The organism is Campylobacter aviculae, from assembly GCF_005406215.1.
Lineage (GTDB): Bacteria > Campylobacterota > Campylobacteria > Campylobacterales > Campylobacteraceae > Campylobacter_D > Campylobacter_D aviculae.
The window spans coordinates 1-57671 of the sequence record NZ_NXMA01000010.1 but is presented as its reverse complement, the minus strand read 5'-3'; the positions used below and the strand labels follow the sequence as shown (position 1 = coordinate 57671).

At 30.3% G+C, this 57671-nt stretch carries 58 protein-coding genes and 1 pseudogene (1 of these 59 running past the window's edge); 9 read left to right on the top strand and 50 right to left on the bottom strand.

The features are described from left to right. From gmk to cetC, 14 genes are all read right to left on the bottom strand, one after another. A protein-coding gene (gmk, locus tag CQA76_RS06385) for a guanylate kinase (RefSeq protein WP_137622593.1) crosses the window boundary here: on the bottom strand, nt 1–279 show its start. 339 nt of this gene lie to the left of the window's left edge; only the first 279 of its 618 coding nucleotides appear in the window; its start codon is at nt 277–279; its stop codon lies beyond the left edge, outside the window. A 3-nt stretch (nt 280–282) separates the two neighbouring features. Then, nucleotides 283–1773, bottom strand: a complete 1491-nt coding sequence (locus tag CQA76_RS06380) for a hypothetical protein (RefSeq protein WP_137622592.1) — start codon at nt 1771–1773, stop codon at nt 283–285. A 55-nt stretch (nt 1774–1828) separates the two neighbouring features. Continuing rightward, the gene (fliR, locus tag CQA76_RS06375; RefSeq protein WP_137622591.1) at nt 1829–2596 is read right to left on the bottom strand and encodes a flagellar biosynthetic protein FliR; all 768 of its coding nucleotides are present in this window, start codon (nt 2594–2596) and stop codon (nt 1829–1831) included. Further along, nucleotides 2583–3218, bottom strand: a complete 636-nt coding sequence (locus tag CQA76_RS06370; protein ID WP_137622590.1) for an ABC transporter ATP-binding protein — start codon at nt 3216–3218, stop codon at nt 2583–2585. The genes fliR and CQA76_RS06370 overlap by 14 nt, the downstream gene beginning before the upstream one ends. A 10-nt stretch (nt 3219–3228) precedes the next feature. Further along, nucleotides 3229–4302, bottom strand: a complete 1074-nt coding sequence (gene tsf, locus CQA76_RS06365; RefSeq protein ID WP_137622589.1) for a translation elongation factor Ts — start codon at nt 4300–4302, stop codon at nt 3229–3231. Next, nucleotides 4302–5090 (bottom strand): 30S ribosomal protein S2, encoded by a 789-nt coding sequence (gene rpsB / locus CQA76_RS06360; RefSeq protein ID WP_137622588.1) that lies wholly within the window; start codon nt 5088–5090, stop codon nt 4302–4304. The genes tsf and rpsB overlap by 1 nt, the downstream gene beginning before the upstream one ends. 201 nt (nt 5091–5291) lie before the next feature. Beyond that, entirely contained in the window at nt 5292–6404 is a 1113-nt protein-coding gene (locus CQA76_RS06355) for a c-type cytochrome (RefSeq protein ID WP_137622587.1), read from the bottom strand. Continuing rightward, the gene (locus tag CQA76_RS06350) at nt 6404–7651 is read right to left on the bottom strand and encodes a cytochrome b (protein WP_137622586.1); all 1248 of its coding nucleotides are present in this window, start codon (nt 7649–7651) and stop codon (nt 6404–6406) included. The genes CQA76_RS06355 and CQA76_RS06350 overlap by 1 nt, the downstream gene beginning before the upstream one ends. Before the next feature lies 1 nt (nt 7652). Further along, nucleotides 7653–8153 (bottom strand): ubiquinol-cytochrome c reductase iron-sulfur subunit, encoded by a 501-nt coding sequence (locus tag CQA76_RS06345; protein ID WP_137622585.1) that lies wholly within the window; start codon nt 8151–8153, stop codon nt 7653–7655. 88 nt (nt 8154–8241) lie between these two features. After that, complete coding sequence (locus tag CQA76_RS06340) at nt 8242–9510, bottom strand: arsenic transporter (RefSeq protein WP_137622584.1); 1269 nt, start codon at nt 9508–9510, stop codon at nt 8242–8244. Next, nucleotides 9511–11370 (bottom strand): tRNA uridine-5-carboxymethylaminomethyl(34) synthesis enzyme MnmG, encoded by a 1860-nt coding sequence (gene mnmG / locus CQA76_RS06335; protein ID WP_137622583.1) that lies wholly within the window; start codon nt 11368–11370, stop codon nt 9511–9513. Nucleotides 11371–11454: 84 nt separating this feature from the next. Further along, nucleotides 11455–11952, bottom strand: a complete 498-nt coding sequence (gene cetB, locus CQA76_RS06330; RefSeq protein WP_137622582.1) for a bipartate energy taxis response protein CetB — start codon at nt 11950–11952, stop codon at nt 11455–11457. Between the two features lie 10 nt (nt 11953–11962). Beyond that, a complete protein-coding gene (locus CQA76_RS09430; RefSeq protein ID WP_408608978.1) occupies nt 11963–12709 on the bottom strand; it encodes a methyl-accepting chemotaxis protein in 747 nt (248 codons plus the stop codon). 764 nt (nt 12710–13473) lie between these two features. Next, complete coding sequence (gene cetC, locus CQA76_RS06320; protein ID WP_137622580.1) at nt 13474–13974, bottom strand: energy taxis response protein CetC; 501 nt, start codon at nt 13972–13974, stop codon at nt 13474–13476. Nucleotides 13975–14209: 235 nt separating this feature from the next. Between cetC and CQA76_RS06315 the strand changes: the two genes are divergently transcribed. Next, nucleotides 14210–15586 (top strand): cation:dicarboxylate symporter family transporter, encoded by a 1377-nt coding sequence (locus tag CQA76_RS06315; RefSeq protein ID WP_137622579.1) that lies wholly within the window; start codon nt 14210–14212, stop codon nt 15584–15586. Here the strand turns inward: CQA76_RS06315 and CQA76_RS06310 are convergent. Continuing rightward, complete coding sequence (locus CQA76_RS06310; protein ID WP_137622578.1) at nt 15583–16392, bottom strand: inverse autotransporter beta domain-containing protein; 810 nt, start codon at nt 16390–16392, stop codon at nt 15583–15585. The genes CQA76_RS06315 and CQA76_RS06310 overlap by 4 nt on opposite strands. 127 nt (nt 16393–16519) lie before the next feature. On the opposite strand from CQA76_RS06310, the gene CQA76_RS06305 reads away from it, so the two are divergent. Further along, nucleotides 16520–18046 (top strand): inorganic phosphate transporter, encoded by a 1527-nt coding sequence (locus tag CQA76_RS06305; protein ID WP_137622577.1) that lies wholly within the window; start codon nt 16520–16522, stop codon nt 18044–18046. Nucleotides 18047–18148: 102 nt separating this feature from the next. On the opposite strand, the gene CQA76_RS06300 is transcribed toward CQA76_RS06305, so the two are convergent. The 24 genes from CQA76_RS06300 to CQA76_RS06185 form a co-directional block, all read right to left on the bottom strand. After that, nucleotides 18149–19321, bottom strand: a complete 1173-nt coding sequence (locus tag CQA76_RS06300) for a metal-dependent hydrolase (protein ID WP_137622576.1) — start codon at nt 19319–19321, stop codon at nt 18149–18151. A gap of 8 nt (nt 19322–19329) precedes the next feature. Further along, nucleotides 19330–20226: an NAD(P)H-dependent glycerol-3-phosphate dehydrogenase gene (locus CQA76_RS06295; RefSeq protein ID WP_137622575.1), complete on the bottom strand. Its 897-nt coding sequence runs from the start codon at nt 20224–20226 to the stop codon at nt 19330–19332. After that, entirely contained in the window at nt 20226–21644 is a 1419-nt protein-coding gene (gene gatB / locus CQA76_RS06290; RefSeq protein ID WP_137622574.1) for an Asp-tRNA(Asn)/Glu-tRNA(Gln) amidotransferase subunit GatB, read from the bottom strand. Before gatB ends, CQA76_RS06295 begins: the two co-directional genes overlap by 1 nt. 106 nt (nt 21645–21750) lie before the next feature. Beyond that, nucleotides 21751–21948: a hypothetical protein gene (locus tag CQA76_RS06285; protein WP_137622573.1), complete on the bottom strand. Its 198-nt coding sequence runs from the start codon at nt 21946–21948 to the stop codon at nt 21751–21753. Next, a complete protein-coding gene (locus CQA76_RS06280; protein WP_137622572.1) occupies nt 21945–22625 on the bottom strand; it encodes a F0F1 ATP synthase subunit A in 681 nt (226 codons plus the stop codon). Before CQA76_RS06280 ends, CQA76_RS06285 begins: the two co-directional genes overlap by 4 nt. Nucleotides 22626–22784: 159 nt before the next feature. After that, nucleotides 22785–23060, bottom strand: a complete 276-nt coding sequence (locus CQA76_RS06275; RefSeq protein ID WP_137622571.1) for a hypothetical protein — start codon at nt 23058–23060, stop codon at nt 22785–22787. Continuing rightward, entirely contained in the window at nt 23044–23427 is a 384-nt protein-coding gene (fliS, locus tag CQA76_RS06270; protein ID WP_137622570.1) for a flagellar export chaperone FliS, read from the bottom strand. Before fliS ends, CQA76_RS06275 begins: the two co-directional genes overlap by 17 nt. A gap of 11 nt (nt 23428–23438) precedes the next feature. Next, a complete protein-coding gene (gene fliD, locus CQA76_RS06265; protein WP_137622569.1) occupies nt 23439–25376 on the bottom strand; it encodes a flagellar filament capping protein FliD in 1938 nt (645 codons plus the stop codon). A gap of 2 nt (nt 25377–25378) precedes the next feature. Beyond that, complete coding sequence (locus CQA76_RS06260; RefSeq protein WP_137622568.1) at nt 25379–25741, bottom strand: FlaG family protein; 363 nt, start codon at nt 25739–25741, stop codon at nt 25379–25381. A gap of 139 nt (nt 25742–25880) precedes the next feature. Then, nucleotides 25881–27686, bottom strand: a complete 1806-nt coding sequence (locus CQA76_RS06255) for a menaquinone biosynthesis decarboxylase (protein ID WP_137622567.1) — start codon at nt 27684–27686, stop codon at nt 25881–25883. Beyond that, nucleotides 27683–28609: a hydroxymethylbilane synthase gene (gene hemC, locus CQA76_RS06250; protein WP_137622566.1), complete on the bottom strand. Its 927-nt coding sequence runs from the start codon at nt 28607–28609 to the stop codon at nt 27683–27685. The genes CQA76_RS06255 and hemC overlap by 4 nt, the downstream gene beginning before the upstream one ends. Beyond that, a complete protein-coding gene (locus tag CQA76_RS06245) occupies nt 28606–28986 on the bottom strand; it encodes an integral memnbrane protein (protein WP_137622565.1) in 381 nt (126 codons plus the stop codon). Before CQA76_RS06245 ends, hemC begins: the two co-directional genes overlap by 4 nt. Continuing rightward, a complete protein-coding gene (locus tag CQA76_RS06240) occupies nt 28983–30689 on the bottom strand; it encodes a proline--tRNA ligase (RefSeq protein WP_137622564.1) in 1707 nt (568 codons plus the stop codon). The genes CQA76_RS06245 and CQA76_RS06240 overlap by 4 nt, the downstream gene beginning before the upstream one ends. Continuing rightward, the gene (hemA, locus tag CQA76_RS06235; RefSeq protein WP_137622563.1) at nt 30679–31974 is read right to left on the bottom strand and encodes a glutamyl-tRNA reductase; all 1296 of its coding nucleotides are present in this window, start codon (nt 31972–31974) and stop codon (nt 30679–30681) included. Before hemA ends, CQA76_RS06240 begins: the two co-directional genes overlap by 11 nt. Beyond that, nucleotides 31974–32867, bottom strand: a complete 894-nt coding sequence (locus CQA76_RS06230) for a polyprenyl synthetase family protein (RefSeq protein WP_137622562.1) — start codon at nt 32865–32867, stop codon at nt 31974–31976. Before CQA76_RS06230 ends, hemA begins: the two co-directional genes overlap by 1 nt. A gap of 16 nt (nt 32868–32883) precedes the next feature. Continuing rightward, nucleotides 32884–33414, bottom strand: a complete 531-nt coding sequence (locus tag CQA76_RS06225; RefSeq protein ID WP_137622561.1) for an exporting protein — start codon at nt 33412–33414, stop codon at nt 32884–32886. Continuing rightward, nucleotides 33404–33667, bottom strand: a complete 264-nt coding sequence (locus CQA76_RS06220) for a DUF2018 family protein (RefSeq protein ID WP_137622560.1) — start codon at nt 33665–33667, stop codon at nt 33404–33406. The genes CQA76_RS06225 and CQA76_RS06220 overlap by 11 nt, the downstream gene beginning before the upstream one ends. A 94-nt stretch (nt 33668–33761) precedes the next feature. Next, nucleotides 33762–34322: a 2-oxoacid:acceptor oxidoreductase family protein gene (locus CQA76_RS06215; RefSeq protein WP_137622559.1), complete on the bottom strand. Its 561-nt coding sequence runs from the start codon at nt 34320–34322 to the stop codon at nt 33762–33764. After that, a complete protein-coding gene (locus CQA76_RS06210; RefSeq protein ID WP_137622558.1) occupies nt 34319–35164 on the bottom strand; it encodes a 2-oxoglutarate ferredoxin oxidoreductase subunit beta in 846 nt (281 codons plus the stop codon). The genes CQA76_RS06215 and CQA76_RS06210 overlap by 4 nt, the downstream gene beginning before the upstream one ends. Before the next feature lies 1 nt (nt 35165). Beyond that, complete coding sequence (locus CQA76_RS06205) at nt 35166–36290, bottom strand: 2-oxoglutarate synthase subunit alpha (RefSeq protein WP_137622557.1); 1125 nt, start codon at nt 36288–36290, stop codon at nt 35166–35168. Nucleotides 36291–36299: 9 nt separating this feature from the next. After that, on the bottom strand, nt 36300–36611 hold the full coding sequence (locus CQA76_RS06200; protein ID WP_137622556.1) for a 4Fe-4S dicluster domain-containing protein: 312 nt from the start codon (nt 36609–36611) through the stop codon (nt 36300–36302). Nucleotides 36612–36677: 66 nt separating this feature from the next. Continuing rightward, a complete protein-coding gene (locus tag CQA76_RS06195) occupies nt 36678–37586 on the bottom strand; it encodes a malate dehydrogenase (RefSeq protein ID WP_137622555.1) in 909 nt (302 codons plus the stop codon). 2 nt (nt 37587–37588) lie between these two features. Next, on the bottom strand, nt 37589–39787 hold the full coding sequence (locus CQA76_RS06190) for an NADP-dependent isocitrate dehydrogenase (RefSeq protein ID WP_137622554.1): 2199 nt from the start codon (nt 39785–39787) through the stop codon (nt 37589–37591). Between the two features lie 118 nt (nt 39788–39905). Next, on the bottom strand, nt 39906–42458 hold the full coding sequence (locus tag CQA76_RS06185) for a YhdP family protein (RefSeq protein ID WP_137622553.1): 2553 nt from the start codon (nt 42456–42458) through the stop codon (nt 39906–39908). Here CQA76_RS06185 and mltG point away from each other — a divergent pair. The 5 genes from mltG (at nt 42373) to CQA76_RS06160 (ending at nt 46512) form a co-directional block, all read left to right on the top strand. After that, a complete protein-coding gene (gene mltG / locus CQA76_RS06180) occupies nt 42373–43371 on the top strand; it encodes an endolytic transglycosylase MltG (RefSeq protein ID WP_137622552.1) in 999 nt (332 codons plus the stop codon). The two genes, CQA76_RS06185 and mltG, sit on opposite strands and share 86 nt — an antisense overlap. 70 nt (nt 43372–43441) lie before the next feature. Further along, nucleotides 43442–43873 carry a flagellar basal body rod protein FlgB gene (gene flgB / locus CQA76_RS06175; protein ID WP_137622551.1) on the top strand — a complete coding sequence of 144 codons (432 nt, stop codon included), beginning with the start codon at nt 43442–43444 and terminating at the stop codon, nt 43871–43873. 9 nt (nt 43874–43882) lie between these two features. Continuing rightward, complete coding sequence (flgC, locus tag CQA76_RS06170; RefSeq protein ID WP_137622550.1) at nt 43883–44377, top strand: flagellar basal body rod protein FlgC; 495 nt, start codon at nt 43883–43885, stop codon at nt 44375–44377. Nucleotides 44378–44383: 6 nt separating this feature from the next. Further along, nucleotides 44384–44683 carry a flagellar hook-basal body complex protein FliE gene (gene fliE, locus CQA76_RS06165; protein ID WP_137622549.1) on the top strand — a complete coding sequence of 100 codons (300 nt, stop codon included), beginning with the start codon at nt 44384–44386 and terminating at the stop codon, nt 44681–44683. Between the two features lie 5 nt (nt 44684–44688). Then, nucleotides 44689–46512, top strand: a complete 1824-nt coding sequence (locus CQA76_RS06160; RefSeq protein WP_137622548.1) for a peptidoglycan D,D-transpeptidase FtsI family protein — start codon at nt 44689–44691, stop codon at nt 46510–46512. On the opposite strand, the gene CQA76_RS06155 is transcribed toward CQA76_RS06160, so the two are convergent. The 10 genes from CQA76_RS06155 to CQA76_RS06110 all read right to left on the bottom strand — a co-directional run bounded on the left by CQA76_RS06155 (nt 46513) and on the right by CQA76_RS06110 (nt 54334). Continuing rightward, nucleotides 46513–46944: a hypothetical protein gene (locus CQA76_RS06155; RefSeq protein ID WP_137622547.1), complete on the bottom strand. Its 432-nt coding sequence runs from the start codon at nt 46942–46944 to the stop codon at nt 46513–46515. After that, nucleotides 46941–47261 carry a rhodanese-like domain-containing protein gene (locus tag CQA76_RS06150; protein WP_137622546.1) on the bottom strand — a complete coding sequence of 107 codons (321 nt, stop codon included), beginning with the start codon at nt 47259–47261 and terminating at the stop codon, nt 46941–46943. The genes CQA76_RS06155 and CQA76_RS06150 overlap by 4 nt, the downstream gene beginning before the upstream one ends. Then, complete coding sequence (htpG, locus tag CQA76_RS06145) at nt 47258–49087, bottom strand: molecular chaperone HtpG (RefSeq protein WP_137622545.1); 1830 nt, start codon at nt 49085–49087, stop codon at nt 47258–47260. The genes CQA76_RS06150 and htpG overlap by 4 nt, the downstream gene beginning before the upstream one ends. Nucleotides 49088–49149: 62 nt before the next feature. Further along, nucleotides 49150–49518: a fluoride efflux transporter CrcB gene (gene crcB / locus CQA76_RS06140; RefSeq protein ID WP_137622544.1), complete on the bottom strand. Its 369-nt coding sequence runs from the start codon at nt 49516–49518 to the stop codon at nt 49150–49152. Further along, nucleotides 49515–50210 (bottom strand): lysophospholipid acyltransferase family protein, encoded by a 696-nt coding sequence (locus CQA76_RS06135; RefSeq protein ID WP_137622543.1) that lies wholly within the window; start codon nt 50208–50210, stop codon nt 49515–49517. The genes crcB and CQA76_RS06135 overlap by 4 nt, the downstream gene beginning before the upstream one ends. After that, nucleotides 50188–51390, bottom strand: coding sequence for an SH3 domain-containing protein (locus CQA76_RS06130; protein WP_137622542.1), 1203 nt, complete (start codon nt 51388–51390; stop codon nt 50188–50190). The genes CQA76_RS06135 and CQA76_RS06130 overlap by 23 nt, the downstream gene beginning before the upstream one ends. Then, nucleotides 51387–52031, bottom strand: a complete 645-nt coding sequence (purQ, locus tag CQA76_RS06125; RefSeq protein ID WP_137622541.1) for a phosphoribosylformylglycinamidine synthase subunit PurQ — start codon at nt 52029–52031, stop codon at nt 51387–51389. The genes CQA76_RS06130 and purQ overlap by 4 nt, the downstream gene beginning before the upstream one ends. Then, nucleotides 52031–52276, bottom strand: a complete 246-nt coding sequence (purS, locus tag CQA76_RS06120) for a phosphoribosylformylglycinamidine synthase subunit PurS (RefSeq protein ID WP_137622540.1) — start codon at nt 52274–52276, stop codon at nt 52031–52033. The genes purQ and purS overlap by 1 nt, the downstream gene beginning before the upstream one ends. Nucleotides 52277–52285: 9 nt before the next feature. Further along, nucleotides 52286–52996, bottom strand: coding sequence for a phosphoribosylaminoimidazolesuccinocarboxamide synthase (purC, locus tag CQA76_RS06115; RefSeq protein WP_137622539.1), 711 nt, complete (start codon nt 52994–52996; stop codon nt 52286–52288). A gap of 15 nt (nt 52997–53011) precedes the next feature. Continuing rightward, nucleotides 53012–54334 (bottom strand): S41 family peptidase, encoded by a 1323-nt coding sequence (locus CQA76_RS06110; protein ID WP_137622538.1) that lies wholly within the window; start codon nt 54332–54334, stop codon nt 53012–53014. A 167-nt stretch (nt 54335–54501) separates the two neighbouring features. On the opposite strand from CQA76_RS06110, the gene CQA76_RS06105 reads away from it, so the two are divergent. Both CQA76_RS06105 and CQA76_RS06100 read left to right on the top strand, forming a co-directional pair. Next, nucleotides 54502–54792: a metal-sensing transcriptional repressor gene (locus CQA76_RS06105; protein WP_232364910.1), complete on the top strand. Its 291-nt coding sequence runs from the start codon at nt 54502–54504 to the stop codon at nt 54790–54792. 124 nt (nt 54793–54916) lie between these two features. Further along, nucleotides 54917–57496, top strand: coding sequence for an ATP-dependent Clp protease ATP-binding subunit (locus tag CQA76_RS06100; protein ID WP_137622536.1), 2580 nt, complete (start codon nt 54917–54919; stop codon nt 57494–57496). A gap of 12 nt (nt 57497–57508) precedes the next feature. On the opposite strand, the pseudogene CQA76_RS09235 reads toward CQA76_RS06100, so the two are convergent. After that, nucleotides 57509–57671, bottom strand: a pseudogene (locus tag CQA76_RS09235) (alpha-2,3-sialyltransferase); the annotation flags it as partial.

The following is a 57671-nucleotide window of genomic DNA, read 5'->3' as shown; positions in this document are numbered from 1 at the left end:
ATTATTAAGTGCTTCTTCTGTATATTTAAGAGAAGTTCCATAAAAATTTTCATGCACTTTAGCCCATTCCAAAAAATAATCATTTTTTATATCTTCTTGAAATTCATCATGACTAACAAAATAATAATGCACTCCATTTTTTTCATCTTCTCTTGGTAATCTTGTAGTAGATGAAATAGAAAAATAAAGCTCTGTTTCAAATTCTTCAAAAAGTTTTTTTAAAAGTGTAGATTTACCTGCCCCACTAGGGCCTGACACTAGTAAAATAAAACCACTCAAACATTATTCCTCATTGAAACTTACGTTAATATTAATATTCATATTCATACCCTTAAGAGCCGCTTTTAAAGTATCATCTTTAATGCTTGAAGTGATTGCTCCAGCAATACTTTGACTTAATTCATTTACAATCTCTTCTTCGGCTGTATCCTTACTCGTAGATACAGATGATTCTTCTGAAATTTCTGCCTCTTCTTCAAATTCTTCATCGATTTGGGCTGTTACTTCTTCCCCTAAAGCTTGTTGTATTTCACTTTCTTTAAGCTCATCAAATTCACTAGCTGATAAATTAGGGACGATCACTTCATCATCATCAACTTGTAAATCCTTTGTATCAAAAACTGGCTCATCTTTAAAATCTTCTAAAATTTGAGGGCTATCATTGTCATCTATTTCGTGTTCAAGTTCATCAAGCTCCGCTAATTCTTCTTTTATTTGATCTTGAGTGCTTAAATTTCCAAAATCATTACTTTCATCTAAAGGTGATTCTTCTTCTCCTTCAACAACTGGTAAAAAATCTTGTTCTAATTCTTGGGTTTCTTCTTTTGCTTCACCTAAAAATTCAGCGTCTTCTGGAATGTCATTAAAATCAACTTCTTTTTCTTGCTCCTCAACTATAGGCAATTCATCATCTAAAGTCTCTTTTTCAACATCAGCTACATTTTCATTCTCTTCATTCAAGACTTCTTTTTCCTGTAAAATTTCTTCATTTTGTTCTTCTAAAACTTCGTTAGATTTTTCTTCTATAATTTCATCTTCTATAGCTTTTTCTTCATTTGCTTCACCTATATTGTCAGCTTGAATCTCCTCTATAAGAGCTTCTTCATTGATTTCTAGATCTTGATTTTCTTGTTGCAATTGTTCACTAGCATCTTGCTCTTGGATATTTTCTTCTATCTCAGCAGAATCATTTAAAGCTATTTGATTTTCATCTTCTAAAATGTCAATATCATTAGTTTTTGACTCTTCATCTTCTAAATTTATATCTTCTGCATTTTCTTCATTTTTGATTTCTTCTGTATCATCTAAAGATAATTTTTCCAAATCCTCATCTAATGAAAGTTCATTTTCATCACATTCAAGATTATCAACTTCACTATTTGCAGTATCTTCTAAATTCAAATCTTCTGTATCAGAATTATCGGTTAAATCATCAGTAGAATCTTCAATTGGTAAAGTAGTGATAGTATCATCTATTTTTAAATTTTCTCCATTAAGTAAATTTAAAAAATCTGTAGGTAAAAATGGTTTATATAAAACTTGTGCATCAATATCTATGGTTTGATTACGTGGAGCTAAAAATATTAATTTATCACATTTTTCTTGTAAAATTTTTAGAGGCGCAGGAGTATCGCTATCTACAACAATAACATCATAATGTCCTAAATTTTCATCATAAGCATCAAGCTCTTCAAATTCATAAGACATTTTCTTAGCACTAAGGCTTATCAGTTTTGATACAACCGAATTTTCATTTAAAAGTAAAATTTTCATCGCTTTAATCCTTAAAAATAATTACTATTCTACAAAATTTTCATTTATCCTTTGCTTAGACAAAAAAGAGAGTTTGCATATGAGTAATTGTTTCCAAAATCAAATCTTTAAAATACTGCATCATTACAAGTAAAATAGCTATTAAAACCACGAAACCTAAGGCTATTTTAATAGGATAACCAATCACCATAAGGTTAAATTGTGGCATTGTTTTCATCAAAAGTCCAAAAATAATATCAGATAGAAGGGAAATTCCAAGTATAGGAAAACTCATAGTAAAACCTATAACAAATATATTTAAAATACCAGAATTTAAATATTGCATTAAATTTTCATGTGGATAAAAACCGCCTAAGCTAATGTATTCTAAAGAATGACTTAAAAATAAAAGTATAAGATAATGTCCATTAAATGCCAAAAAGAAAAGCAAAGCAATTAAATGTAAAATTTGAGAGGTGATAGGCATGTTTGTGCCTGAACTTGGATCTAAAACACTTGCCATGGTAAATCCCATAATAAAAGCTATTTGCTCTCCTGCCATCATTATAATGGCAAAAATAATTTGAAGCATTAAACCGGCTATCATTCCAAATATAACTTCGCTTAAAAGTTGGATAATAAAAAAACTATCCAAATGCAAATTCTCAAGTCTTGCCAAAGGATATAAATACATAGTTAAAAACAGTGCTATAGTTGTTTTGATAATTATAGGGATAGAATTATGAGAAAAGAAAGGAAAAAAAACTATAAGACCACTCATTCTAGCAAACAATAACATAAAAGTTGCTACATTTTTATCGCCTAAATAATTAACAAATTCCATTAGAGTTTAAAATATAAGTTTTATCACAAAATTTCGCAAGTTTATCATCATGAGTTACAAAAAATAAAGCTGCATGATTTTCTTTTGCATAATTTATCAAAAGCTCTATGACATTTTTTGCATTTTCAAAATCTAAATTTCCAGTAGCTTCATCTGCAAATATAATTTTTGGCTTTTTGCAAAGCACTCTAGCTATACTGACACGCTGTTGTTGTCCGCCACTTAATTTTCCTATCTTTTGATTTAAAAGCTTATCAATGCCTAATCTTTCTAAAATTGTTTTATCCAATTCTTGGTGAGATAAAACACTAGCAAGCTCTATATTTTCCAAAGCTGAAAAGCCTTTAAAAAGATAATGGGTTTGAAATATAACACCAAAATCATAACGACGAATTTGAAGTCTTTCGTTTTCATTTAATTGATAGAGGTTTTTATCCTTATAAAAAACATTGCCTTGATTAGGATAAAGTAAAGAAGAAAGTATATGCAGCAAGGTTGATTTTCCACAACCGCTGCTGCCCTGAATGGCAATACAATCTTGCGTATTTAATTTTAAATTTAAATCCTTAAAAAGCGGATAATCAAAACTATGAGTTAAATTTTCCGCTCTTAAGAGTTCCATTGAAAACCATTTAAAGTTGTGCAGCTACTTCAGCGGCAAAATCTTCAGTTTTTTTCTCCAAGCCTTCGCCAACCTCAAAACGAACAAATTCGACAATTTTTATTTTTCCGCCCAATTCTTTTTCTTTTTCAGCAATAACCTGTTCTATAGTTTTTTTATCATCCATTACATAAAACTGACCCATTAAAGTCAATTTACTATCAAGTTGAGAATTATCCGCTATAAAGCTATTCATTTTTCCTAGAATAATATTATCCCAAATTTTTTCAGGTTTACCTTGTGCTTTAAGCTCTGCTTTAATATCTTCTTCAGCTTGTTTTAAAATTTGTTCATTTAATTGCTTACGGCTTGCAAATTTAGGAATTTTAAGCTCTGGTTTGTTTGGATCTTTTAGTCTTCTTCTTTCTTCATTTTCTTTTTCAAGTTCAGCAACCAAAGCTTTATATTCATTTTCTACAAAAGAAAGATCTAGATCTTCATAACTTAAATAACTAGGCTTCATAGCGGCTATATGCATACAAAGCTGTTTTAAAAAGTCTCTTGATTTTGATGCTATATCAGCATTATCACAAGCAGCCGCAATGATAACTCCTACACGGCCATTTGTGTGGATATAGCCATTTACAACACCATTTGCACTCGCTTTTAAAGTGGCAAATCTTCTCACAACCAAATTTTCTCCTATAGTTGCAATTTGGCTTTTTAGATATTCTTCAAATTTAACTCCATTGATTACACTTGAGTGAAGTTCTTCAACGCTTTGCAAATTATTACACTGAATGTGAGCTGTTGTATCTTTTGTTAAAGCAATAAACTGATCGTTTTTAGCCACAAAATCCGTTTCAGAATTGATCTCACTAACAGTTGCACATGTAAAGTCATCACTTACTTTTACACTGACTAAACCTTCAGCTGCAAGTCTATCTGCTTTTTTTGCGGCTTTACCTAACCCTTTTTCTCTTAAAAGCTGAACTGCTTTATCAAAATCTCCATCAGTTTCACTTAAAGCATTTTTACAATCCATCATCCCCGCACCAGTACTTTCGCGGAGTTCTTTTACCATTGCAGCAGTAATTTCAGCCATTATTCTTGCTCCTCTTTAAAATCTTCTTCACTCATAACTTCATCTAAAACTTCTTTTTTCTCTTCTTCTGTAATTTCTCGATCTGTAGCTGGAATTTCACCATCTTGCTCTCTTAAAGCTTTACCTTCATTGATTGCTTCAGCCATTTCTTGACAAAAAAGTTGCACAGAACGAATTGCATCATCATTGCCTGGTATAGGATAAGTTACCAAATCAGGATCGCAATTTGTATCTAGCGGAGCTACAACAGGAATTCTTAATCTATTTGCCTCTTGCACTGCAATTTTTTCTTTAACTGTATCAATAACAAAAATCATATCCGGCTGAGTTTTTAAATGGCGAATTCCTCCAAGATAAGCAAGTAATTTTTCTTTTTTTCTTGTAAGCATCAAAGCTTCCTTTTTAGTTAAAAGCTTGATACTTCCATCTTCTTCCATTTTTTCTATAACTTCTAATTTTCTGATTGATTGACGAATGGTACCAAAATTAGTCATCATACCACCTAACCATCTGTGATTTACATAAGGCATACCACATTTTTCAGCGTATTCTTTTATCGCTCCACCAGCTTGTTTTTTTGTTCCCACAAAAAGTATAGTTTTTCCTTCAGCTGCAGCATCACGAACGATATTGTAAGTGTATCTAAAATATCTCAAAGTTTTTTGTAGATCTATAACATAGATACCTTTTCTTTCACCAAAAATAAATTTCTTCATTTTTGGATTCCATCTTCTTGTTTGATGTCCAAAATGAACACCGCATTCTAATAAATCTCTCATGCTAACCATGATTTCTCCTTATAAATTTAGCTTTATTCCTCCGCACCCCTTAACTCAACAAGCTAAAAAGGAAGTTGGTGCGTGTGAAATTAGGCTAGTATTATAACAAAATAAAATTTAGTTTTCACTTATAAATTATAATTTTGAGTGTTTAAAAATGGATTTAAAGATTAAAATATAAGAAAATTTTGCCACTTTAGTGGCAAAATTTTAATGAAGTTTAGACCAAACTGAACGTTTCCAACCTATAGCAAAAATACTTAAAATGACAAAGAAAATCATAATATAAATTCCTGTGCCTTCTCTTTCTTCTTTTTTACTATCGCCAACTTTTTCGATATAAGAAACAACTTTAGCTTGAGCAGATTCTGTTAAACCAACTCTTGGCATAGCAGTTCCTGGAAGGAGTTTTTGAGTGTTATTAATAAAATCGTGAAGATATTGTTCTCCACGAGATCTAATCATCATTGAAAGATCAGGTGGTATAGATCCTAAATAACCTTTCAAATCATTATGATTTGAAGCTGTGAAAAATTTATCATATTTAACATCATGGCAACGACCACAAGCTTCTATAAAAGTAGCTTTGTCTTTAGCAAATGCAATATCTTTTTCGATTAAAGCTGTTTTTTCAGGGCTATTTTCTAATTTTTTATATTTAGCCTCTACTTCTTTTTTAATCATAGCATCTTCATTAGCCTCAAATTTAGAACTTACATCTTTAAGATAAGCGATTACATTAGCTATGTTTGCATTCATAACTTCTGGAGTATCTTGGTAAGGAGGCATTATAAAAGCATCTCCGAATTTATGATAAACCTTTAACGCTACCGAAGGATTCATAATCAAAGCGGCTAAAAATTTTTCATCAAAAATAGCTCCAGCTGAACTTAAATCAGGAGGAATAACCCCGAAAGTGGAAGAATCGGCAACCGGTGCTGGTATATTATCTTGTTTAATACCATGGCAAGAAACACAATTGGTATTAAAAAATTCTTTACCTTTAGCAACATCACCTTTGGCTAAGTCTATTTTTGCAACACTATCCCAAAGAGTTGCAACTTGATTTAAATCTTCTTTTGCCTTATCAAGATCTTTTTGAGCGCTTTCTATTCTTTTTGAATCATTAGCTTTTTTAGCTTCAGCTAAAGCAAGTTCTTTTTGTTCTACTATACTTTTAGCATAAGCTGTGTCTTCGGCAGAAAAATCAAAATTCGCAGGAGCAACATGCGGTTTCATTATAGAATGCGCATAGGGTTCAACTCCCCAATATACAAGGGCAGTAAATACTACTACAACTAAAAATATTTTTAGCTCTCTCATTATTTAGCTCCTTTTCTTTCCATAATAGTAATAATAGGTAAAACAACTAAAAGTAGTAATAAAAATACTATAGAAGCATAAAAACCTACCCAAGCATTTACACCCGTTGGAGGTAATTTTCCATAAATGGTTAAGACAATCATATCAACTAACAATATCCAAAACCAAATGAAAAATAAAGGTCTCTCATGAGCTGGTTTTACCACTTCACTTCTATCAAGCCAAGGAAGTAAAAAGAAAATCACTTGAGCAATACCAAAAGCCGCTAAACCGATATCGAAAGCTTTAATACCTGCAATATCAAAGAAAAATCCTCTTAAAACTTCATAGCTCCATAAAAAATACCACTCAGGGTAAATATGTGCCGGAGTTTTAAGTGCATTTGCCGGATCGAAATTAATAGGATCCATTGCGAAATCAAATTTAAAACAAACCAAATAGAAAAAGAAAATCATAAATAAGCAAATATACATGAAATCCTTAGACAAAAAGCCTGGCCAAAAAGGAATTACTTTTGAATTTTTAGTATCTCCTGCCATATATTTTTCTGCTTCTAAATCAAAATCTAATTCTTCGGCAATTTCATTATTTACATGTGGAATTCTTAAAGAATAAAAATGGAATGCAATGATTGAAATGATCACTATAGGAAGCAAACAAACATGGAGCATAAAAAATCTCGTCAAGGTTGGATCTGATACAGCATAATCCCCACGAATCCAAATCACAAGTTCAGGACCTATAAAAGGAATCCCTCCAAAAAGATTAGTAATAACTTGTGCAGCCCAGTAACTCATTTGCCCCCAAGGAAGCATATATCCACTAAAAGCTTCAGCTGAAAATACCACGAAAAGAAGCATACCACTTACCCAAATCATCTCCCTACCGCGTTTATAAGAACCGTAATAAATTCCAGTAAGCATATGAATATAGATAATCAAGAAAATCACAGAAGCAGCCACACCGTGCATATGACGCCAAAGCCAACCATAATCCACCTCTTGCATGATTGTCTTATTTACACTATCAAAAGCAAGTGCAGTATCAGGTTTATAATACATTACAAGCAAAAGACCTGTAATAAAAAGTACCGCAAAAAGAGTGGTTAAAATAACCCCCATAGCCCAAAGAAAATTAATCTGCTTTGGAATCCAATATTTTACCATTAAAACATCAAGCAATTTATGAATGGCTAATCTTTGATCAAGCCAATCCACAAGCCCATTTGCTTTTCTAATATGTGCCATACTAAGCCTCCATCATTTTTTTGTATTCTGGTCCCTCTTCGCCTAAAACAAGCTTAGTCCCTTCTATTTTAAAAGGAGGGATATCAAGAGGTCTTGGAGGAGGTCCAAAAATATTTTTTCCGCTTGTATCAAACTCACCGCCATGACAAGCACATTTAAAAATCTGCTCGCTTGGGTGATACGCTGGAATACAGCCTAAATGAGTACAGAGTCCTATAACAACAGTATATGCGGCATTATCAACCACAATATCACGCTTGGTATCTTTTGCCATATTTGCATCTTTTTTTAAGATAAAAATAGGCTTTTTTCTCCATTCTATTGTTCTAAGCTCTCCAGCTTGCATTCCTGATAAATCTACTGTAGTAAATCCTGCAGCTTTAACGCTTGGAAGAGGATCCCAAGTCTTTTTCATTGCAACAAGTGAAAAAGCACCGCCTACAGCAGCTACTGTCCCAAATGCAAAACCCATAAAGCTTCGTCTGCTTTCAGATGTAGCCATAACTAATCCTTTCGTTTTTATTTAAACAAGTCATTAGTTTATCCAAAATAAAATAAATTTTTTCTTTGCTTATTAATCTTTTATTTACTTATTGAAAGATTATCCCTAAAAAAGAACACATAAGAATGGGTATTGTTACAAAAAAACTAAATTTGCAATATTGCCAAAAAGAAATTTGAATACCTTTTTTTGCCAGAAGTCCCAACCAAAATAAAGTAGCTAATGAACCTATAGGGGTGAGTTTTGATCCTATATTAACACCTAAAAGATGTGCATATATCATTTCTGTTGGAAAATCTTTCAAGGCTAGATTTCCAATTAAAGTCATGGGTAAATTATTAAAAATCGAAGATAAAAAAGCTGAAATAAAACCTGTTCCAAAAATAGCACTTAATTTATTTTGAGATAAAATATCATATAGAATATATAACACATTGCTTACCCCTGACTTGTGTAAAGCAAATACTATCATATAAAGCCCAAAACTAAAAATAAAAATACTCCACGGCGCTTGTCTTATTACATTTAAGGCTTTTCTTTTTTTAATACAATAAACCAAAAACCAAAAAAATAAAGATCCGCATAAAGCAAATAAACTAGTATTTAAATTAAAAAATTCAGCCATAAAAAAACTCGCAACAAAAAGCGTCAAATAAAAAATACAAAAAATAAAAAGCTTTTTAGAAATAACCTTTCCCAAATGAGTACGAATTTCAATTTCTCTAGGCAAAGCCTTTAAAAAACCAAAATAAACCATAAAAAGAGTTGAAAATAAGACAAGTAAATTAGGCAAAAACATTATTTTTGCAAATTCTAAAAAACCTAGATTGAAATATTTAGCTGTGATGATATTGGTTAAATTGGAAATAATAAATGTATTTGAACTTGCATCGCATAAAAAAGAAACACTCAATAAAAATAAATTTAAAATCATACTTTTCTTAATATCTTTAAGCGTAGAAAAAAGAGCAATGACGATCGGAGTAATCACCAAAATGGCACCATCATTGCCTAAAAAAGCGGTAAGTAAAAATACAAAAATAAGCAATAAAAACATCAATTTGTTGGTATTGATTTTGTAATTACTCTTATTTTTTGAAAGGCTTACAATTTCTCTAGCAATAAAATTAAAAAAACCCAAAGCTTCTAAACTAAAAGAAAGTATGATCAATCCGATCAAGGTTAAAGAACTATCCCAAACAAGTTCGGAAATAAAAATAATATCTTTTAAATTTACAAGTTTAAAAATAAAAACAAAAAAGGCTCCAAAACTAGAAATAATCCATAAAGGTAAATTCCAAGGACGCCAAAAAATAAAAATTAAAGTAACTAAAAAAATTACGCTAGCAAAAAGCATTTAAACTTTTTTCTTCTGTATCTTAATGCAAATTTGTAAAATATCCAAAGCAGCCGGAGTAATACCACTGATTTGACTCGCAGCAAAAAGGGTTAAAGGCTTATGTAAATTAAGTTTTTCAATCACTTCATTGCTTAAACCACTCACGCTTTTAAAATCAAAATCTTCTGGAATTTTCATATCGATTAAACTTTTCATTTTTTCAACCTGTGCCTTTTGCATAACAATATAATGATAATACTTAGCTTCATTTAAAATTTCTCTTAAGGAATAATCGTCCATTTTTTCAAAAATCACATCTAATTTTTGTAATTTTTCTATGTTAAAGCTGGAACGTGCCACTATTTTTTGCAAACTTACTATAGAAGTGATTTTTTCTTCACCCAAATGAGCCAAAAATTCATTATTTTGATTATTAGGGGTTAATTCTTTTTTTAAAAGAAAATTTAAACCCTTATCTAAATTTTCTTTTATATTTTTTATAAAATCATAATCTTCATCATTTAAAAGTCCGAAATTTTTTCCATATTGTCCAAGTCTAATAATGGCATTTTCCTCTCTTAAAAGCAATCTAAACTCGGCCCTTGAAGTAAACATTCTATAAGGCTCTTTAGTTCCTTTTGTAACCAAATCATCAATCAAAACGCCTATATAAGCTTCATCTCTATGTAAAATAAAAGGATCTTTACCATTGAGTGCTAAAACCGCATTAATTCCTGCCATAAATCCTTGTACTGCAGCTTCTTCATAACCAGTTGTACCATTAATTTGTCCGGCACAATAAAGATTCTTAATTTTTTTAGTTTCTAAGGTATGATAAAGCTCGGTAGGATCGATATAATCATACTCAATAGCATAACCAAAACGTGTAATTTTAGCTTTTTCAAATCCCTTTATAGAATTAAGCATTTCTTTTTGCACTTCATAAGGCAAAGAGGTTGAAAAACCATTGATATAATATTCTGTAGCATCAATCGTTTGAGGTTCTATAAAAAGATGGTGACTTTCTTTATCTGCAAAACGATTGATTTTATCTTCTATAGAAGGACAATATCTTGGGCCTACTCCTTCAATTTGACCGGTAAAAAGAGGGGCTCGATAAAAATTATTTTTGATGATCTCATGTGTTTTCAAATTTGTTCTTGCTATATAACATGGTAATTGCGTTGGATTGAAATCTTTTGTTCTAAAGCTAAAAGCCTTAGGATTTTGATCTCCGTATTGAATTTCAAGAACATCAAAATCGATACTTTTTGCATCCACTCTAGGACAAGTCCCTGTTTTTAAACGCCCCATTCTTAAATCAGTGTGTGATAAATTCTTCCCTAGGCTGATAGAAGCAAGTTCTCCAACACGTCCTGCCTCAAGCTTATTTTCTCCCACATGGATAAGTCCATTTAAAAAAGTGCCTGTAGTTAGAATGATTTTTTTAGCTTTGTATTCATTATTTAAGCTAGTTCTTACTCCAATAACAGCGTTTTTATCAAATATCAGCTCACAAACTTGCTCTTGTGAGATTTCCAAATTTTCAAGCTTTAAAAGCTTATTGCGTGCAATGATACGATATTTATCCATATCAATTTGAGCTCTACTTCCGCGAACTGCTACACCTTTACTTTCATTTAAGACGCGAAATTGTATTCCTGCAATATCAGTGATTTCTCCCATCAAACCACCCATAGCGTCAATTTCCTTAACTAAATGCCCCTTAGCAAGTCCTCCGATAGCAGGGTTACAACTTGCCGCACCAATTTGTTCTATAAGCGTGGTTAAAAGCAAAGTTGTTTTGCCCATTTTGGCAGCAACAGCACTTGCTTCGATACCTGCATGTCCGCCACCAATGACAATAATATCGAACATATTTTTTCCTAAGAATGATTTTAAGAGTGAGATTATATAATACTGAGACTTAAAACAAACTCTGTTTCAAGTCTCGCTAAAAGTTTATTTGGAATTTTGAAGAGAAAATATTAATTCATTATAAGTTTTTCCTGTACTCTTACAGAAATCTTTCAATGCTTCTACACCTTTATTAATACCTTGTTGTTGCTCGATTTTTAACAAATCGTTGTAAAGCTTCTCTATAGTCGCTATGGCATTCCTATTTGGCATACGCCTTACAGAATAATAACCAATCACATTATTATTAGTATCTATTGAAGGAGTTACATTTGCAAAAACCCAATAATAGTCATTATTTTTAGTTCTATTTTTAACATAAGCGAAAATTTCTTTGCCTTCTTTCACATAATCCCATAAAAATTTAAATACAGTTCTAGGCATATCTGAATGTCTTACTATATTATGAGGCTGGTTTAAAACTTCTTTCATACTAAAGTCTGCATATTTTAAAAAATCATTATTTGCATAAACTATCAAACCTTTTAAATCCGTTTTTGAAGTTATCAAAGTACCTTCTTGTAAAAAAATTTCTTTTGGCATTTTATTTTCCTTAAATCTTTAACTTGTCTAAAATCTCACTACTTTTTTGTTCTAAAGCACTGATATCATTAACAATTAAATCATAAATCTTTTGATCTATGTGTTCCGCAGCTGATTCTTTTATAGCATTTTGCGCATTGTCTCTAATTATTTCTTTAGCTGAATCCAATTCTGAATCTGAAATAAATTTACCAATCTCCTCTTTTACTTTTTCATCTAAACAAAGATTTGAAATTGGATCTGTGCTAGAAAGATTAAATTCTTGTGCTCCATTAAGGTTTAAATAAATATTAGATTTATAAAGAATGTGATCAATTTTAATGGCAGATAAAATCAATCTATTGGCTAATTCTGCAAAATCCTTCCCTAACATAGAGCTATTTTCCTCCAAACCTTTAAAGGCTTCAGAAAACTTATGAATTCTTTCTTCAGATTGACTGACTATATCAAAAACTTGTTCACTATCGTTTTGAATATTAACGAAATCTTGTTGCATAGTCTGAATTGCTATAGAAATTTCACTTGTAGATCTTTGAGTTCTTTCTGCTAATTTTCTAACCTCATCAGCCACAACAGCAAATCCTCGCCCATGCTCTCCAGCTCGTGCTGCTTCAATAGCCGCATTTAAAGCAAGTAAGTTGGTTTGATCTGCAATATCCCTAATCACCTCAACCACAGAAGTAATGCTTTGAGAATTGGTTACAAAAGTCTGAACAGTTTCTTTGCTAGAATTTACCACTTCCATTAAAGAAACCATAGAATTCTGTAAAGAATCCACTTCATTTCCATTCTCTGTAGCCGTGCGAGTTATAGAATTCACAGCTTCATGGACACCCCTCATTACACCGATATCCTGATTTAAAGAAGTTGAAATTTGAGACATATCCTTGTTTTGATTTCCAAGGCTTAAATCCATTAAAGTTCTTGATAGGGCATTTTTAAATGTAGATTTTGCAGTATTTTCAATATTGCTCAACGCTTTATTTATAAATTCGATATTATGAGCAAATATACCTCTTAACCCTTCAGGTAAAGCTTTACGATAAAATTCTCTATGTTGAGAACAGCTTATAGAAGTATTGATTTCTCTTAAATAAGCTTCAAGATTATCAATAGTATTATTTAAGTTATCAGCAATTTCTGCAAATTTTTTACTCTTTGTATTAACATAAACAATCCTATTGTCAAAATTCCCTTCTTTTAGCTCTTTACAAAGATTATATAATTTATCTATCATTATTTGTTCATCCTTAAGATGTATATAAAGATAAATAGATAAAGCAATAATCAAAGAAAAAATCGCTACTCCAATATACACATGAATAAAAAAGGATCCAAGAAATCCTAAAACACTTAAAAAAATAGTCAAAAACAATCCGTTATTCATATTGACTATACCCCCCCCCCTCATCTCTTTGTTTTCTCAAATTTCATTTAACCTTAACAAAACCATCTTCAAACTAAAAATGATTTAAATAATAATTTTATCTATGATAAACTTAAATATCAATTAATCTAAAATTAGTAATTCTCTTGTAAATCAAAAACAAGTTGATTGTATGTAACCTTATATGAATCGACAATTTCGGTCAAAGCTTCAAGTCCAGCTTTCATACCGCCTTGTTTTTCTTTTTCCCTTAAGATTCTATAAACATCTTCTATAACAGGCAAAGCTTTTCGATTTGGAGCACGTCGAACAGAATAGTAATTAATAATATTACCATCCATATCAAAAGATGGAGTTATATTTGCAAAAACCCAATAAAATCTTCCATCTTTAGCCTTATTCTTCACAAAAGCAAAAATTTCATCACCTTTTTGTATATAATCCCATAGGCATTTAAAAACCGTTCTAGGCATATCTTCATGTCTTATAATGCTATGGGGTTTATACAATAGTTCATCCATTGTATAGCCTGCGTATTTTAAAAAATCATCATTAGCATAAATAATATCTCCCTTAAGATCCGTCTTTGAAGTAATCAAAGCATTACTATCTAATACTATTTCTTTTTCTTCCATAACTATAATAACATCCTTTCTATACATAAATTAATAATCATAAAATTCTAATACAATATAACATCAATATATAATTAATTTTAAATTGTATTAATTGAGAATTTTTGTAACATTATAGTCAAAAAATTAATTTTTTGTCAAAATTTAATCCTATTTTTTAGTTTATATTTTATTATTTTTGCTAAGATTTTATTAAAGCAAAATTTAGAATATCTTAAATTTATAAGGAGTTTTTTTGGAAACCTTAAGTCAAACTTTTGCGGAAATTAAACCGCCTTTATATAAACGAATACTTAAAAGCTTAGGTTTTTGGGTAATTGCGGGTATTGTTGCAGGTGTTATACTTGGCTATGTGGATAAAGAATTGGCTATAGCAAGCAAACCTGGTGTTGAATATTTTATCAAATCTTTAAAAGTTCTAATAGGACCTATTATTTTTGTAACCTTGGTTTTAGGAATTATTAGTCTTGAAAGTTTAAAAAAAGTTGGAAGTATAGGTGCTAAAGCTGTTATTTATTTTGAAGTGGTAAGTACTTTGGCTTTGGCTATAGGAATTTTTATGGCAAATGTGATGCAACCAGGGCACGGGATGAATCTTGATCCTAATCAACTTGATACAAAAAGTGTTCAAAAATATATTTCTCAAACTACAGAAGTAAGCGCAGAATCAGAAATCATGCATATTTTAAAAGACGCTATGCCAACAGATATCATTACTCCTTTTACCGAAGGTAAAACGATACAAGTCTTGGTTATTGCTGTTGTTACGGCTTTGATTATTTCCTTAATGAGAAATGAAGACAAACAAGCCATACAAAGGGTATTAGAAGTTTTACAAAATTTTGTTTTTAAAATTTTACAAATTATAATGTATTTTAGTCCTATAGCAGCTTTTTCTGCAATGGCCGTTCTTATAGCACAATATGGGATTGGTTCTTTAATTAATCTTGCTTATTTACTTTTGGTAATGCTGATTTCTTGTCTTGTTTTTATATTTGGAATTTTAGGGATTATTTGCTATTTAGCTAAGGTTAATATTTTCAAATTTATGAGATTTATCTCTAGGGAAGTTTTGATTGTTTTTGCTACAAGTTCAAGCGAATCAGCTCTTGCTCCTTTGATGAGAAAATTAGAAAAAGCTGGACTTTCTAAAGCTACTGTTGGATTAGTATTGCCAACAGGATATAGCTTTAATCTTGATTGTACCAATATTTATCTAGCTATGAGTTTAATATTCCTAGCGCAAGCCTTCAATGTCAATCTAACCTTAGCGCACGAAATTAGCATTCTAATCGTTCTTATGATAGCTTCAAAAGGTGCTGTAGGTGTTACGGGATCTGGATTTATAGTTTTAGGTAGCACTTTAGCAGCTTTAGGAAATATGGAAATATCTGAAGCAAACGCTACTTTAGCACAGGTATTGCCAGTTGCTGCCATAGGTGTTCTTTTAGGTGTTGATAAATTTATGTCTGAAATGAGAGCGGTTGGAAATCTTTGCGGTAATAGTGTCGCGGCTTTAATTGTTTCAATTTGGGATAAACAAATTGATTGGGAAAAATTCCGTTACGCTATGGATAATCCAGAAAAATTTCATAATGCAGGAATGAGTTAATAAATTCTTCTTTCCAGGAAATCATAACGATTGATTTCTTGGAAAATATTATCTTGTTTATGAAGCTGTTTTAAAAAACTTTTTCTAAAATTGAAATTAAATCCTAACTGCACCACTATATCATTATCAACATCTACATTAGTGTAAATACGACGTGTTAAACTTAAATTAAAAATACTATAAGGAGAATAAATCAACTGATAATTAGTTTTTTCTTCATCTTTAATCACATCAAAAGTAAGAACGCTATATGTAGGATCAATAAAACTAACGCCTAGTTGAAAACTTTTTTCTATTTCATCTAAAATATAATAATTACCATAGGCTTTAATGCAATTGCTATAACCAAATTCTGCGCCAAAACTTTTAATATCGTTTTGTTGATCTTCTTGCCTATCAATAAATCCATTTAAACCAAATAAAAAAGCATCTTTCTTATAACGATTGACTAGACCGCTAGAATAATAATTATATCCATTTTGTGTTAAAAAAATTTCTTTTTGAAAAAGCAAAGAATCATTGTCGCTTTCGTAGATTGAATTTAAATTTTTAAGCCACAAAATTTCATTTTGAAGATCTAATAAACCATCGGTCGTATCGATACCATTTCTATTTTCTAAAGCCTTTGATAACAAATTATTTAAACCACTTGAAATGTCTAAATTTTTCTCTTGAATCCTTGGTGGTTTTTTTACAGATTGTATATCAAAACTATGCCAATGATTATTATTTACTAAAGTATTTTCCAATTCAGTAGCATTTAACAAAGAAAAGGAAATTAATAAATACAAAGCATTTTTAACCATTCATTTTCCTTGAAAATGTTATTCTAATATAAATTTTATTATACTAAAATAAAAATTTCTTAAGATTTGCATTTTTAAAATTATAAAGGTATAATTAAACGTTGAAAAAATACCTAAAGGTTATTGAATGCAAAAAGATAATATTGTAGCATTTATTATATTTATTATTAGTGTAATTGCTTTTATTATTTGGGGATTTGGATACATATCTCAACACCAATTTATACTCTTTATACTCGCTTCTATTTTCGGTATATTTATGGCTTTTAATATAGGTGGTAATGATGTAGCCAATTCTTTTGGAACAAGTGTTGGAGCTAAAACAGTTACTATAAAACAAGCTCTTATTATAGCTGCGGTTTTTGAGTTAAGTGGAGCCATCTTTGCCGGAGCTGAAGTTACACAAACTATACGTAGCGGAATAGTTTCTTTTCCTAAAGAATTTAATCCTATGCTTTTTGTTGCTATTATGTTAGCAGCTCTTCTTAGTTCTGGACTTTGGATATTTATAGCTACAAAAAAAGGTTTGCCTGTATCCACTACTCATAGCATAGTGGGTGGTATTGTCGGTGCTAGTATCATGATGGGACTTTTAGAATTTGATGGAACGCAAACTCTTTCTATGGTAAAATGGAGTGGAATTGTAAAAATTGCTATATCTTGGGTTGCCTCTCCTCTTTTGGGAGGACTTGTAGCTTATCTTATTTATTCTTATATAGATAAAAATATACTAAAACCCTCTGAAAAATTAAGCGAAGATTTGAAAAATGTAAAAAAAGATAAAAAAAGATTCAAAGAAAATTATTTATCAAATCTTAAAAGCAAATCAGTAGAAGAACAAATTAAAGAACTTTCAGCTATAGCCTTAGATGATGAGGAGCAAGAAAGTAATTTTTATAAAAGTAAAATTAAGGAATTTAAAGAAAAAGAAAAAAATATAGATATTTATTCAGTCTTAAAAACACACATGCCAATTGTTGCGTGTATTAGTGCAGCCATTATAGCTGCAATGTTTTTATTTAAAGGGCTAAATAACGTTAGTACTTTGGATATTTTACAAAATTTTTGGATTATAGGAATTTTAGGAACAATTAGTTATGTTATCACTTTTGCTATTGTTAAAATTGTGAAAAAAAATGAACTCAATAAAACTACAGATAGACTTTTTTCTTGGTTTCAAATTTTTACCGCATCAAGCTTTGCTTTTTCTCATGGTGCTAATGATATAGCTAATGCCATTGGTCCCTTTGCGGCAATTTTAGACGTTCTTAAAAATGCAACAATCAATGCAAACTCCCCTATCCCTTTTGCCGCTATGGCTATGTTTGGAGTTGCTTTAGTTGCAGGACTTTGGTTTTTAGGAAAAGAAGTGATTGCTACTGTAGGATCAAAATTAGCCACTATCAAACCTACGACAGGTTTTAGCGCTGAACTTGGAGCTAGTATTGTTATACTTTTAGCCACTCAATTTGGAATTCCAGTAAGTTCTACTCATATTTTAATTGGTGCAATTTTAGGTATAGGAATATATAATAAAAATGCGAATTGGGTATTAATGAAGCCTATAGGTTTGGCTTGGATTATTACCTTACCTGCTGCAGGAATTATGGCAGCCATTGTATTTTTAGGATTTAAATTGGCTTTAGCAATTTAACCTAAACATACACAAGGGCTTTTAGAAAGAATAAAAAATTTTTGCTAAAAATATCTAAATAAACTTTTAGCAAAAATTAAATTGGATTTTGAATAAAAATAATTATTTTAATATCCTACCTTTAATCATATGCATTTTAATTTTTCCAAATAATTTATCATTTTTATAAAGCAAACTTTTTGGAGTAGAATTTTTTTCATTTTCATCTATAAGTACTAGATTAGCATCTTTTCCTACTTCAATAACTCCAGCATTCAAGCCCAAAAATTCATTAGGATTTTTACTTGTAAAATTGCAAAGTTCTTTCCAGGTTAAAAAACCATCTTTAATAAAAAAGGTGTAACAAAGACTGATAAAATCAGATATCCCGTCGATTCCAAAAGCTGCCTCATCAAAAGCTAATTCTTTTAAATAAGCAGACTTAGGACTATGCATAGAAGTTAAAAATTGAATTTTTCCTTCCTTTAAAAATTCTTTCAAAGCCTGTCTATCCTCTACACTTCTTAAAGGTGGGTTTAGCTTTGCTGCTGTATTAAAATTCTCACAAGCATTATCATCTTTAATCAAATGGTGTATGCTTACGAGTTTAAGATCATTTTGATCTAAAATTTCAAAAGATCTTTTGAGGCTAAGCAGATCATAAATCACTTTTACACCGTAAAATCTAGCTATTTCTTTTATTTTAGCAACTTCGCTAGTTTCTGCAACCGCACTCATTCCTATGAGTCCTAACTTAAAACTCGTCTCACAATCATTCATTACGCCATTATCATCAAAATTCTTATCATCACATCGAACAAAAATAGCCTTTTCTTTCATTAAAGCGTATTGCATAACCACGCGTAAAAAATTTGTATCGCTAGAGCTTTGAAATTCTAAAGCATTTGCGCCTTTATTTAAAAGTGTGGCTAAATTTTTAATTTTCCCTTGAGTATCTAAAGCACGTATGCTTGGTAAAATCATCAAATCTTTATTTTTTAAATTTTGCAAAAAAAGCGAAAAAATTTCTTCATCAAAATCCATACAATCACGCAAAATAATCGCACTAAAACCATTCTCTAAACATTCGCGTTCTAAAAACTCTAAATGATCTAAAGAAAATTTATCATCTTTTAAACTAACATTTAGATCTACAAAAGAAGGAAGTAAAGTCATTCCTTTAGCGTCTAAAATTTCATCACTCTCTAGATTAAAATCTATTTTTACAATTTTTCCATTTTGAATTAAAACATCCTGCAACTCTTTACCATAAATTTTTGCATTCTTAATAAGCATTTTAACTCCTATTTTTTAGCTTTTAACAATTCCTGAACCGCCACTTTCGCGTTTTTTCCTTGCAAAATTTCTACTACTTTACTAACTATGGGTGTATAAATTTTATTTTTTAAAGCTATTTTTTCTATAGCATAAGCTGTTTTTACTCCTTCAGCTACTTCACCCAAATCTTTTAAGATATCCTCTAATTTTTGATTTTTTGCCAAAGCTAAACCCACACGATAATTTCTAGAAAGCTGACTTGAAGCTGTTAAAAATAAATCCCCCGCACCACCAAGTCCTAAAAAAGTTTCTTCTTTTGCTCCAAAAAAATTTCCAAAACGATGCATCTCTATAAGTCCTCTTGAAATAAGAGATGCTCTGGCATTATTTCCCAAACTCAAGCCATCACTCACGCCACTAGCGATCGCTAAAACATTCTTATAGGCTCCGCAAATTTCTGCCCCCCTTACATCATCATCCGTATATGTTTTTATAAAATCGGGGAAAAAATCGGCAAATTCTTGACAAACTTCACGATTGAAACCACTGATTACTAAAGCACAAGGAAGATCTTGCATTACTTCAGCCGCAAAAGAAGGGCCGCTTAATACACAAACTTGTTCTTTATCAACAAACTCAAAAAAAATCTCATCTAAAAATTGACAAGTGGAAGTTTCTATTCCTTTAGAGGCAATTAAAATTTTCTGACCTTGATTTTTAAAATGTTCTTTAAGCCAAAGATGTATCTCTTGGGAACTCAAAGCAAAAACAAGATAATCACACTTTAACGCTGTATCTAAATCCACAAAATCAGCTAAATCTCGCTTTGAACGAGAAGTAATTAAACAAATATTTTTAATACTCAAAGCATGATGTAAGGCACTGCCCCATTTTCCAGCACCAATAACCGCAATTTTACTCATTATCCAAGCTTTGATTTTAAAATTTCATTCACTTTAGCAGGATTAAAAGCTCCTTTTCCCTCTTTCATCACTTGACCTACAAAAAAGCCAAAGAGTTTATCTTTTCCGCTTTTATATTCTGTAACTTTATCGGCATTTTCATTTAAAATTTTTTCAATAACAACTTCGATCGCTGAATCATCACTCACTTGCTTAAGCCCTAATTTATCAATAGCTTCATCGATACTTATTTCAGTGTTTTCAAACACATAAGCCAAAACCTCTTTACCTGCTTTTGCGCTAATAACCCCTTCTTCTATACGTTTTATGAGATTTCCAAGTTTTTGTGCATCTACTGGAGAATTTTCTATGGTTAATTCCCCTTTTAAAAGTCCCATTAATTCTGTATTTAACCAATTAACACAAAGTTTGGCATTTAAATTTTGAGCAATTAAATTTTCAAAAAAACGACTCATTTCAAGCGAACTGATAAGTACTTCTGCATCACTTTCTTTAATGCCTAATTCTTGCATATAACGTTTTTTCTTCTCATCAGGCAATTCTGGAATTTTAAGTTCTAAAAATTCATCTTTAAGTAAGACTGGCAAAAGATCAGGATCTGGAAAATAACGATATTCTGCAGCTTCTTCTTTTCCTCTCATAGAACGGGTTGTTAAACTGCTTGTATCAAAAAGCCTTGTTTCTTGCACTACTTCTTTTTCATAAGTACCATCTTCCCACGCTTCACTTTGACGCTTCACTTCATAATCGATTGCTTTTTGTATAAAACGAAAAGAATTAAGATTTTTGATTTCAACCCTTGTGTAAAGTTTAGTATCTCCTTTAGGACGTATGCTTACATTTGCATCACATCTAAAACTTCCCTCTTGCATATTAGCGTCTGAAATATCTAAAAAACGTATGATAGAGTGAAGTTTTTTAAGATAAGCAACCGCTTCATCACTACTTCTTAATTCAGGCTCACTTACAATCTCAAGCAAAGGGGTTCCCGCACGATTTAAATCCACTTTTGAAAAATTACTTTCATGTATATTTTTTCCAGCATCTTCCTCTAAATGTGCCCTAGTAATACCTATACGCTTATTTTCACCATTTACATTGATAAAAAGTTCCCCATTTTCCACTATAGGGATATCAAATTGAGAAATTTGATAAGCTTTAGGCAAATCAGGATAAAAATAATTTTTACGATTAAAAACACTTTTTTTATTAATGGTAGCATTGACAGCTTTGCCAAAAAAAATCGCTTTCTTAACCGCTTCTTCATTTAAAACAGGCAAGGCACCTGGCAAAGCCAAACAAGTTGGACAAACATTTATATTAGGTTCTTCCCCAAAAGAAGTTGCACAAGAACAAAAAATTTTAGTTTTAGTATTAAGTTGAGCATGGACTTCAAGTCCAATAACTACTTCGAACATTGATTTTCCTTGATTGTTAAATATAATCTTCCAAATATTATTCTAACATTATTTTCTTTCAAAATGACTTTAAAAATATAAAAGCAATAAAATTTAAGCTAAAAAACTAATAAGAAGTATTATGCATTTTCGCTTTAAGTTCATAATTTTCTATAAGCAAAATAAAAATTAAAGCTAAAAGCAAACCCGGCATAAGCCCTAAGCATAAATATAAATAAGAATTAAATCTAAAAAACATCAAAAATGCACCAAAAAGCATTAAAGCCAAAGATGCACCTTTGAAAAATTCTAAAATATAGATCAATGATTTTCCTCGATTGCAACCGCACCAGCTAAATAAACATAGGTTAAAATCATAAAAATAAAAGCTTGTAAAAATGCCATAAAAGTTAAAAGCACATAAGCAGGAAGAGGTGCTACATAAGGAACAAGAGCCAAAATAACCATTAAAAATAAATCATCACCTTTTATATTTCCAAAAAGACGAAAAGATAAAGAAATAACACGAGAAAGATGAGAAACAATTTCAATTGGAAACATTAATGGTGCTAAAAATTTAATAGGACCCATAAAATGAGAAAAGTATTTAATCACTCCTTGAGTTCTAATGCCTTCAAAATGATAATAAACAAAAACTATAATAGCCAAAGACAGGGTTAAATTTAGACTTGCCGTAGGAGAATGAAAACCAGGGATTATTCCTATAATATTACTAAAAAATATGATAATACCCAAAGTTGCCACCAAAGGAAGATATTTTCTAGCATTTTTTTCATCTCCTAAGGTATCGCGTCCCATGGAAAGAACACCTTCTAAAAAAGCCTCTCCTAAATTTTGCATACCGCGAGGAACAAATTGCATAGAACGAGTAGCTGTTGTAGCAATAATAACAGCAATTAAAATTACCAAACCTAAATGAAAAAAATAAGAAAAAGTATGACTGGTATCAAGCAAAGAACTGAATAAAAATAAATCTTTCATTATTCCCTCAAAAAATTTTTATAAAGTTTATTCTAACACTGCCTTGCTTATAATTTAATGAAAGCTTATTTTCAAATCTTTAAAAAGACAAAATTTGCACATTTTCTGATATTTTATATATTAACAAATTTAAATTACAATGATTATACTTTGGAATTTTCAAGGGTTAAAATATTTTAAAGCTCTTTGAAATTTTTGAATTTCAAGTGCTTTATTATCCTTTTTTTCAATTATCAATTTCATAGCTTCTTGCAATAAAGCTCGAATTTGGACTAAAGTATCATTTATACTTTCCCTAAGTTCATCATCGTTTTGAGAATTTTGGGCTGTATGGATAGCAAAGTCTTTAAGATTTAAATCATCCAAAAGACTTTCTAGTTTATCTGTATTTTCTTGTATTAAAGCAAGTCTAAAATCATCAAGCCATTTCTTCATTATTATGCACATCTCTCCAAGCTTCTAACAAGCCTTTAGTTACATTGATCACTTCGTCAATCCTTGCTTCATTATTTTCCAAATTTGCCAAAGACAAAAGTTGAATTTCCCTCGTGTAAAGCCCACTAAGATAGTGCGCCACATCGCCACCTTTTTCATAATCTAAATTATTAATCAGCTCAATAAAAATAGCAGTGCTTCGTTTTACAAAATAAACTCTCTGCTCTATATCTTCATTTCTTATCGCTACTTTAGCCCTAGCACAAAAACGCAAGATGCCTTCATAAAGCATTTCAATAAGTTTTTGTGGAGATTCAATCCCCACTTGACTTTGAGAATAAGCATTATAAGCTAAACTATTTTGCATTGAGTATATCCTTAATTATTTGAATTATTTGCAGCATTAATCATATTTGTAACGGTGGTTAATTGCTGATTGAGTTTATTTAAAATACTTTCATATTGCAACCATTGATTTGCCATAGTATCATATCTAGCATCAATCAATTCTTGAGCTGATTCTTTTGACTCTTTTAAAGATTTAGTATCATTGGTTAAACTTTCATCATATTTAGTTAATGAACCATTAGTTCCTGTCATTCCTTGAAGTGTCGCTTTAAGTTGAGCAAAGATACCCTTACCTTCAATAGGTTTTGCAGCAATAGTTGTTTCGCTTAAACCAAATTTTTTAAGAAACTCTTCATCTCCTTTAATCGCAAAATCTGAACTACCATCGCCACTAAATTTAAGTTTAAAGCCTTTTTCACCATCTTTATCATAACTTGTAACCTTAACATCCAACCCTTCAATACCAAGACTATTGATATGGCTGGCTAAGTTTTGTAGCATTTCCTCTTCTGTATCGCCTATAAGCTTAAACTTAGTCCCATCAACGGTTTTTGAAAGATCGTAAGTTTCATTATTGAAAACTATGGTGAATTTACCTGACTCAAAAGTTATCCCTTTATCATCTCCTAAATAATCTTTCAAACTACTTTCTTTGATCAAATCTCCAGTATGACTAATATCTTCATATTTTGTAATACCCGCAAAAAAACTTTCTGCAAGATCTGGATTTTCTTTTACCTTGCTTTCAAATACTGAAGAATCGAAACTTAAATTCCCATTTTTATCTAAAGCCAAACCAAAATCTTGCATAGAAAGCATAACATTGGCACTGACTTTATTACCATTATCATCTTCAACCGTTCCACTTATAGATTGAGAATCAAACAAAGCTGAAATAATACTTGAACGAATAGAACTAATCTCATTAACCCCTTGTAAAGTCCCTTTGGTTCCGGTTTCAGCATTGTAATCTGTAGCGGCATTTAAATTGGTCACTAAATCATTATAAGCATCTACTAATTCTTGCATTGCTTTAGTTACAGCTTCATTATCTTGCTGAATGTCAAAATTAATTTCTCCAGTTGAATTTAAAGTTAAAGTAATCCCCACTCCAAGATCGGTAACTGTGTTGCTTGATCTTGTCATTTTGATTCCATCAAGAGTAAATTCTGCATTTTGTGCTTTTTGGATATGTAAAGGATTGTCTTCATTATCAATTATCCCTACACCATTTTTGCTTTTAGAAGGATCATAATCTTCTTTATTTAAAGCATCATCATCTAACTTCCAGCCAAGACTTTCAAAAACCTGTTTTGCATTGTCATCAACTTGATATTTTCCATCAGCATCTTTTTTTCCAGGATAAAAACTGATCGCATGATCTTCACCAGTTTCTTTACTTGTCAAAGTTAAACGATACGGAGTATCCTTTTCTCCAGTATTGATAATCTTTGCAACTATCTCTCCTCCACTTGCATCATTGATTTTATCTGCTAAATCTTTATAAGTTGTATTTTTATCAATAGTTACGCTATATTCTTTACCATTAGAGAAAAAAGTTAGACTTGTAGGATCTTTTAAACTTGCATTGATGTAACCACTATCATTCTTTAAACCTTTGCTTTGATAAACATCCTTTTGTGCAAGTTGAGTTACATTGACTTTCATACTTTGCAAAGACACACCGCTACTAGCCGTCAAACTCGCTGGAGGATTTGTACTCACACTCGCATTTACTTTTCTTTTTGCAAAAACGGTTGCATCACCCAAAGAAGAAACCGCTGTTTGGAATGCAAGCAATTTTGTTTTTATTTCAGTTAAATCTTTTTGTTTTGTTGTGTTTTCTTCTATTTTTGATGTATAAATATCTACACGAGCCTTTTCTTCCGCTTCTTTTAACTTATCTAAAGTATCTTGTGTTAAAACCCCAGATCCAAAACCCAAACTTGATAAACTACCTAATGCCATTTTTAACTCTCCTTATCAAAAATCATACCGATTGCATCTTTAAAATATTCTGCTAATCTCATAGCCTCTTCGCTAGGAATTTTACGAATTTCTCTTCCTGTATTTTTTTCTGTTACGCTGATATATAACGAATCTATTTTATCGCTATAGCCAAAACGAACATTAGTATCTAGCGAATCCATTTGTTCATTTAATTTTTTCGTAATATCTGCTAATTTTTCATTCAAATTTTGCTGATTTTCATCACCATGTTGGCTTTGCTTTTCAGCTTGAATGCTTGAACTAGCCTTTTGTGTTTTATCCACTTTTTGGCTTATATTAGCCAAAACCACGTCCCTTTGTTCATTTGCCTTCGAAATTTCCATTTTAAAATCCTTTTTAAAATTTTAATTTATTGCTAGTTAAAACCTATATCGACAAAAAAATAAATTTATGAACACTTTTTTAACAAAAATTTTAAATTTTCTACAATAATTTTACAAGCAAAAAGTGTGCCAATAAATTTTAACCTACAATTTCAAACTTTTTAAACAATTGTGGATCATTTTCTAAAATATTACGCAAAATAAGATCTTGTATTACACCTTCATTGCAATCAGTCTGTTTAGGCCAAGATCTAGTATAACCTTCAATTTCACCCTTAGCACTTGCGTCTATACCCAATCTTTTATCTTGTATAAAAAAATCTCTTTTCGCATCGATATTATTAACTACTCGCCATACAAGCATATAAGGATTTTCTAATTTATTATTTGCATCCAAAAACACTAAAATTCTAAAATGCTTTTTAAATTTTAATAATCTTTCAAAAATTTGAGAAATTTTTTCTTTTTTGTCAAGTAAAATACAAACTATTGGGCTTTTGCACTCTTTATAAAATTGTTTTAAAGCAATGAGTTCTACTTCGGATGTAAAAAGCTCTCTTAATTTTTCATCTTCTAAAATTTCAAGCTCTTCTATCTCATTTTTATCACAAACATCAAGTCCTGCTTTTCCACCAAAACAAGCATTAGGTGAAGCGTGATCTAATTGATCACAAATTCCTTCACTTATGAGTAATTTTTCTATACAAAAGCGATTGAGTATATAAGGGATAAGCGTATCATAATCATCCAAATTAGGGGCATCTTTATCTACAAAAATTGCATGTTTAACAAAACTCATTTGCCCTACGCCCCAAAAAGCATGCATAATCTGCTGTGCGTGTGCGGGGTATTTTGCATCAATTTTAGCCAAAATAAGATTGTGAAAAACTCCATTTTCAGGCATTTTATAATCGATCAAATCCGGAACAGAAGTTTGTAAAAGAGGTAAAAAAATACGTTCAGTTCCAAGTCCCATAATTCTATCTTCTAAAGGAGGTTTTCCTACAACGGTTGCTTGATAAATCGCGTCTTTTTTGGCATAAATCTTTTCAACCTTCATGACAGGAAAAAGTTCTGCTGGAGTATAAAAACCCGTATGATCGCCAAAAGGTCCTTCTATTTTAAATTCTTCCAAATCCACATAACCCTCTATAACTATATCACTATCAAAAGGGACAAAAACACCATTTTCACAAGGTGTAAGCTTGGCAGGAGTCTTTTTGATAAAACCATAAAGCAAAAGTTCAAAAATTCCTTTTGGTAGTGGAGCTTGAGAGCACCAAATATAAAGCGGATCTCCACCAATAGCTACACTAACAGGCATTTTTTTAAAACCTGCCTTTTTGTATTCGTGATAAAAATTAGCACCATCTTTATGGATTTGCCAATGCATTAAAAGTTCATTTTCTCCACTCACTTGCAAACGATACATTCCAAGATTATTTTGAGTTTTATCCAAATTATGAGTATAAACTTGCCCCATAGTGATAAATTTATCAGCATCATCCTCCCAAGTTTTGAGTATAGGAAGTTCCTTAAGAGAACTTAAAATTTCATAATTATAAAGAAATTTGTTGGCGTTTAGTCTTTTAGGAGGAATATTTTTAAGGCTTAACAAATTCATAAAAAAATCTACTTTTGCTTTGAAATTTGTAGGAATATGAAGTTTAGTTAATTTTGAAATTTCATTTGCTACCTCATTAAAATCTCTTCCAAAAGCTAAATTTAAGGCTTTTTGATTGCAAAAAGTATTCATTAAAACTGGAAATTTATATTTTTTTTCTGATTTTTTATCAATAGGGTTTTTAAAAAGCAAAGCCTTACCCTCTTCCATTTTTTTTGCTTCTATATAAGCTAAGTGTGCGATTTCAAGATTGACATCGACGGGCTCTTCGATGATTTTTAATAAATTATTTTCCTTTAAAATTTGGATAAAATTCTTCATATCATATCCTCTGCTTTTTTTAATAACTCCTTAGCTCCTTTATGTATAAATTCTTTAGCTAAAATCTCTCCAAATCTTTTAAATTCATTTTTTTTGATCATTCTCTTATCTTTTAAAATTTCACTCCCATCAGGCAAACCAAGTATAGCACGGACGCAAATCATATCTTCATTAAGTTCAGCATTGATCCCTATAGGAACTTGACATCCACCTTCTAAAGTAGCGATAAATTCTCTCTCTATAGTCGTTTCTATTAAGGTATTTTCATCATTTAGACATTTTAGCAAATCTAGAATTTTCACATCTTCAATACTTTCTATGCCCAAAGCACCTTGAGAGGCTGCAGGAATGAGTTCATCTTTGCTAAATTCATAGATAAAATTAACTTCTTTGTCTAAATCTAAACGTTTAATACCTGCTATGGCGAGTATAATAGCATCAAAATCGCCATTTTTTAACTTTTCTATACGCGAATTCACATTTCCACGTAAAGAAATAATCTCTAAATCAGGTCTTAGTAATAAAAGTTGCATTTTACGTCTAAGACTCGTAGTGCCTATTTTTGCACCTTTGGGTAAAGAAGAAAAATCTTGATATTTTTGACTGAGCATTGCATCATTGCTTTTTTCTCTTTTACTCACAGCCGCTAAAACTAAACCTTTTGGAAAAAAACTTGGAACATCTTTTAAACTATGCACCGCTAAATGTGCTTCATTTCTAAGCATACTCTCTTCAAGTTCTTTTGTAAAAAGCCCCTTACCACCAATCTTAGCTAAAGGAGAGTCGAGTAAAACATCACCTTTTGTTTTAAATCCTTGTAATACAACGTCTATATTGTGTTTATTTTTTAAAATTTGTGCTATATATTCGCTTTGCCAAAGAGCTAAAGCACTTTTTCTTGTTGCTATGATCAATCGATTCATTTTTCTTCCTCTATAATTTCAACATCAATAATTTCTTCATTAGAGTTTCGATTTTGTTTATGGGTATATTTTGTTTTTGTGGCAATTTTTAAAAAAATACCCAATAAAAAAACTAAAAATCCAAAAAAACTCGTAATCACTCCTGGAAAAATAAATAAAAATCCTGCAATCACAAAAGAAAATTGAGTAAGCATATTTTTAAAACCTATCACTTGAAATTCAAGCATACTTTTCCAAAAAATTCCCAAAAGTATCATACCAAACATCATACTTATTAAAATAAAAATTAAAAAATTTCCAAGGCCAAAGAATACGATAAATAAGAAACTACAAACAAGCTCTAAAATCAATAAAGGACTTAATTTAAGTTTATTCATAATATTTTCTTTTTTAAATTTTCTATAACATGATCTGTTTTAATAATTTCTTTGCTTAAATTTTCTCTTTGTATAAGCTCTACTTCATTGTTTTGCAACCCTTTACCAATTACCAAAGCATAAGGAAAACCCATTAATTCAAAATCATTCATTTTCACACCAAAACGTTCATTTCTATCATCAAGTAAAACCTCGATGCCTAAATCTTGTAATTGCTGATAAATTTGATTTGCAAATTTAAAAGCTTCTTCATCCTTAATATTTGAAATAATAATATCAATCGTAAAAGGAGCCAAAGTTTGATTCCAAATACAACCTTTTTCATCATGACTAGCCTCAATCGCAACAGCTACCAAGCGTGAAACCCCGATTCCATAACATCCCATATAAAATGCTTGAGTTTTTCCATTTTCATCTAAGAAATGTGCATTCATAGCTTTAGAATATTTTTGTCCAAGCTTAAAAATATGTCCTACTTCTATACCTTTACTTTTTCTTAATTTTCCACCGCATTTTAAGCAACAATCATTCTCTTTAACTTCTACTAAATCCTTAAAACGATCTTGATTTAAATTAACAACATCAATTCCTACCAAATGATAATCTTTTTCATTAGCTCCAATAATCATTTGTTTTTCATTTTCAAGCTCTTTATCAAGATAAAAGTCTATATTTTTAAGTCCTACAAATCCAATAAAACCAGGAACTAATCCCGCATTAAGCAATTCGCTTTCGTCCGCGTCCATAAGCTCTAAAGCCTTACAAGCATTTTGCGCTTTAACTTCTTGCAAATCATCACATCCGCGTATAAAAAATACAACCAATTTACTTTCATTTTCATAAATGGCTTTTTTTACAACTGCTTTAATGGTATAAAATTCATCGATTCTAAAAAAATCAGCCAATTCCTTAATACTCTTAATATTTGGCGTATGAAACTTACTTGCAAAATTAGCTTCTGGACGCTCTTTATTACAAGTTTTTTTAGCTCTTTTTGCCGCTTCTATATTGGCAGCATAATCGCAATTTTCGCAAAGCAAAATATCATCTTCTCCATTTTTTGCTAAAACCATAAATTCTTTAGAACCACTTCCACCTATTGCTCCACTATCAGCTTCAACGGCTCTAAAATTAAGTCCCAATCTTTGTAAAATACGAGAATAAGTCTCATACATCAAATCAAATTCACGTGTCAAATCTTCTTCATTTTTGTGAAAGCTATAACCATCTTTCATTAAAAATTCTCTACATCTTAAAAGCCCGAAACGCGGACGTGCTTCATCTCTAAATTTCCAAGTTATTTGATACAAATGCAAAGGAAGTTGCTTATAGCTTGTAATTTTATTTTTAACCAAAGAAACCATCGCTTCTTCATGAGTTGGCCCTAAAACAAAATCATTTTCTTTTCTATCTTTAAAACGCAAAAGTTCTTTTCCAAAAACATTATAACGCCCACTTTCCTGCCACAAACTAGCAGGTGTAACAAAACTAAGATTTACTTCTTGTGCGCCAGCTTTATCCATTTCTTCTTTAACTATAGCACGAATTTTGTCTAAAACTCTTTTCCCTAAAGGCAAAAAATTATAAAGTCCGCTACCAATTTGCTCTATAAATCCTGCACGCACCAAAAATATATGGCTTGGCAAGCTCGCATCTTTAGGAGTTTCCTTTGTACTCGGTGCATAAAATTGGCTAAATTTCATCGTCAATCTCCATATCAAATTCACATTTATATTGATTTAAACCTTCAAGATCGTTATTCAAATCAAAAACATAACGCATAGCGTTAATCACTGTATCACTTTGAATTTTTCCTTGAATATGTTTTAAATTTATAGTTGGATTATGTAGAAAGGCCTTAAAAACTTGATGAATCAATTTTCGTGCCTCATCTTTATCAGAATGCTTTAAATAACCCTTTTTTAAAGCAATATCAAGTTGCATTTCTGCACATTCCTTAGCCTGCAGTCGTATGGCTTTAATGATTGGATTTAAAGCTAAGTCGTTTAAATATCTAAAAAAATCCGATGTTTCTTGACCTATAATACTATAAGCCATACGTGCTTCATTTTCCCTTAAAGCTAAATTTTTTTGAACAACAGCTTGAAGATCATCTACTGCAAAAACAGATATTTTCTCATTTTCGCTAATATCGATATCACGTGGTACAGCAATATCAAAAAAATATCTCTTATGTCTAACTTCATCAACTAATGCATTAGTTATAATGGCACTAGGAGCATTAGTAGCTGAAAAAAAGAGCTCATAATTATCCAAATAATTTTTCAGATTTTCCAAACTATCATATTTACTTAAACTGCCTAATTCTTCGCAAAGTTGTTTTGCTTTTTGCGTATCACGATTTAAAATAATAACTTCGGTACCACTGGTGATTAAATGTTTGGCTGTAAGTTCTGCCATTTCTCCTGCACCGATAATTATAGCTTGTTTTTGCGTTAAATCTAAAAGCTCTTTTGCTTTAGCTACTGCAACACTTGCTACTGAAATAGGATTTTTTGAAATTTGAGTTTCATTACGAACTTTAGCTGCACATTTAAAAGCATAATGCAAAGCTCTTGAAAGATGAGTTTTGCAAAATTCATTCTTTATGGCAAAAGAAAATGCGTCTTTAATTTGACCTGCAATTTGAGTCTCGCCGACAACAAGACTATCTAAAGAACTTGCTACCAAAAAAAGATGGTGTATGGCTCCGCTATCCTCAAAAACATCGGCTTTTTCCAACAATTCATCTTTATTGACATCACACAATAAAGCTAAAGTTTTAATGATATATTCCAAACAAGTATTTTTTACAAAAGCAAAGATCTCAACACGATTACAAGTACTAATAACTAAACATTCTTCAATATTTTCATGAGTTTTTAATATACGTAAAAATTCATATTTTTTTGCCTCATCTGAAAAACTCAATCTCTCTCTTAAAGCAATATCGGTATTTTTGTGAGTAAAAGAAACGCAATAATACATTAAAAATTCCTATCTATCATTGCCTCAACAATATTTATTAACTTTTGATTAGAATATTTCTGTATTGCATTAACTGCATTTGTGGCATATTTTTTAGCTTCCAAAATAGCCTTTTCTAAGATTTCTTTTTGTTTAAATTGAGTTTTAATCCATATTTTTTCTTCTTCGTCTAAATCTTTCTTAAATAAATTTTTTAATTGATTCTTTCCTTGCTTATCCAAACTTTCAAAAAGATATATATAAGGCAAAGTTGCTTTTCCCTCTTTAAAATCTGCCATAGCAGGTTTGCCTAAAATTTCATCATCACCTTTAATATCTAAAATATCATCAATCATCTGAAAAGCAAGTCCTAAATTTTTTCCATATTCTCCAAAAGAATTTTCATCTAAACCAGCCAAAATAGCTCCACATTTTGCACTTGCCTCGATCAAAATCGCCGTTTTATTATAAATCATTGTAAGATATTTTTCTTTGTCCGTATTAAAACTTTTACTTAAATTTACATCCATAAGCTCACCTATGGCAAGCTTAACAACTGCATCAGAAATTATACTTGCATATTTTGCATTCATTTGACTCAATTCATAAAAAGCTTTAGAATATAAAATATCTCCCAACATTAAAGCGTTTTTAGTTCCAAATTCGTAATTTACAGACTTTGAGCCTCTTCTAAGATTACTTTCATCAATAATATCATCATGCAATAAACTAGCTAAATGTATAAGCTCAATTGTTGCACAAATTTTAAAAGCTTCTTTAGTCTCTCCTGAAATAGCTAAAAGCAATTTTGAACGCAATTTTTTGCCTGATCTAACATTAACAAGCATTTCTAAAATAGGCTGATAATCAAGTTCTTTTAAAAATTGTTTTATCAAATCATCTATTACTTCCATATTTGATTCCTTGTTGCTATTTTTCCCAACTCGTAAGAGGCTTTACTTGCGGCTTATTTAAATCAATCATAGGTACAACCTGATTATTTTTTGGCGGGTTTTGGAGTGGTTTTTTTCTAGGATCTAAAAATTCTACCATTACGCGAGACTCCTTATCTTCAATATAAACCGTAAAGGTTGCCAAACCTTTATTATAGCCACTAAATTCTAAAATAAGCCTTGCTCTATCAATATGAGGATTAGTATAATCAGGAATTAAAGTTTGCGTTACCCAATCCAAATTTCTACGCAAACTCATCACAAATTGGCGTGGATATTTTCGAAATTTAGAATGCACAATTATATTTGTATTATCAAACAAAGTCCAATAAAAATCAAAATTTTGAACCTTATCTTCATAGCCGATTTCTTTAATTTGCACACTTGCTCTTTCATCTTTTTTAAGAACAAATTTGTAAGTATAATCAAAAACTGGAGCCGCATTTAAACTGCCTAAAAAAAACAACAAAATAAAAAATTTACTCAAAATTTTTGCATCAACCTTCATGTCCTAAAATTTTTGCACCCAAGTCTATATAGATATCATTTTGTCTTTGACTTACAAAATCTCCATTTTCAAGTATAAAATTTTTAACATCCATTTCATTTAAGCCTTGTTTTTCTAAAAGCTCTATCATAGCAATGTATTCAGAGAAAAAATTTTCAAATACTTTTTCTAAAGCTCCTAAATTTCCATTTTGTATAATTTCTATAAATTTTTCTTTAGGAGTTTTATTAAACATTTCGTCAAAAATATCCATTGCTTTCCTTGAAAATATAAGTTTTTGATTATAAAATTTTAATCGTTAAAAGTAGCTAAATTAGAAATAATTTTGAGGTAGTATTACCTCAAAATTATAAAGATTTTGGTTTAGTTTCTTTTGCATATTTAATGCCCAAATCAAAAGCCTTTGCATTTGCATCTCTTGTTTTTGCAGGAACCATATGAAGCATTGTTTCTTTTAAAATATCCAAATCAATACATTTACTCATATAAGCAGCAATTGCTAAAGCTACAACAGATTGCGTTGCAACATTCCCTACCTCATCTTTAGCTATGGTAATGATAGGAATTTCAAAAATTTGCCACTTCTTATAATCTTCATTTTCAGGATGTACTAAATTAGGTTCTACGACAATAATTCCGCCCTCTTTAACACCACCGCGAAAACCTTTATAACCCTTATCAGCAGTTGAAAGCATAAAATCAACCTCTCCTTCTACGGCATAAGGAAAAAGAATTTCTTTATCATCAATGATAATATCTACCTTTGTAGGACCTCCTCTCACTTGAGAAGTATAAGTAGAAGCTTTAAAAGCTTGACGACCTTCCTTAATCGCTGCTTCAGCTAAAATCTCTCCCGCAGTGATCACGCCTTGACCACCTTCACCACCAAATCTTAATTGATATTTCATTTTAAAGCTCCTAAATCTACCATTCTTTTTTCCTTGGCTGCACGGCGTACTTCTTCATAAGCTTGGCAGTATTCTGGTTGAGAATTATCCTCGTGTAGCACTCCGGTTGGAAATTTATCTTTTCTTTCCTCAAAATCCATACTTTCGAACTTAGCCTTATCTACAACACGATTTTTGATCCAATCAAGCATAGCCACTGCTTCGCCCATTTTGTTTTTTCTTCCTAGGTTAATATGACAATTTGAAAAAACATCTACAAAACTATAACCTTTGTGAGCTAAAGCCTTATAGATTAAATTTTCAAGTTTATTAGCCTCTATAACATTTCCTCTTGCAACAAAAGAAGCTCCTGCAGCTTTTGTTAATTCACAAGCGTCAAAATTTGGATCAATATTGCCAAATTGTGCAGTTACAGTATAAAAACCTTTTGGAGTCGTCGGTGAAGTTTGAGAATTTGTAAGTCCATAAATGAAATTATTAATCACTATATGAGTTAAATCTATATTTCTACGACAACCATGTATGGTATGATTTCCACCAATTGCTAAAGTATCACCATCCCCGCTTACTACTATTACATGCTTAGCAGGATTTGCTAATTTTATTCCTGTTGCATAAGCAATAGCCCTGCCATGTGTGGTATGCACAGTATTACAATTGACATAAGAACTCATCCTGCCGCTACAACCAATTCCTGAAACAAGACATACATCATCCATATTCCAACCAAGTTTTTCTATCGCACGGATAATACATTTTAAAACAACACCATCGCCACATCCCCAACACCACTGAGTTGGAAGTTTATCAGTTCTTAAATATTCATCATAATTAAACGCCATTTTATATATTCTCCTTTACTTTTGCAATGATTTCGCTAGGGGTTATAGGACGACCATTTGCACGATGCAAACTGATAAAATCACGGCGTGAAGATACTCTTTCAATTTCTTCGAGATATTGCCCCATATTAAGTTCGCTTACCATAACTTTTTTAAATTTACCTACCACTTCGGCAATTTTTTTCTCTGCTACAGGATAAAGTGTGATAGGACGAAAAAGACCTACCTTAACTCCCTCTTCTCTAAGTCTATTAATAGCTTCTTTTGCAGAACGACTCACACTTCCATAAGCTATAATTAAAAATTCAGCATCATCGAGCATATATTCTTCGTAAGCACAAATATCTTCACGATTATTATTAATCTTACCTATAAGTCTTTCCATATTTTTCTTAACTATAGCACCATCTTCGGTTGGAAAACCGATATCTCCATGGTGAAGTCCCGTTACATGATAACGATAACCTGTAAAAAAAGGATTTAATGTTGCTGGTTCATTCTCAGCTGCTGCATAAGGTCTATAATCCTTTTTATCTCCTTCAAATCTCTTACGATTATATATTGTAATATCCTTTAAATCTGGCAAAACCGCTTTTCCATTCATATGTCCGACAGTTTCATCCATAAGTAAAAATACTGGAGTCATATATTTTTCAGCCAAATTAAAAGCTCTTATAGTTTGCAAATACGCTTCCTCAAGCGAAGCAGGTGCAATAGCAATACTTGCAAAATCTCCATGAGTAGGTGCTTTTGCTTGAAATAAATCTCCTTGTGCTACACGAGTTGGCAAACCAGTTGATGGACCCCCACGCATAACATTAACAATTACTAATGGAATTTCAGCAATAAATGCAAGTCCAATTTGCTCTGCTTTTAAAGAAATTCCTGGACCACTACTTGCAGTCATAGCCTTTACTCCGCTCATCGCTGCACCAATAGCCACACTAATACCTGAAATTTCATCCTCCATTTGTATAAAAGTTCCATCATTTGCTGGTAACATATGACTAAGCTCATGAGCAATTTCACTACTTGGAGTGATAGGGTAACCTCCGAAAAATTTGCACCCACAATCAATCGCTGCCTTTGCAATCAAAACATTACCTGTTGCTATAACTTCTCTCATTATTTTTTCCTATGCTAATTTTCTATATTGATTATTTTTTACAGCCAAAGCTCTATCTTTAGCTTCGGGAGTAAGCTTGGCAAATTTAAACTCATCTCTTTTTGCCACCATAATTGCAAAATCTGGACAATGTATTTCACATTCAGTACAACCAATACAAGATTCCGGATGTACAACCTCTATCATTTGTCCTAAAACTGCATGCACATCATCGCGCATAGCTAAAACTCCAGCTGGACAATAACTTACACAAATATTACAAGCCTTGCATCGACATTCATCTACCCAAACCGGTGTATCTTTTGGAGCTATTATACTCATATTTTTTCCTTTATTAAATTAATTTCAATATCAAAATTAAATTATATATCAATTTTCCTTTCTTAATCACTCTTTTCCTCCTTTATATTGATATTTGATTAAAGATTGTTCTAATTTTTCTTTTTCCTGTGCGCTAAGTTCCATTTTCATGATTTCAATCACGCCTTCAAGTCCTAATCTTGCCATAACTCCTAAAGCCTTATTTTTAACACCAAAATCCCCTTGCAAAATAATACTCATAGGTAAGAATTCTCCACTTCTAATAGATTCTATCATTCTAATACAAGCACTAGCAGGTGCTAAATAGGCCGAATTTTTTAAATATTTTATAACCTTAGCACCACCTGTTTTAACTTCATTTTCCAAATCTTCAAATTCTTCTTCGTTCAAAAAATCATCTATGTTTTTGTTATTAACCTTTGTATGGGATTTCACCAAAACCATATCATCATTATGAAAACCTATAAGCCTAGTATCCACTCTTGATACTTTAACATTTAATTTTTTAGCAATTTCATATTTAAAGCGTGCATTATCTAAAATTCCAGCCATAGCAACGATTTTTTTAGGTGAAAAAAGCTTACTTTCATACAAAGTATTAAGTAAAAAATCTACAGGATTAGTCAAGATAATAAAAAGCGGATCAGGAATAAACTCTTTAATTTTTTTTGCACAGTCTAATAAAATACTTGCATTTAGCTTCAAAAGCTCTTCTCTACTTTGTCCATCTTTTCTCACAAAACCTGCACTAAAAACAACTATGTCGGAATTTTGAGTGTATTTATAATCTTGAGTACAAATTAAATCAATATTCAAATTTAAAGCAGCTATACTTTGAGTAAGCTCTAATTCTTTTGCAATCAATAATTCTTCATTAATATCAATCAAAACAATTTGACTCACCAATTCACGTAAAATCAAAGCATATGAAAGACTTGAGCCGATATTACCTGCTCCTATAATTGTAATTTTCATCCCTATCCTATTTTTTCTATAATAGCATTAAAAGTCGCACTTGGACGCATAATCTTTTCTGCTTTTTCATCATCAAATTTATAATACCCACCTAAATCAACCTCAACCCCCTGAGCATTATTAAATTCAGACCTAATTTTTTCTTCATTGGAAGAGAGTTCTAAGGCAATATCCTTAAAAAAAGTTTGAAGTTCTATGTCATTTGCCTGTCTTGCTAAATGATTTGCAAAATACATAGCCAAATAAAAATGGCTTGTGCGATTATCATCTTCTTTAACTTTTCTTGAGGGGGCTTTATTATTTTCAAGCCAATCTCCAATAGCTTCATCTAAACATTCTGCTAAAACTTTAGCTTTATGATTATTGCATTTATTAGCGTAAAATTCTAAACTTGCCTGCAAAGCCAAGAATTCTCCTAAACTATCCCAGCGTAAATGATTTTCTTTAATCAATTGCTCCACTTGTTTTGGTGCTGATCCACCTGCTCCCGTTTCAAACATAGCACCTCCATTTAACATAGGTACAACAGAAAGCATTTTAGCACTCGTTCCTAGTTCTAAAATAGGAAAAAGATCGGTCAAATAATCCCTTAAAACATTACCTGTAATGGAAATAACATCTTTGCCAGATCGAATAAGCTCTAAACTTCTCAAACAAGCTTCTTTTGGGGGCATAATAGCTATATTTTTACCTTTCTCTTTCAAGCGATTTTGAACTAAATCGATCATGATTTTATTGCTTGATCTTTTGGAGTCTAACCAAAAAATCGCTTCATTTCCGGTTAAATCAGATCTTTCAATGCCCAAATCTATCCAATTAAGCACGGCATCGAATTTAGCTTGATTGATTCTATAAATATCGCCCTTTTTTACTTTATGTTCAAGTAAAACTTTACCACTAGAAACAATTTTAAATACTCCATCTTCTTTAGCAATAAAAGTTTTATCATGCGAACCATATTCTTGCGCTTTTTTAGCCATCAAACCTACATTAGAAACGCTACCTAGTTTTGAGGGATTTAATGTGCCATTTTTATGCAAATCTTCAAGCACTGCCTCATAAATAGTTGCATAGGTTTGATCGGGAATAAGTGCATTAGTATCTTTTAATTTACCTTCTTTATCCCATAATTTTGCTCCATTTTTAAGCATTGCTGGCATAGAAGCATCCACAATAACATCACTTGGAACATGCAAATTTGTGATACCTTTATCAGAATCAACCATAGAAATTTCAGCAGATCGAGACAAAATCTCATTATATTTCTTTAAGATTGCATCTTTTTTGGTAGAATTTTCAATTTTTATTAAAAATTCACTTAAGCCATTATTTGGATTTATGCCTAATTTGTCAAATTCCTCTTTAAATTCATCAAACAATTCTTGAAAAAAAACTTTAAGAGCATAGCCAAAAATTATAGGGTCGCTTACTTTCATCATCGTTGCTTTTAAATGAAGTGAAAAAAGCAAATCATCATTCTTGCTTGCTTGAATTTCTTTAGCAAAAAAATCCTCTAATTTTTTCACGTCCATAAAAGTGGCATCTAAAATTTCATTTTTTTCAAGCTTTAAATCTGTTTTTAAGACTTCTGTATTTCCATTATCTGATATAAATTCAACACTTGCTATGCAATCTTGATCAATCAAAATAGCCTTTTCATTTGAAAAAAAATCTCCTTCTTTCATATAAGAAACTCTGGTTTTGGAATTAGGATCAAAATCACTTACACGATAAGGATTATTTTTGGCATAATCTTTTACAGCTTTAGTAGAACGACGATCTGAATTGCCCTGTCTAAGTACAGGATTAACTGCTGAGCCTAAAATTTTTTGGTATTTTGCTTTTATTTGAATTTCTTCATCATTTTTTGGATCATCTGGGTAATTTGGTAACATATATCCTTTATTTTGTAATTCTTTAATGGCTGATTTTAACTGAGGAATAGAGGCGGATATATTAGGAGTTTTAATAATATTTGCATCTGATTTTTTTACAAGATCCCCTAAAAGAGCTAAGGCATCTTCGCATTTTTGCTCTTCTTTTAAATACTCGCTAAAAGTCGCCAAAATTCTTCCAGACAAAGAAATATCAGAAGTTCTAACTTGTATATACGCTTTATTTAAAAAAGCTTTTACTATAGGTAAAAACGAATAAGTAGCCAGTGCAGGAGATTCATCCGTTAAAGTATAAATAACTTGCATTTTTTATCCTTTCAAGCACTAATTTTTTTAATTTATTTAAAGTATATTACAATTAGAAAAAAATGCAAGAGTAAATTTAAAGTTTATTTTAGTTTTAGTAAAAATTTTTATCATTTTTTTAATTGAATAAATTTGTAGGAAGCTGTATAATATTTTTAATTAAATTAAATGGGGTTTTTAGAGTATCGGTTAAAATTTGAGTATGAAAACTTGGATCATCAAGCTTTCCATCAACTTTAATGTTTGTACTGATTTGTTGGTTTTTTCCTAAAATTACATAATTTAAAATAGGTACTTTTGAAATTGCTTCAGAGGCTGATTTTAACGTTTGTAGTTCTAATTCTAAATCTATAGTATTAAGACGCAAATTAGCACTTCCTAATCCATAAATATCCATACTATCACCATTCATTTTAATTGCACTAAAACTTAATAAATCTTTTTTTCGATTGAAAATGATTTTTCCATCTTGAAAATTTAAGCCTTTCTGATTAAAAGTTGGAACTTTAAACATCAATAAACTAGGAACTGTATCTATAAAAGAAATAAGTTGATTAACTCCTTTTAAATCTTTAATAAAAGTATTTTTAAAATCAAATTCTCCATCAAAATAATCCATTCCGCTTCCAACTATACTTAAATTAAAAACGCCATCTTGTACTGCTTGTTTTTGCAAAAATTCATTTAAATATCGGTCGTCTATATTTTTTACAAAAAATTTCAAATCACTTGGACTATAATAAAAACTTAAACTTGTATTACCTCTAAAAGCTCTAGCATCTAAAATATTACTTTTTAAATTTACCTCTATTTTATCAAAAGCCAAAGTTTTATTTAAATCTTCTAAGATTAAAGCACAATTAGCACCACCAAAAGTAATATTTTGATTGTTTTTGCTGATATTAAAAATAGAATCAGAAGAATTGGTGTCTTTTTTATAAACATAAGTTAAATTTTTAACTTGAATTTCTTTTTTCAATGGAGTAATTACGGCACTTATTAAATCACTTTGAGTATTAATATTAATAATATCTTTTTGCTTTACAATACTAAAACTATCACTTTTGTAAGGTGTTTTTCCATTAACAAATAAACTTTGCTCAAAACGAGCATCATTAATTTGTATATTAAAATCTTTAAAATCTAAACTTTTATAATAAATACTTTTAGATCCATTGAAGCCAATTTTTTTAAGCATTGCAGAATAAGGGATAAAAATATCAGGATTGCCAATATTTACTTCCAACCCCTCTTTAAAATTCATTATTAAATTCCAATCTGGAATATTGATTAAACTTTTAGCATAATCTAAATTGATAACAAGATTTTGATTTCTTATATCCAAAAAATCATTCTGATCAAAATGAAGTCTTGAAATTTGAGTATCAAAATTTCCTTGTTTATTTTCTAAATCTATTTTCCCATTAAAATTGGCTTGTAAGAAATCATTTTCTATATTTGCGTTTTCTATACTTAAATCATTCTGATTGAGTTTAATCAAAGCTTTAGAAATATTAAAATCAGCCAAGGATAAGTTAGTATTTTCTAAAAAAAATATTCCATTATAAACATTCCGAACCTTTTCATCAAAATTAATTTTAAGCTCTAAATTCCCTTTAATTTTTCCACTTTTTTGATAAAAAGGTAAGTTGAAATGATAATTTTTTAAAGCTTTTGCAAGTTTATCATCAAATTTTAAATTGTCTGATTTTATATTCAAATAAATTCCAGATTTTCTTTTATCAAATAAATCATACAAATAAATTTTACTTTGGCTTAAATCTGCCCCGTTATATAAAGCTTGTTTAAATTGCAAATCTAATTTTTGCTTGCTTAAATTTAAGTCAAGTCTTGGAATTTCAATAGCGTTCATATTATTATCAAAGCGAACTTTAACATTATCAACATAACCCAAAGCACTGATATTGTCAAAATAATAATTATTTTTAGCAAAATCGATAAAACCTTGTATAAAATCTAAATGATAAAAATCACCTACAGCATTACGAGTTACCCAAAGATCTATATCTTTGGGTAGTGCCACTTTTCTTTTTATTTTGCTTGATATACCAATAAAATCTTTAATATCAACCTCTTCAATTTTGTAAGCTAATTTTTTATTCTTATAAGAAAGACTGGCATTAAAATCAATCAAATCACTTTTTGCTACACCATTAAAATAGTAAAATTCACTTTTGGTATTAATACTCAAATTTCCATTAATGCTAAGATTATAATCCTTAATCAGTAATTTTTTAATTCCAGCGTTAATAGTTTTATCCTGCTCAAGCAAAGCAAGTTTGATAAATAATAAATCATTATCCATAAAAAATTCATTATCTTTAAATAATACACGTATGTGATTATTTTTTACGTTAAGATTTCGAATATCAATTTCTTCAAAAAATGCACAAAAATATTTTAAATTTTTAACAATACTTAATAAATCTTTAGAGGCAAAATTAACTTCATCATGTGAAGATTCTTTGGTATTTATGATAATATTTTTAGCCCGAAAAATAAGTTTTTTATCTAATTTAATATATAATTGTTCTAATTTTAAAAAATTAAATTGGACATTGGATATGGAAAAACCATTTTTAAATAATATAAATATAATTGATAATAATATAAACAATACTGCCAACGTATATAAAATTTTTTTCTTCATTCGTAATTTCTTATTGATACTTATTTTGGGAATTTTTTATTATCTTATTCAGCCCTTAAAAAGCAATTCTGTTGTTTTCTTGCCACAAGGCTCTATTAATCAAATTATATCACATCTTGAACAAAATAAATATGAAATGAGCTCAATTGATAAGTATATTTTATTTTTTCTAGGGCATCCTCAATCTGGTTGGATTAATATTGGAACGCAAAAATTAAATAGAATCGAATTTTTGCATAAACTTACTATAGCTAAAGCTGCCCTTGAAACAATCACTTTAATTCCTGGAGAAACTAGTGTTATTTTCTTAGAACAAGTTGCTAAAAAATTAAAACTTGATAAAAATATACTTTTATCCGAATTTCAAAATCAAGCTCCTTATCCTGAGGGAGTTTTTTTGCCAGAAACTTACAGAATACCTAAGGGTATAACCGAAAATTTATTAATACAAATTTTACTTAATTATGCAGAAAAATCAAATCAAAAAACTTCTGAAAAAATTTTTGGAGAATATAATTCCAAAAAATGGCATCAATATATCATAACAGCTTCTGTGATTCAAAAAGAAGCCGCTAATGAAGCTGAAATGCCTATTGTGGCTAGTGTGATTTATAATCGTATTAAAAAAGGAATGAAGTTACAAATGGACGGAACTCTAAATTATGGAATTTATTCCCATGAAAAAATCACACCTCAAAGAATCAGACGAGATAATAGTTTTTACAATACTTATAAATTTGAAGGTTTGCCAAAAGAAGCGGTTTGTAATGTATCTTTAGCTGCTATTCGCGCAGCTATTTTTCCAGCAAAAACAGATTATTTGTATTTTGTACGTGATAAAAATACTGGGGTTCATATTTTTAGTACAAATTTAAACGATCACAATAAGGCTATCAATTTACAAAAAAAATAAATAAAAATTTATAAAAGTTGGAACGATATTTGCTTATTGATATTAAAATTATAAATAAAAAGGATAAAAGATGATCGACCCATTCAAATCAAAAGAACTTGTTACCAGCGCTTTAGCAGGTAGAAACCTAAGAAATCAAATGATCAATGCTAATCTTGCAAATGTCGATACTCCTTTTTATAAAGCAAGAGACATAGAATTTGAAACGGCTTTGGTGCATCGTGCTAATGAAATTTTTAAGAAAAATGATGATAAGGAATTGAAATTAGCTGTAACAGAAAAGGGGCATCAAGAACCTTGGAAATTTCCAGATCCTAATAAATCGACGATTTATTTAAGAGATGGACATTTAGCAAGAAATGATGGTAATACTGTAGATTTGGATGTTGAAACTACAGAAATGAGTAAAAATACAGTTATGATTACAGCTCTTGATGGGGTTTTAAGAAAACAAAGTAATATATTTAGCTCCATACTTGATGCAAGCTCTAAATTAAGTTAAAGGTAAATTATGGCATACTTAAGTGATTTTGATATTAGTGGATATGGTTTAAGTGCTCAACGTTTTAGAATGAATGTAATTAGCTCCAATATAGCTAATGCAAATACAACTAGAACAGCAGAAGGTGGGCCTTATAGAAGACGCGAAGTGATCTTTAAAGCAACTGATTTTGATAAACTTTTAAATGAACAAATCAGTAAGGATAATAATTTTCTAAAATATGAAAATCCTTTAAATGATCCGAGTTCACCTGAAGAAGCCAAACCTGCTATTCAAAGCGTGGTTGTAGATAAAGTTGTAAGAGATGATAAGGATTTTAGAATGAAATATGATCCAAGCCATCCAGATGCAAATGCTGAAGGTTATGTAGCTTATCCTAATGTCAATCCTGTAATAGAAATGGCAGATTTAATTGAAGCTACGAGAGCCTATCAAGCAAACGTTAGTGCTTTTACTAGTGCAAAAACTATTGCACAAAGTGCAATTGATTTATTAAGAGGATAATAAAAAATGAATAATATTAATGATTTAAGATTAAATAATAATATTTCAAAAACAAATACAAATCAGTCTTCGCAAAATGGCATTGGTGAAGAATTTGCAAAAATGCTTAAAAATGAAATTGACGATTTAAATAAAACTCAAAAGACCGGCGAAGCTGCAATGACAGATATTGCTACGGGACAAGTTAAAGATTTGCACCAAGCAGCTATTGCTATCACAAAAGCTGAAAGCAGTATGAAGTTTATGCTAGAGGTTAGAAATAAAGCCCTTAATGCCTATAAAGAAATCACAAGAACACAAATCTAAACTCTATGCAAGAGTATAAAAAAAATCGTGTTTCAAAAGTTGCTTTTGCTTACTGCATGGCACTTTTGTTTATGGTTATTTTTCTTAGTTCAACTTTTTTTCTTACATCTAAACGCCATATTCCCAATACCGAAAAAGATCAATACTCCTTAGCACTACGTGGAAGTATTATCACCAAAGATAATTTTACTATTACCACTTCAAGACAAATTTATCGTGCCGAAATTGATTTAAGAAGTATCAATGAAGATAAATTAGATCTATTTTTAAAACTTTTTCAAATTTATAGCGGAATAAGCAATAATGAAATAGACAATATTAAAAAAAGAATACGCAATCAAAAAAAACGTTCCCATAATTTTGTTCTTTTGCAAAATCTAGATTCTAAACAAGCAAGTTATCTTAAAGATCTTGCTAAAAAACTTTATATACAAGGTTTTTTTAAAGCCTTTACAAATAATGCGGGTAGAGTCGAAACTAGAGGCTTGAGTATTATAGAACACGAAGAAGACAGAATTTATATGTCACGTGATTCTTTGACACCAGCTATAGGTTATACAAAAATCGTTTTAGATCCAGAAAGTGAAATTTTAAAAAATGTTGGAGTCAAAGGCTTAGAAAAATATTACGATCAATGTTTAAGTCCTCTACAAAATGAAAGAATTCAAGGCTTAAAAGATATAGGGGGGAATATTATTCTCAATTTGAGTTCATTGCAGCAAAAAAAAATAAATGGTTGCGATTTATATCTTAATATCTCTTTAAAACTTCAAAAAAGCATAGAAAAAGCTATTGATGAACGCAATGAAGATTTAAAAGCTAATGAAATTATCGTAGGAGTTATGGATAGTAAAACGGGAAAGATTTTAGCCCTAGCAAGCTCAAGACGTTATGATCCTGAAAATAGAGGTAAAGACTTATCTGTATTAAATGCAAGCGCTATCGAATACGGCTATGAAGCAGGATCGGTAATCAAGCCCTTTATTTTTATCACTGCATTAAAGCTTGGAAAAATAACCCTTGATGAAATAATCAATACTTATGGAGGCTCATATAAACTTGGTCGTTTTACTATTAAAGATGATCATAAAATGAATAAAATGACTGCGGAAGAAGTTATAAGATATTCTTCCAATATAGGAATGATACAAATTGCACAAAGACTCAGTAATTTAGAAATTATCTCAGGTTTAAAAATCTTCAATTTTGGAGATAAAAGCGGCATTGATCTTCCTTATGAGCAAAAAGGAGAGATACCTAATCCTAAACGTTTAAGGGAAATAGAAAAATCCGTGCTAAGTTATGGATATGGACTTAAAACCACCTTCATGCAGCTACTTGCCGCATATAATGTTTTTAATAATAATGGAATCTATATCACACCACGCCTAGCTGAAAAATTTTATCAAGATGGACGCTTTATAAATTTAGACAATAATGTAAGAAAAGAGATTATTTTAAACCCTCAAGCAGCCCAACTTATGCAAAGAATATTGATTGATGTTATAGAAAAAGGAACAGGTAAAAAGGCTATCACACAAGGTGTGATCTTAGGAGGAAAAACGGGGACAGCTAGAATTGCTGAGAGACAAGGTTATACTTCAAACCGCTACAATGCTTCTTTTTTTGGCTTTGCTAATGATGCAAATCACGCATACACTATAGGAGTACTAGTTAGAAATCCAACCAAACCTTATAGCTATTATGCAGCTCAAAGTGCTTTACCAATGTTTAAAGATGTAGTCAATATTTTAATTAATGAAGATTTTTTAAAGCCTATTATGGATAACAACCGAACAAAAATTAACTCGAAAATAAAATTACCTTAATTATTTTAAGTTTTTAAATTCATTCATTAGAAATTCTCTTAAATTTTCAGCTTGTTCTTCTCCATTTTCTAAAAATTCAAGCAAAACATTTTCTAATTTCTTTAAAAAGTTAAAAAGTTCATTTTGCCAAACACTATCACTCTTATTGCTTAAATTCATGGTTTGGATAAAAGTAAGCTCTCTAGTTAAATCTCCAAGTTTTTCTAAAAATTCATCCTGTTTTTCTTGGTTTTTTAATTTTATTTGCTGATTTTGAATATTATCTTTAAATTCTCTGATTTTTTCATCAATCAAATCACAAAACTTGGGATAAATATCTACTTTTACTGGTTCAAGTAAAACCTTCTCATCAATATTTAAGGTTAATTTCTTAACAGCAAAATAAAGAAATAAAAATGACAAAGCTGCTATTAATAAATATAATCCTATCATTGAATGCCTTTTAATGCCAACATTCCACCATCTAAATTGACACTATCTAAATTCAACCGTTCTTTTATAAGCTCAGCAGCTATCATACTTCTATGGCCACTACGGCAAATAAAAGCTATTTTTTTATCCTTGTTTATTTTATCTTGAAATTCTTTTACAAAATTTTCATTTAAAAACCCTTTATTATCATATAGCCAAACACACTCTGCATTAGCTAAAACTCCTTCTTCCCATTCTAAAGGAGTGCGAACATCAAAAATTTGATATTCGCTTAGATCTTGTTTTGTCCAAATATTAGCCGGAATATTTTCTATCATGAAAATGCCTTTGTGATGATTTTAGCCAAACTTGTATTAAATTCAGAAGCATTTTCGATTCCCATACCTTCACTAAGTTTAGCCATATTTAATACTAAAATTGCAATATCACTATAGAATGTTTCATTGTTTTTAAGTCCTGAAAAAATCGCATGTTTTGGATTAAGCTCTAAAATAGGCTTTATATTTTGCTCTTGCCCCATTTGTTTTAAAAGTTGCTGCATAGCAAAATCGGGTTTATTTTTATCAAAAACAATACAGCTTGGACTATCTTTTAAACGACTAGTTAGCCTTACATCTTCGACTTCATCTTTTAAAAGTTCTTTAAATTTAGCCACAAGCGGAGCGTATTCTTTTTTCTCTTCATCGCTTAATTCGTTTTTATCTTCCACTTGATTGATAGCTACAAATTTTAACCCTTCATACTCTCCAAGCATAGGCGTAACCAAAGAATCAATCTCATCATCCATTAAAAGTACTTCTATATTTTTTTGTTTATATTCTTCCAACAAAGGTGAATTCCTAAGTAGGCTTTCATTATTTCCTGTAATATAAAAAATTTCTTTTTGATCTTTTTGTAAGTCATTTTTATATTCTTCTAAAGAACGTAAATTTTCACCTTTAGTGCTTTTATAAAACATAAGTTTTAATAAACTCTCTTTTTCTGTTCCAAAACCGTAAAGCCCTTCTTTTAAAACTTTTCCAAAGGTTTTGAAAAAATCTAAATATTTATCTTTGTCTTTATTTTTTAATTTTTCAAGTTCACTAAGTATTTTTTTAACACTCGCTTCTTTAACTGCTTTTAAAATTTGATTTTCTTGCAAAATTTCACGACTTACATTCAATGGTAAATCTTCAACATCGATAATCCCTCTAACAAAACGCAAATAAGTCGGTAAAAGTTCTTTATCATCATCGCTAATAAAAACACGTTTTACGTAGAGTTTAAGTCCGCTTTGATAATCCACTCTAAAAAGATCAAAAGGAGCATTTTTTGGAATGAAAAATAAAGAACTATATTCCAATTTTCCTTCGCTTTTGGTATGAAGATACAATAAAGGCTTATTAGAATCATGGAAATTTTGTTCATAAAATTTTTCATAATCTTCGGCTTTAAGGCTTGTTTTTTGCATTCTCCAAAGAGCATTAGCTTTATTGATTTGAGTGATTTTTACTTCACTCTTTCCTTCTGTTTCGCCCTCTTTAGCAGGGATATACTCTTCTTTTTCCATAAAAATTGGAAATTGTATATGATTTGAATATTTTTCTATAATGCTTTCAATTTTATAAGAATTAGCAAATTCATCATCTTTTAAATAAAGTGTGATTGTGGTTCCTTGCTCTTCTTTTTTAGCGTCTTCAATTTCATAACCATTTGCATCAGAAGTCCAAAGATAAGCTTTATCATCCAAAGCTTTTTTACTTAAAACTTCAATTTTATTTGCCACCATAAAAGCGGAATAAAATCCAACACCAAATTGCCCTATAAGTTGGGAATCTTTCTTAGCATCACCGCTTAAATTCTCCAAAAAGCTTTTTGTACCACTCTTTGCAATGGTTCCTAGATTATTAATCAAATCTTCTTTATTCATACCTATACCATTATCACTAATGGTTAAAGTTTTTTTATCTTTGTCTATTGTAATTTCTATTTTAGGATCAAATTTTAAGCTCTTATAAGAATCGTCACTAACGCTTAAAAAATTCAATTTATCTAAAGCATCACTAGCATTAGAAACAAGTTCTCTTAAAAAAATTTCCTTATTTGAATATAAAGAATGAATCATCAATTGTAAAAGTTGATTAACTTCAGTTTGAAATTGCATTTTTTCTCCTTTGTATTTTTCAAATGCGTTATTTTAGCAAAAAATACAAAATTCTAAAAAATTTATTTAAAAATTATCATGCCAAGCCAAACAGCTAATAAACATAAAGCTACATTCAAAATAATATTAAGGAAAAAATTAAAATAATCTCCATTTTGCAAAAGCATTAAATTTTCATAAGAAAAAGTAGAAAAAGTCGTAAAAGCTCCTAAAAACCCAGTGCTAATAAAATTTTTAAGAAGTGGGGATAAACCTTTATTTTGTGCATAAGAAAAACAAAGTCCTATAGCAAACGAGCCTAAAATATTTACAAAAAGAGTACCAAAACTAATAGAATACGGAAAAAATTTACTAATTACATTAATACAAAACATTCTAAATACAGAACCCAAAAATCCACCTATTCCCACAATCAAAATCATATTGATCATAGTTTCATTCTTTCTTGATCTAGTATTTCTTGCATTTTTTTTCTAGTATTTTCAAGCCATCTCTCATCGCTAGTATCTACTAAATCCATGCAAATAATCTTTAAAATTCCACCACTTCCTACGCTAAAACTTTTCGTATCTAAAATTTTAGCAGAATCTACAATCAAAATAGGCTGAACTTTTAAATTCAACTTTTCAGTTAAAACTTTAGCCCCGCTTTGGAATTTAAGCATTTTTTCACTCTTTGAACGTGTTCCTTCAGGAAAAATAGCTAAAACTCTATTTTCATTCAGTCTTTCTTTGGCTTCTTTTAGCACACGCACTAAATCTCTTGGATTTTTTCTATCAATACAAAGCAATTTTGGTTTTTTTATAGTGATTTTAAAAAGCGGAATTTCTCCTAATTCTTTTTTTGCAATCCAACATAAATTTTTAGGATACAATTCCTCCAAAGCAATAATATCTAAGGCGCTTTGATGATTCATCAAAATCATATTCGCATTAGGATTAAACTCACCTACAAGCTCTGTTTTATAAAAAATAATATATTTTTGAAATTTAGCCCAAATTCTACGAATTTTCCAAAGAGTGTCCTGAGAATTTATAAAACAAAAACAACATACTACAATTAAAATACTAAAAACAAAAAAAAACCAAAAATATAAGGCTTTAATTTTTTTGTAAATCTTCACGATATACCCATCCTATTTGGCCATTTTCAAGAAGTACTTTAACATAATTCAATCTTTTTCCTAAAATTTTAACCTTTTCATTAGAACGAGCTGTATAAAAATAAGTCGAAGGCTCAGTTGGTAAAATTTTAGCTCTTGAACCTGCTTTTAATATACCACTTTTTATATTTGTATCCACAAAAAAACCAAGAGTAAAACAAATAATTGCCAATATTAAAATAATATAATTTTTTTTCCACACAAACAAAATTGCAAAAATAAATGTAAAAAACCAAAGTGCATATTGCTTATAAATATTAAAATCCTTATTGATAGGATTTAAATCACTTTGAGTGCTAATTTCATCGTCGCTAATGACGAGTTTAAATTTTAAATTCTCAAGATTTTTAGTATCTTTATTAAAATACGAAAATTCAAAATGCGTCTTAGAGGATGGTAAAATTGCATAATAAAATGCGCTAGAAGCATTAAAATCACCTTTTAAATTTTCCACACCTTGTTTTTGGATTCCATTGATATAAAAGCTCTTAAGATTAGTATTTGTGGCATTTAGTTCAAGCATTACAATAATATTATGGTTATCAAAATTACTTGTTTTTATTTTTTTAACTTCTAAAGAACTTGCTACTAAATGTGTAAAATCATTATTACTTAGCGTATTTTCGTACTTAATCGGATTTAAATTTAAATTAGTTTGTTGAAATGCTTGTCCATTTCTTAACAATTGAATTGAAATTTGCTCTAAAGAAGCATTTGAAGTTTTTGCTTCAAACCATAAAGTTGCTACGTATTCCCCTTGGATGCTCTTCCATTTAACATCAGGATTTAAAAAAAGCAAATCATCATTTTTTTTCAAACCAATCTTAAAATCAAAATTAGTGTTTTCGGTTGTTTTTGCATGGATGGTAATTGGAAAAACCTCTCCAACATAAACTCTACTCGGATATTCATCATTAGTAAGCACTAAAGAGCTTTGAGGTATAAAAGGATCCTCAATATTATCGGCACTAATATCTAAATTTTCATCACTTGGGGCAATATTTTGATAAATTCTTTGTTCTTCTTTTGGAAGTTTTTTTAATTCTTCTTGCATTTTCTCATCTTGACCGCCAAAAACAGAGATTTCCTCTCGAGCAAAAAGATTTAAAAAAATTAAAAATATAAAAAACAATATTCTCACATAAAACCTTCAAGCATTTTTAAGCCTATTTCATTACCCAAAATACTATCACACGCTCGTTCAGGATGAGGCATAAGACCAAAAATTTTCTTATTTTCATCACATATTCCAGCAATATCGCAAAGCGATCCATTAGGATTTGATTCATATCTTAAGGTAATCAAATCCTTGTCTTGCAACTCTTTTAAAACATTTTCATCTGCATAATAATTTCCCTCTCCATGTGCAATGGGTAAAGTAATAATATCATCCTTTTGAAAATTTCTTAAAAAAACATTCTGATTTGAAACCACTTTTAAATCTTGATTTTTGGAAATAAAACTTAAATTTTCATTATGCTTCATTGCGCCCTTTAAAAGACCGCTTTCTAAAAGAATTTGAAAACCATTGCAAATTCCTAAAACGTAAGCTCCTTTTTTAACATGTGTAAATACAGCTTGCATTACCGGTGCAAGCTTAGCAATAGCGGCACATCTTAAATAATCTCCATAAGAAAACCCTCCGGGCAACACCACCAAATCAGCATCAAATTCTTTTTGTTCGTGCCAAATGATTTCTGTTTTAGCCCCGAGTTTATTAAATGCATATTCTGTATCAAATTCACAATTTGTCCCAGGAAATCGTATAATTGCTACTTTCATTATTTCTCGCTTATGCTAAGTTTATAATCTTCAATCACATTATTAACTAACAATTCTTCGCACATTTTAGCAACACGCTCTTTAGCTCTCGTTTCATCTTTTTCATCTAAATCAAGTAAAAGCTGCTTGGCCATTTTCACTTCTTTAACCTCATTAAAATTTAAAGAATGTAAAGCTTTTTCAATTGCTTTTGCTTGAGGATCTAAAACTCCATTTTTTAAAAAAATATTTACCACTATTTTCATCAATATACCTTAACTTAGAATTCTTTTTAAAACTTCTTCATAAGCTACTTTTACACTGCCTAAATCTTGACGGAATCTATCCTTGTCTAATTTTTCATTGCTAAATTTATCCCAAAATCTGCAACTATCCGGACTGATTTCATCGGCTAAAACAAGTTCATTATCTTTAGTTAAACCGAGTTCTATTTTAAAATCTATAAGTTTTAAATTTTTAGAATCAAAAAATGGAGTTAAAATAGAATTGATTTTTTTAGCTATATTTTTAATCTCTTGAATTTGTGCTTCATTTTCAACCAAATTTAAAATCAAACAATGCTCATCGTTGATAAAAGGATCTCCTAAAGCATCATCTTTTAAACAAAATTCAACCAAAGCAAAGGGTAAGACTTTGCCGTCTTCTAAACCCAATCTTTTTACAATAGAACCTGTAGCAACATTGCGCACTATAACTTCAATAGGGATAATTTTACACTTTTTTACCAATTGTTCAGTATCGCTGATACATTTAACTAAATGAGTCTTGATGCCATTTTTTTCAAGCAAATGAAAAATTTCAGTGCTGATTTTACAATTTAAAGCACCTTTTCCACTTTCATTTCCTTTTTTTTCAGCATTAAAAGCTGTCAAATCGTCTTTAAATTCACTGATTAATAAATCTTCATCATCAGTTTTAAAAAGTTTTTTCCCTTTTCCCTCATAAAGCAAATCTTTTTTTGTCATAACATTTTCTCCCTATTATCTAATATTTAAAATTTTTATTGCATCAATGGCAGATTTCAATTGCACATCATTATTAATTTGTTTTTCTGTAATGATATTTTTATCATTTTCTTGTTTTTCTTCATCTTTTTTGTTATTTTTACCGGTTTTTTCAAGCTCACTTTCTAAATGCTGCTTTAAATCGCTTTCTTTTAAATTAAAACCGTCTTCTTGAGTGCTAACTTTTCCAGGAAAAACTTCAATGTCTGGTTTTACACCAATAGCTTGAATGGTACGACCGCTAGGTAAATAATACCTTGCAATTGTCAGTCTTAAAGCTTCAGTTTTGTTAATAGGTATGATTTGCTGTACGCTACCTTTTCCAAAGGTATTTTCACCCACAATCACAGCCCTTTTTAAATCCTGCAAAGCTCCACTAACTATCTCACTTGCACTCGCACTTCCACCATTAACGAGTACTACCAAAGGCGTATTTGAAATCTTATTTTTTGCTTCGGCTTTAAATTCTTGATTTTCACTCGCTATACGTCCCTTTTGTGAAACAATCACACCTTTATCTACAAACAAATTAACAAGCCCTATAGCTTGATTTAAAAGCCCTCCAGGATTATTTCTAAGATCTAAAATAACTCCTTTTACATTAGGATATTTTTTAAGTTCTTTACTAGCAGAATCCACTACATTTTTATCAAAATTTGTTACTCTTAGATAAAGCATGTTTTCTTTTTTAATTAATTTAGCATAAACGCTTTCTACTTTAATTATATCACGTGTAAGAACTATATCAAAAGGCTTAGTTGATCCTTTTCTAAAAATGGTTAAGGTAATTTCCGTTTTTGGTTTGCCACGCATTTTATCGACAGCATCATTTAAATTCATACCCAAGGTTGCCTCATTATTTATCTTTAAAATAATATCTCCTGATTTGATTCCTGCTTTATCTGCAGGAGTCCCTTCCATAGGAGCAACAACAGTTAAAGCTCCATCTTTCATACCTACTGTAATTCCAAGTCCTCCAAACTCACCATTAGTTTGAATTTTCATATCATTAAAATCTTTTTCATTTAAAAATGAAGAATGCGCATCAAGATTGCTTAAAAGTCCAGATAAAGACTTGTCGACCAAATCACTTATATTTTCATCATCAACATAATATTGCTCAACTATAGCTAAAGTTTTAGTCAGCTTATCTAAAGCTTGCAAACGTTGCTCTATCTTCTTGCTATCATCTGTTTTAGCTTGTAAATTTCCAACGAGAAAAATACAAAATGCTAAAGAACTTATAAAACCCACTAAAGCGGTTAAGAATCGTTTTGTTTTCAAGTGAAACTCCATCAAAATTTTTTAAATATTTCAGAATTAAATTTTAATAAAAAATACTTAAGAAATTGTAAATTAAAACTACAAATTTTCTTTATATTTTTTATGTTAGAATAATTAAGAAAATTTTATCAAAAATTTAAATTCTAAAAAACCAGATTCATTAGGAATATTTTATGAAAAAAATAGAAAACCATAAGCACACACACCAACATTCCCAAAAACACATCAAAGCCATTAGTAATAGACTTAGTCGAACAATCGGACATTTAGAAGCAGTTAAAAACATGGTAAAAAGAGATGAAGATTGTAGTAAAATTTTAATACAACTTGCAGCCGTTAAAGCAGCGATAAACAATACTGCAAAAGCCATATTAAAAGAACATTTAGCGCATTGCATACATCATATAGACACAAAAGAAAATAAACAGAGTATAGAAGAACTCAATAAAGCCATTGATATGTTTGTAAAATAAGCTTCATATCAATACTTTATAAAATTTACTTAAATATATTTATAAAATTATATAAAATAACTTGACATTATAAGACTAAAGTTATATAATATGCTTTGTATAAATTAATAAAAAAGGAATCAATATGGCAAACATACAAGATTATTTAACAGATTCTATGCTTTCAAATGTTGAAAGTGCAGCATCTTTAGCAATATATTCTAAAAACAATGAAATTGTTCCTTTGCATCTTTTTTGGGCTTTATGCGTTGATAGCTCAAGTTTGCTTAATCAAATACTTAATAAATTAAATATTTCCAAAGAAGCTTTAGAACTTGAAATTAAAAGCAAAATTTCTAAATTACCGACAAGCTCAAATGTGAGTAAAGAAAACATCAAATTTTCAAATGAATTTATCAATTCTTTAGAGGCAGCCAAAGGCTTAATGAGTGCAAATGGAGACAGCTATTTATCTGTAGATACTTGGCTTATTAGCGAAAGCGAAAAGGATCCGATTAAAGAAATTTTATCTAAGTTTTTAGACCGCAAAGAATTTCAAAAGGAATTGCAAAATTTAAGAGCAGGAAGAAAGGTTGATAGTAAAACAAGTGATGAAATTTTAGATAGTTTAAATAAATTCGGTATTGATCTAACTCAAAAAGCAACTCAAGGGGAATTGGATCCAGTTATAGGAAGAGAAGAAGAAATAGAAAGACTCATGCAAATTCTTATCCGTAAAACTAAAAACAATCCTATTTTACTCGGAGAACCTGGAGTTGGAAAAACCGCAATTGTTGAAGCTTTGGCACAGAGAATAGTCAAAAAAGATGTGCCAACTTCTTTGCAAAATAAAAAAGTCATTGCGCTTGACATGAGTGCTTTAATAGCAGGTGCAAAATACCGCGGTGAATTTGAAGATCGTCTAAAAGCAGTAGTTAATGAAGTGATTAAAAATAAAAATATTATTTTATTTATAGATGAAATTCATACCATAGTAGGAGCTGGAGCGAGCGAAGGAAGTATGGATGCAGCCAATATCTTAAAACCTGCTTTAGCTAGAGGCGAACTTCATACCATAGGTGCTACTACTTTGAAAGAATACCGCAAATATTTTGAAAAAGACGCGGCTTTACAACGCCGTTTTCAACCTGTTAATGTTCCTGAACCTAGTATTAACGAAGCTTTAGCGATGCTAAGAGGAATCAAAGAAAAATTAGAAATTCATCACAATGTCACAATCAATGATAGTGCTTTAGTTGCAGCTGCTAAACTTTCAAAACGCTATATAGCGGATCGTTTTTTACCCGATAAAGCTATTGACTTAATCGATGAAGCCGCCGCTGAACTTAAGATGCAGATTGAAAGCGAACCTAGTTCTTTAAGAAAAGTAAGAAAAGACATTGAAACTTTAGAAGTTGAAAATGAAGCTTTAAAAATGGAAGATAACAAGAAAAATGAAAAAAGAATAGAAGAAATCATCAAAGAATTAGCCAATCTAAAAGAAAAGCAAAATGCTTTAAATTCACAATTTGAAAATGAAAAAGGCGTTTTTAATGAAATCAGCGCAAAGAAAAAAGAAATTGATCTTTTAAAAAATGAAGCCAATCTAGCTAAAAATAGAGGTGAATTTCAAAAAGCGGCTGAATTAGAATATGGAAAAATTCCAAGCCTTGAAAAAGAAGTGCAAAACTTAGAAGAAAAATGGAAAAAAATGAGCGAAAATGGCGTTTTGCTTAAAAATCAAGTGGATGAAGACTTAGTCGCTGGAATTTTGAGTAAATGGACAGGTATAAGTGTGCAGAAAATGCTTACTTCTGAAAAACAAAAATTCTTAGAGGTTGAAAAGCACTTAAAAGAAAGTGTTATAGGACAAGATAAGGCCTTAAATGCTTTAGCAAGAGCCATTAAACGCAATAAAGCAGGACTTAATGCAGACAATAAACCTATAGGAAGTTTTTTGTTTTTAGGGCCAACTGGAGTAGGAAAAACTCAATCGGCTAAAGCTTTGGCAAAATTTTTATTTGATGATGAAAAGGCTATGATACGCTTTGATATGAGTGAATTTATGGAAAAACATAGTGTTTCAAGGCTTTTAGGAGCGCCTCCAGGATATATAGGGCATGAAGAAGGTGGAGAGCTAACCGAAGCGGTGCGTAGAAAACCTTATAGTGTTCTTTTATTTGACGAAGTTGAAAAAGCTCATAAAGATGTTTTTAATGTGCTTTTGGGAATTTTAGATGATGGAAGAGCTACAGATAGCAAAGGGGTAACGGTGGATTTTAAAAATACTATTATTATTTTAACCTCCAATATCGCCTCAAATGCGATTATGACGCTAAATGGCGAAGAAAAAGAAAATGCGATCAAAAATGAATTGAAAAATTTCTTTAAACCTGAATTTTTAAATCGTTTAGATGATATCATTACTTTTAATCCTTTAGGGCAAGATGAGGCTTATGAAATCGTCAAACTTTTATTTAAAGATTTGCAAAATAGTTTATCGAACAAAGGTATCAAAGCAAATTTAAGCGAAAATGGAGCGCTTTTAATTGCAAAAAATGGTTTTGATCCTGACTTTGGAGCCAGACCATTAAAAAGAGCTATTTATGATATGATAGAGGATAAATTAAGCGATATGATCCTAGCTGATGAACTTAACGAAAATGATAACATTTTAATCGATGCCGAAAATGATGAAATTATAATTAAAAAAATACAAAATTGAAAGTAGAATTTTCTACTTTCTTGATTTTTTAAATTCCTTCCTCAATCTTCTTATCTCAAACCACAATTTGATATACCCCCCCCCCATACCAATTGTTATTAGCTTTTATTAGAGCTTGTCCTAATTTATAAGATAAATGTTCTTTAAATTTTAAAGCTTCTTTATAATCAGGATA

What these genes read in the sequence shown, in the direction of transcription:
- crcB (WP_137622544.1), bottom strand. Translation starts at nt 49,518, where the DNA reads ATGATCAATATGATTTTGATTGTGGGAATAGGTGGATTTTTGGGTTCT.
- CQA76_RS06225 (WP_137622561.1), bottom strand. Translation starts at nt 33,414, where the DNA reads ATGAAGGTTGATGCAAAAATTTTGAGTAAATTTTTTATTTTGTTGTTT.
- CQA76_RS06305 (WP_137622577.1), top strand. Translation starts at nt 16,520, where the DNA reads ATGCAAAAAGATAATATTGTAGCATTTATTATATTTATTATTAGTGTA.
- CQA76_RS06205 (WP_137622557.1), bottom strand. Translation starts at nt 36,290, where the DNA reads ATGAGAGAAGTTATAGCAACAGGTAATGTTTTGATTGCAAAGGCAGCG.
- CQA76_RS06370 (WP_137622590.1), bottom strand. Translation starts at nt 3,218, where the DNA reads ATGGAACTCTTAAGAGCGGAAAATTTAACTCATAGTTTTGATTATCCG.
- hemC (WP_137622566.1), bottom strand. Translation starts at nt 28,609, where the DNA reads ATGAATCGATTGATCATAGCAACAAGAAAAAGTGCTTTAGCTCTTTGG.
- rpsB (WP_137622588.1), bottom strand. Translation starts at nt 5,090, where the DNA reads ATGGTTAGCATGAGAGATTTATTAGAATGCGGTGTTCATTTTGGACAT.
- CQA76_RS06280 (WP_137622572.1), bottom strand. Translation starts at nt 22,625, where the DNA reads ATGAAAGATTTATTTTTATTCAGTTCTTTGCTTGATACCAGTCATACT.
- flgC (WP_137622550.1), top strand. Translation starts at nt 43,883, where the DNA reads ATGGCATACTTAAGTGATTTTGATATTAGTGGATATGGTTTAAGTGCT.
- CQA76_RS06245 (WP_137622565.1), bottom strand. Translation starts at nt 28,986, where the DNA reads ATGAATAAACTTAAATTAAGTCCTTTATTGATTTTAGAGCTTGTTTGT.
- CQA76_RS09430 (WP_408608978.1), bottom strand. Translation starts at nt 12,709, where the DNA reads ATGGTTTCTTTAATGGAAGTGGTAAATTCTAGCAAAGAAACTGTTCAG.
- CQA76_RS06310 (WP_137622578.1), bottom strand. Translation starts at nt 16,392, where the DNA reads ATGGTTAAAAATGCTTTGTATTTATTAATTTCCTTTTCTTTGTTAAAT.
- mltG (WP_137622552.1), top strand. Translation starts at nt 42,373, where the DNA reads ATGGAAAAACCATTTTTAAATAATATAAATATAATTGATAATAATATA.
- cetC (WP_137622580.1), bottom strand. Translation starts at nt 13,974, where the DNA reads ATGGAAGAAAAAGAAATAGTATTAGATAGTAATGCTTTGATTACTTCA.
- CQA76_RS06345 (WP_137622585.1), bottom strand. Translation starts at nt 8,153, where the DNA reads ATGGCTACATCTGAAAGCAGACGAAGCTTTATGGGTTTTGCATTTGGG.
- cetB (WP_137622582.1), bottom strand. Translation starts at nt 11,952, where the DNA reads ATGCCAAAAGAAATTTTTTTACAAGAAGGTACTTTGATAACTTCAAAA.
- CQA76_RS06350 (WP_137622586.1), bottom strand. Translation starts at nt 7,651, where the DNA reads ATGGCACATATTAGAAAAGCAAATGGGCTTGTGGATTGGCTTGATCAA.
- CQA76_RS06150 (WP_137622546.1), bottom strand. Translation starts at nt 47,261, where the DNA reads ATGATAGAAAATATTCCGGCTAATATTTGGACAAAACAAGATCTAAGC.
- CQA76_RS06355 (WP_137622587.1), bottom strand. Translation starts at nt 6,404, where the DNA reads ATGAGAGAGCTAAAAATATTTTTAGTTGTAGTAGTATTTACTGCCCTT.
- purC (WP_137622539.1), bottom strand. Translation starts at nt 52,996, where the DNA reads ATGACAAAAAAAGATTTGCTTTATGAGGGAAAAGGGAAAAAACTTTTT.
- CQA76_RS06295 (WP_137622575.1), bottom strand. Translation starts at nt 20,226, where the DNA reads ATGAGTAAAATTGCGGTTATTGGTGCTGGAAAATGGGGCAGTGCCTTA.
- CQA76_RS06100 (WP_137622536.1), top strand. Translation starts at nt 54,917, where the DNA reads ATGGCAAACATACAAGATTATTTAACAGATTCTATGCTTTCAAATGTT.
- CQA76_RS06195 (WP_137622555.1), bottom strand. Translation starts at nt 37,586, where the DNA reads ATGAAAATTACAATTATAGGAGCAGGTAATATCGGCTCAAGTCTTTCA.
- fliE (WP_137622549.1), top strand. Translation starts at nt 44,384, where the DNA reads ATGAATAATATTAATGATTTAAGATTAAATAATAATATTTCAAAAACA.
- purQ (WP_137622541.1), bottom strand. Translation starts at nt 52,031, where the DNA reads ATGAAAGTAGCAATTATACGATTTCCTGGGACAAATTGTGAATTTGAT.
- CQA76_RS06155 (WP_137622547.1), bottom strand. Translation starts at nt 46,944, where the DNA reads ATGATAGGATTATATTTATTAATAGCAGCTTTGTCATTTTTATTTCTT.
- htpG (WP_137622545.1), bottom strand. Translation starts at nt 49,087, where the DNA reads ATGCAATTTCAAACTGAAGTTAATCAACTTTTACAATTGATGATTCAT.
- hemA (WP_137622563.1), bottom strand. Translation starts at nt 31,974, where the DNA reads ATGTATTATTGCGTTTCTTTTACTCACAAAAATACCGATATTGCTTTA.
- flgB (WP_137622551.1), top strand. Translation starts at nt 43,442, where the DNA reads ATGATCGACCCATTCAAATCAAAAGAACTTGTTACCAGCGCTTTAGCA.
- CQA76_RS06220 (WP_137622560.1), bottom strand. Translation starts at nt 33,667, where the DNA reads ATGGATATTTTTGACGAAATGTTTAATAAAACTCCTAAAGAAAAATTT.
- fliS (WP_137622570.1), bottom strand. Translation starts at nt 23,427, where the DNA reads ATGCAAAATAGTTTAGCTTATAATGCTTATTCTCAAAGTCAAGTGGGG.
- CQA76_RS06230 (WP_137622562.1), bottom strand. Translation starts at nt 32,867, where the DNA reads ATGGAAGTAATAGATGATTTGATAAAACAATTTTTAAAAGAACTTGAT.
- CQA76_RS06240 (WP_137622564.1), bottom strand. Translation starts at nt 30,689, where the DNA reads ATGAAATTTAGCCAATTTTATGCACCGAGTACAAAGGAAACTCCTAAA.
- CQA76_RS06260 (WP_137622568.1), bottom strand. Translation starts at nt 25,741, where the DNA reads ATGGAAATTTCGAAGGCAAATGAACAAAGGGACGTGGTTTTGGCTAAT.
- CQA76_RS06300 (WP_137622576.1), bottom strand. Translation starts at nt 19,321, where the DNA reads ATGCTTATTAAGAATGCAAAAATTTATGGTAAAGAGTTGCAGGATGTT.
- CQA76_RS06160 (WP_137622548.1), top strand. Translation starts at nt 44,689, where the DNA reads ATGCAAGAGTATAAAAAAAATCGTGTTTCAAAAGTTGCTTTTGCTTAC.
- CQA76_RS06255 (WP_137622567.1), bottom strand. Translation starts at nt 27,686, where the DNA reads ATGAAGAATTTTATCCAAATTTTAAAGGAAAATAATTTATTAAAAATC.
- CQA76_RS06340 (WP_137622584.1), bottom strand. Translation starts at nt 9,510, where the DNA reads ATGCTTTTTGCTAGCGTAATTTTTTTAGTTACTTTAATTTTTATTTTT.
- CQA76_RS06215 (WP_137622559.1), bottom strand. Translation starts at nt 34,322, where the DNA reads ATGAAATATCAATTAAGATTTGGTGGTGAAGGTGGTCAAGGCGTGATC.
- tsf (WP_137622589.1), bottom strand. Translation starts at nt 4,302, where the DNA reads ATGGCTGAAATTACTGCTGCAATGGTAAAAGAACTCCGCGAAAGTACT.
- CQA76_RS06210 (WP_137622558.1), bottom strand. Translation starts at nt 35,164, where the DNA reads ATGGCGTTTAATTATGATGAATATTTAAGAACTGATAAACTTCCAACT.
- CQA76_RS06190 (WP_137622554.1), bottom strand. Translation starts at nt 39,787, where the DNA reads ATGCAAGTTATTTATACTTTAACGGATGAATCTCCTGCACTGGCTACT.
- fliD (WP_137622569.1), bottom strand. Translation starts at nt 25,376, where the DNA reads ATGGCATTAGGTAGTTTATCAAGTTTGGGTTTTGGATCTGGGGTTTTA.
- fliR (WP_137622591.1), bottom strand. Translation starts at nt 2,596, where the DNA reads ATGGAATTTGTTAATTATTTAGGCGATAAAAATGTAGCAACTTTTATG.
- purS (WP_137622540.1), bottom strand. Translation starts at nt 52,276, where the DNA reads ATGAAAATAGTGGTAAATATTTTTTTAAAAAATGGAGTTTTAGATCCT.
- mnmG (WP_137622583.1), bottom strand. Translation starts at nt 11,370, where the DNA reads ATGTTCGATATTATTGTCATTGGTGGCGGACATGCAGGTATCGAAGCA.
- CQA76_RS06275 (WP_137622571.1), bottom strand. Translation starts at nt 23,060, where the DNA reads ATGAAGAAATGGCTTGATGATTTTAGACTTGCTTTAATACAAGAAAAT.
- CQA76_RS06185 (WP_137622553.1), bottom strand. Translation starts at nt 42,458, where the DNA reads ATGAAGAAAAAAATTTTATATACGTTGGCAGTATTGTTTATATTATTA.
- CQA76_RS06380 (WP_137622592.1), bottom strand. Translation starts at nt 1,773, where the DNA reads ATGAAAATTTTACTTTTAAATGAAAATTCGGTTGTATCAAAACTGATA.
- CQA76_RS06200 (WP_137622556.1), bottom strand. Translation starts at nt 36,611, where the DNA reads ATGAGTATAATAGCTCCAAAAGATACACCGGTTTGGGTAGATGAATGT.
- gatB (WP_137622574.1), bottom strand. Translation starts at nt 21,644, where the DNA reads ATGTTCGAAGTAGTTATTGGACTTGAAGTCCATGCTCAACTTAATACT.